Source organism: Bradyrhizobium semiaridum (genome assembly GCF_020329505.1).
GTDB classification, from domain to species: Bacteria; Pseudomonadota; Alphaproteobacteria; order Rhizobiales; family Xanthobacteraceae; genus Bradyrhizobium; species Bradyrhizobium semiaridum.
Genome location: NZ_JAGKJJ010000003.1, coordinates 228,932 through 284,202, shown reverse-complemented (window position 1 = coordinate 284,202; position 55,271 = coordinate 228,932). Strand labels below are relative to the sequence as shown.

Sequence of the window (55,271 nt, the reverse complement as noted above, 5' to 3'; positions counted from 1 at the left end):
CACGCGCTGGCCTCGGGCAGCACGCGGATGAATCCGATCCATGCATCGATCCCGAACAGCGCGGTCGCCGCCATTATCATCGCAAGCGTCGTTACGACTGCCGCGGCAAGCGCGCGCCAGCGCCGCGTCACGAGCAGCACCAGCGGTGCAAGCAGCGCGATCTGCGGCTTGTAGGTGAGGCAGCCGAGCAGTGCGCCGGCGGCAACCGGAGTGCGATCCAGCATCACGGCCGCTCCGCCGAGCAGGGCTGCCGAGAACAGCGAGTTCTGGCCGAACAGCGCGCAGACCCATGCGGCGGGGAAGGCGATCGCGGGAACGATCGATCCGCCCTTCAGCATCGCCCTGACGGCGGCCGCATAGGCTGCACCGGTCGCGGCGATCCAGAGCGTCGCTGCCGCCGCGAACGGCAGCAGCGCGAAAGGAAGACAGACCAACAGCGCGGTCGGCGGATAGAAGAACGGCGCGAAGATCTTCTGACCGAGCAGGGCGGTAACCGCGGCGCGGCCTGCGTCTCCATAGGCATCGGCGGCGCGGCCCTCGAGTGCGAGGCGCGCGGCGGTCCAGAACGCCGCAAAATCGTGACCAACCGCCATCGTCGGCACGGTCCACGGAATGCTTGCGATGCAGCCGACCAGCAGGACGAGGAAGACGCGGGTGAAGGCGGTGACCCGGTCCTGGGTGAGCCAGTCGGCCTCGCGCAATGTCGCCATCGCCGACACCGGCGCGTCTGCGGCATCATGCACGACTAGCGGCCGGCGCGCGGCATCATCAGCGAGCGCCGATGAGCACTCCCCGCAATCCGGCTCCGCCATTGTCGGCCGCTTGATGATGTCAATTGTGTGCACGGCCGAACATTGCAAGCAGATCGTTGAAGGCCGGGTAAATCCGATTGGCGCAATTGTGCGGCAAGGCGGGATCGGCGCGATACCGCCTGGACCAGTGGGGAACTCGCGGGTCGCTCATGCGCGGACTGTCAGGCAACTTATGGTAAAGGAATTCGAACCAGCGGGCGGGCGCGACAGCCGGGCGATGCCTATCTCGGCGAGGTGCCGAACCCTCTGACCTGGCCCATGCAAAAGGTGCTGATGGCCCACGGCACGCCGGTCGAGGAGGACGCGCCGGCATTCCTGCGGCGTGCCTTCGGCTGCCCGATGAAGTAACGGTGCCCGGACCTGTCGTGCGCTTCATCCAGCGGACCGGAAGTGCCGCGGTGAGTGCCGTGTGTCGCGCCGGATCAAACGGCGCAACGTCGAGGGTTCGGCGTAGCCGACCTCGCGGGCGATCTGTTCGACCGAGAGGCGGGTGGTCTCGAGCAGCGCGCGCGCCGTCTCGATCCTGATCCGCTGCACGAACTGGATCGGCGAGACGCCGCAGGTGGACTCCAATCGCCTGGCAAATGTCCGCGCTGTCAGCGCGACGGCGTCGGCGACATCTTTGATCGTGAAGTCGCGCGCGATATTGCTGCGCACCCACTTCTCGGCACTGGCGACCTTCGCATCCTGGCTGGCGAGATAGTTGATCGCCATGAACGGCACCTGGGAATGCCGCTCGTCCAGCAGCAGATAGTTGGCGCAGCCCTTTGCGAGGCCTGGGCTGCCGAAGCGGGCGATCACCGCGAGCATCAGGTCCATCTGAGCCATGGCAGCGCCCGCGGTTGCGATCGGCCAATCGGCGATCACCATCCGCTCCGTCAAGAGTTCGACCTTCGGGTAGCGTTGGCGGAACAGCGGCGCCAACCACCATGTGGTGGTCGCACGCCGGCCGTCGAGCAACCCGGTTTCCGCGAGCAGGAAGCTGCTGGCGCAGGACGCGGCGAGCATGGCGCCGTCGGCGAATGCCGTCGCGAGCATGTCGCGCGCGCGCAGACACGCAGGTGTTGCGAGCTTCCGCTCGAGCGCGTCGGCGGAGGCCGATCCGAGGCCCGGGACGATCACGAGATCGGCGCCGCGCAATTGGCCGTCGCGTCGTCTTGGCCCGTAGCGCAGCGTCGTCACCTCGAAGCGCGGGCGCTTGGCCGTGCCGATCCGATTGGCCGTTGCCAGCACGTCGTAAGTGATGGCGGCGCCCGACGCGAGGCCACCCTCGATCTCGACCACCGCGACTTTGGTCATGTCAAGAAATCCGCGAACAATGTCATTTTTGACACTAGCCGGAGCAGCGGAAAATCGCAACTTTCGCTGCCGATCCCGATAAGGAGAACCGCCGATGCCGACACGGCCGATGACCCAGGACGATCCGCTGGAGGATTTCGCGCGCCGCGAGATCACGCTCGATGGCGTCGGCAAGGCTGTTTACGTCGCAGGGCAGGGGCCCGCCGTGATCGTGATGGCGGAAATGCCAGGCATCAGTCCGCATGTCGCGCGCTTCGCCCGCTGGGTTCGCGATGCCGGCTTCACCGTCTACATGCCATCATTGTTCGGCCGCGACGGCGCCGTGGCCGGCACGGAGCAGGGTGCCGCGGTGTTCCAGCGCGCTTGCGTCAGCGCGGAATTTCGCGCGATGGCTGCGAACCAGTCCAGTCCGGTGACGCAATGGCTGCGGGCGCTCGCGCGATTCGCGCACGGCGAATGCGGCGGGCCCGGCGTCGGCGCCATCGGCATGTGTTTTACCGGCAATTTCGCGCTGACCATGATGCTGGAGCCGTCGATGCTGGCGCCGGTGCTGTCGCAGCCGTCGTTGCCGCTGAACGATCCGGCCGGCATCGAGATCGCGCCGGACGAGGTCAAGGCGGTCCGCGAACGGCTCGAGCGCGAGGACCTGACCGTGCTCGCCTATCGCTTCGAGGGCGACAAGTTCTGCATGGCGCAGCGCTTCGCAGCCTATGCCGAGGCGCTGGGCGACCGCTTTGTCGGGCGCGTTCTGCCCGACAACGCGGCGAACCGCGACGTCCCGCCGTTCTTCGACAAGTTCGTCACGACGCCGCACAGCGTGGTGACCGTGCATCTGATCGACGAGGCCGGCCAGCCGACAATTGCGGCGCGCGATGAAATCCTGGCGTTCTTCAAACGGAGATTGTCAGGCGCGAATGGTTGAGGCCGGCCGATCGAACCAGGCGAACGCGGCACTGGTCAGGCTGCCCAGCAGCGACCAGAAGATCAGGCTGGTCACCGTGACGGCGACCACGAACTGATGCGACAGTGACGAGGGCACGTTGGTCTCGATGTGCTCCAGCTCCGGCGCGCCGATCAGATGCGGCAGCATGATCAGCACCACGCCGGCGATCGCCGCCGGGATCGAGCGGCGGAACACGATCAGCCCAAGACCGGCGGCCGTCGCCGCCACCGCGATCACCCACCAGATCTGACGCGAGAGCAGCGGAGCGACCGGAACGCCTGGCAGCTCCGGCGGCAAGCCGAGCGCCGGAGCGATGGTGAACACGGCAAAGCCAGCCAGCCCCCACATCAGGCCTTCGTGCCAGGACGGCCGCACACCGGTCGCGCCGCTGCGCAATGAAAGGAAGCCGCCGAGCAGCAGCGCAAAACCGATCGCAGTCAGAATATTTGCGCCCGCGGTATAGAGATTGCGCTCCAGCCCGTCGCGCGGTTCCCACGCCTGTGCGCCGGGAGCCTGCTCGGCGTGGTCGTGGACCAGGATGATCTGCGGCGCCGCGGCCGCGTCGTGACGATGCTCGGCAGCCTTCTCGTAGACCTCGGCCTTCAGGATCAGCGGGACGGTGCCGAATTGCTGGGCCGCGGTGACGACAAGGCCGACGATGAATCCGGCGACGACCGACGAGAATACGATCGCGCGAAAGGTGCTCATGCCCTGACGATCAGTGGCAGGGGAATGCGTTGGAATGGCGCACGTCGTGCGCGGCGTTGTGGATGACGTCAATGTGCGAGAAGCCGACCACGCCGACGATCAACAGGCCGAGCGCCATCGCCATCAGCGACTGGGCAAGCCGACCGACCTGTCCGGCGACGGGCAGATGCGTGACTTGCGATTCCGTGATCTGGGCCTGGCTCATGGCAGTTCTCCACCTTCGACTTGAGCGGCTTCTAGCAGCTTTCGGGCGATGTCGCGACTGGTAAGATGCAGATTGGTGCCCGGCGCAACCCGCTTGCGCGCGATCTTGGCGCGTGCCGCAGCTTCGAATGCAATTTCAAAGCGTTGGAAATAGACGAGGCAATCCTCCGGCGTTGGGTCCACGCCGAGCAGCGTCCGGAAAGCGCCGCGATGCACGGCACAGATCGCGCCGTGCCCTGTGACCGGAAAGACCAGCGAGGCGATGTCGGCGCGCCACTGCGCGCCGGGATTAGCGTCGGATCGTGAAGTCACCCGAACCTCGCCGCGATTCCCATTTGGCTTGCTCGAGCTCCGGCCGGTCACACTCGGCCTCGGGATAACCGATGCAGAGATAGCCGATGAACTTCCAGGACTGCGAGACGTCGAGGATGTCGTGAATGCGCGCCGGATTGAGGATCGAGACCCAGCCGAGGCCGATGCCTTCGGCGCGTGCCGCCAGCCACATCGAGCAGATCGCGGCGACCACGGAATAGTCGACGGTTTCGGGCATCGTGGCGCGCCCAAGACCAGAGCCGATCGCGCCTGAAGCGTCGGCGAAGACCGCGACGTGGCCGGGCGCCTCCGCGAGGCCCGACAGTTTCAGCGTGGCATATTTCGCCGCGCGCTCGCCCGAATAGGAGCGCAGCGCATCGGCGTTGCAGGATTTGAAATCGTCGATCACGGCGCGGCGGCGCACCGCATCCTCGACGATGACGAATCGCCAGGGTTGGCTCAACCCGACCGATGGCGACAGGCAGGCGATCTCGATCAGTTGCTCGATGGTGCCCGGCGGCAGCGGGTCGGTGCGGAAGCGCCGCACGTCGCGGCGCCACACGAACAGTTCGTGCAGTTGCCGGCGAAACGCCTCGTCGAATGCGACCATCAGCCTCGACTCGTCTGCAGCACAGTGACGCTCATTTCAGCTTCATCGGCAAGCCCGCCACCACGAATTCCACGGTATCGGCGGCGGCGGCGATGGTCTGGTTCATCATACCCGCGGCGTCGCGAAACGCGCGGGCCAGCGCGTTGTCGGGCACGATGCCGAGGCCGACCTCGTTGGTGACCATGACGAGGGGGCTCTTCTGTCGCGGCAGCGCGTCGGCAAGCCGCGCGATCTCCTGCGGCCAGTCGCGCTCGGCGTGCATCAGGTTCGACAGCCACAGCGTCAGGCAATCGACCAGCCGTGCGCCGCCGCCATCGGTCGCGGTCAGCGCTTCGACGAGATCGAGCGACACCTCGCGTTCGAGCCAGTCGCGGCCGCGGCGCGCACGGTGGCCGGCGATGCGCACCTCCATCTCCGCGTCCAGCGCCTCGGCGGTGGCGATGTAAACGGGCTGGCCCGCAAAGCCGCGTGCAAGAAGCTCGGCGCGACGGCTCTTTCCCGATCGCGCTCCGCCCGTGACCAGGATAACGGTCATCATGATCTCCTGTTGCGCCCTGGCTCCCGTCTTGGCGCATTTTATTTACGCCAACGGAATCCACGTCGCTCGAAAACGCTCTAACCACCAATTGCCGTGAAAGACAAAGCCGAAATCGAACGTGGAGGGGCTTGCGCTTGGCCGGGGTCTTGCGCATCAGGGGGATCGCGGCGGGAGAAGTATGCGTGGTCTTTGCGGGAGCGATGGCGGTGGCGATGGCGGTGGACGCCCTGATCGGCTGGCCGAGCTGGCTGTTCGCGCGGATCGGCCACCCCGTGACCTGGCTCGGCGGGTTGGTCAACGCGATCGATACGAGTTGGAACCGGAGCGCTGATCCGCCGGCGTTGCGCCGTGTGGCCGGTGTTGGGGCAGCTCTTCTGGTGATCGCGGTGACGGCTGCGCTCGCCTGGGCCATCCAGGCCGCGCTTGGCTCCGGATGGATGCGAGTTTTCCTGCTGGGAATTCTGGCGTGGCCGCTGGTTGCCTCGCGCTCGCTGCACGATCACGTCGCGGCGGTCGCGGATCCGCTGGCATCCGGCGATATCGCCGGCGCGCGTGCGGCGGTATCACAGATCGTGGGGCGTGATCCCGCCACACTCGATGAAGCCGGCATTGCGCGCGCGGCGATCGAGAGTCTGGCCGAAAATGCGTCCGATGGCATCGTGGCGCCGGTGTTCTGGGGGGCGCTGTTCGGGTTGCCGGGCATCGTCGGCTACAAGGCGATCAACACGCTGGACTCCATGATCGGCCATCGCACCGAGCGGCACGAAGCCTTTGGCTGGGCCGCTGCGCGTATCGACGATCTCGCCAATCTGATCCCGGCGCGCCTGACCGGCGGGCTGTTCGTGCTGCTCGCTGCATCGCCTGCGCAGGCATCGGCGTGCATGATGCGCGACGCCAGGCGGCATCGCTCGCCGAATGCCGGCTGGCCGGAAGCGGCGATGGCCGGCGCGCTCGGCGTGCGGCTCAGCGGCCCGCGCGTTTATCACGGCAGCACGGCGGACGAGCCATGGCTGAACGCGGGCGCGCGCGATCCGGATGCCGCCGATATCGGCCGCGGGCTAAAGCTCTATCGCCGCGCGATGCTGCTGCTGGCCGCGCTCCTTGCATTGCTGGCCGTCGTGTGAAGGAGCAGGGCATGCGTGAGCACGGCGGAAATCTCGACGTCGCCCGGCAACGTTTCGGCGGCTGCGCGGAGGACTGGATCGATCTGTCGACGGGGATCAATCGGGTGCCTTACCCCGTGCGCGATGTCGAGCCGAACGGCTGGAACGCGCTGCCCTCCCGATCCGACATTGAAGCGCTCCACGATGCCGCGCGGCACGCCTACGCCACCACCGCGCCGATCATAGCGCTGGCGGGCGCGCAAGCCGCGATTCAGCTGCTGCCGCATCTGGTGGCGCGCGGCCGCGCGCGCATCCTGGCACCGACCTACAATGAATACGCCGCGGTTCTGTCGGCCGCCAGTTGGCACGTGAGCGAAGTCTCCGATCTTGCGGCGCTCGCGGGTGCCGATCTTGCAGTGGTCGTCAACCCGAACAATCCAGATGGCCGGCAGCATGATCGGGGTGAGTTGCTAGGGCTGTTGCCCCGCGTGCGCCGGCTGGTGGTCGACGAGAGTTTTGCCGATGCCGTTCCGGGCGTGTCGCTTGCACGCGAGGCGGGACGATCGGGGCTCGTGATCCTGCGCTCGTTCGGAAAATTCTATGGCTTAGCCGGGCTGCGGCTCGGCTTTGCGCTCGGTAGCGAGGGAGACATCGCAGCGCTGGCGGCAATGGCGGGGCCGTGGCCTGTATCCGGCCCGGCGATTGCGATCGGGCGGCGCGCGTTGCGCGATGACGAATGGACGAGGGCGACAGCGGCGCGCCTTGTGCGCGATGCCGCCCTGCTCGATGCGGCGGTGCGCTCGCGGGGCTGGACGCTGGTCGGCGGCACGCCGCTGTTCCGGCTCTACGACACCGGCGACGCGCCGACGGCGCAAGAGATGCTCGCGCGCGGCCGGATCTGGTCGCGGGTGTTCGGGCAGCAGCCGGGATGGTTGCGCCTCGGTCTGCCCAGCGATGAGCGCGAATGGTCGCGGCTTGCGGCGGTGCTGGCGCGCTGAAGCTCAGCGGGCGAGCGCGAAAAGCCCGTCGACGTCGAGATGCGTCTCGATGTGATCGGCAAGCGCATCGAGCGCGCGCTCGACCCTCGTACCGTAGGGCTGGTCGGCTGCGGGAATGTCGAGTTGCGCGAGGTACGCCTTGCGAAACTCGTCCGACGCGAACAGGCCGTGCAGATAGCTGCCGTGAACGCGTCCGTCTGCCGAGCTGGCGCCTTCCGGCGCACCGCCGACAAAGGCGAACGGCCGCGCCCGATCCGCTCCGTCGGTCCTGCCGATATGGATTTCATAGGCGCTGATCGGCTGATCCGTCGCGGCGTGGACGGCGGCGACGCGCGTCAGCGTCTTTTGCTCCGTCATGATCGTGGTGACGTCGAGCAGACCGAGCCCGCGCGTTTCGCCGGCGGGCCCTTCGATCCCGTCGGGGTCGGCGACGCTCTGCCCGAGCATCTGGTAACCGCCGCACAGGCCGAGCACGTGGCCGCCACGGCGGTGATGCGCCAGGAGATCGATGTCCCAACCCTGTGCGCGTAGGAAGGCGAGGTCGCCGCGCGTCGATTTCGAGCCCGGCACGATGACGAGTTTCGCATCGCCCGGGATCGCGTTGCCCGGACGGACCATCACGAGGTCGACGGTTGGCTCGAGCTTGAGAGGGTCCAGATCGTCAAAATTGGCGATCCGCGACAGTGCAAGGAACGCGACCTTGCACTGGCCGGGCTTTCGCGATTCGCCGAGCCCGAGTGCATCCTCGGCCGGCAACTCGCCGGCGTGCGCGAACCAGGGCAGCACGCCGAAGCCGCGCCAATCGGTGCGCGCCTCGATCAGCCGGTAGCCGTCATCGAACAGCGAGGGATCGCCGCGGAACTTGTTGATGACGAAACCCCCGATCATCGCGGCGTCGTCGGGATCGATCACCGTCTTGATGCCGACGAGCTGCGCGATCACGCCGCCGCGGTCGATGTCGCCGACCAGCACCACGGGGACATCGGCCCTGCGGGCAAAGCCCATATTGGCGATGTCAGCCTTGCGCAGATTGACCTCGGCGGGGCTGCCCGCGCCTTCGACCAGCACAAGATCGGCGCGCTGCTTCAGCCGCGCAAAACTCTCCAGCACCGCGCCCATCAATGTGGGTTTGATCGCGGCATAGTCGCGCGCGCGAGCGGTGGCGACGCGCTTGCCGTGCACGATGACCTGGGCGCCGACATCGCTCTCCGGCTTCAGCAGCACCGGGTTCATGTCGGTGTGCGGCTCGACGCCGGCCGCCAGCGCCTGCAGCGCCTGCGCGCGGCCGATCTCGCCACCGTCGACGGTCACCGCCGCATTGTTCGACATGTTCTGCGGCTTGAACGGCAGCACGCGCAGGCCGCGCCGCCGCGCCGCGCGCGCGAGCCCGGCGACGATGAGCGATTTGCCGACGTCCGAGCCGGCGCCCTGGATCATCAATGCGCGCGCCATGATCCGCTCAGAACTCGACGCCCGGCTGCGCCTTGATGCCGGAGCGGAACGGATGCTTCACCAGCGTCATCTCGGTGACGAGATCGGCGATCTCGATCAGCTCGTCCTTGGCGTTGCGTCCGGTCAGCACGACATGCGTCATCGGCGGTTTCGAGTTGGTCAGGAAATCGACGACGTCCGATATTGCGAGGTAATCGTAGCGCAGCGCGATGTTGATCTCGTCAAGCACGACCATGCGCAGGCTCGGGTCTGCGATCAGCTCCTTGGCTTTCTCCCAACCGGCCTGCGCCGCCGCGATGTCGCGGGCGCGGTCCTGCGTCTCCCAGGTAAAGCCTTCGCCCATGGCATGGAACTGACAGAGATCGCCGAAATGCCCGGTGAGCAGGCGGCGCTCGCCGGTGTCCCAGGCGCCCTTGATGAATTGCACCACCGCGCAGGGAAAGCCATGCGCCACGCAGCGCACGATCATGCCGAAGGCGGAGGATGATTTTCCCTTGCCGGCGCCGGTATGAACGATGATCAGTCCCTTTTCGCCGCTCTTCGTCGCCATGATCTTGTCGCGCGCAGCCTTCTTCTTCGCCATCTTGGCGGCGTGACGCGCCTCGGCGTCGGCCGCGCCGTCTGCGCCGACATTTGCTTCTGACGTCATGACGTTCCTTTGGCTTGACAAGTCCGTGCCGCGGACGAATGGTGTGGCTGCGTTGGTTCCTGTCCTATGACAGGCGAAGAGGGAATGCGATAGGGCCCGTGAGGTTGGGCCGGAAGCGCAGCCGCCCCCGCGACCGTGACCGGAGAGATGTCCAAAGCCACTGATTCCCTGAGGGGATCGGGAAGGCGGGCATCGAAGGGATGAAACCCTGCTCCGCAAGCCGGGAGACCTGCCAACGCAGATTTGAGAACCGGCGGACGGGGTGTTCCGCGACGGGGTGCGAACCTATGTCCACCGGTTCGTGTGCCTCATCGCCTCCCGCCGTCAATCTGGGAAAAGGCGATGAGCGTTACGCTTCATGTCTGCATCACCTGCCGCGCCGGCCAGACCCTGGCCGAAGGCGAGGTCGCGCCCGGTGCAGCGCTGCATGCCGCGATTCGTGACGCCGGCGTGCCAGACGGTGTCAATCTGGTTCCCATCGAATGCCTGTCGGCCTGCAGCCAGGGCTGCTCGGTCGCGCTCAGCGCGGCGGGGCGCTGGTCCTACGTCTATGGCCGGCTGTCCGCAGCCAATGCTGCGGATGTGATCGCAGGCAGCGTGGCCTATGCGGCGGCGCCCGACGGCATCGTGCCGTGGCGCAGCCGTCCCGAAATCTTCCGCAAGCAATCGCTTGCCCGCATCCCACCTCTATCCGTCGTGCCGGAGGCTGCAGAATGAACACGCTCGCAAAGGTGCCGGTCACCGTCGTCACCGGCTTCCTCGGATCGGGCAAGACGACGCTGATCCAGCATTTGATCAGGAACGCCAACGGCCGCAAGCTCGCGGTGCTGGTCAACGAGTTCGGCAGCGAAGGCGTCGACGGTGAGATCCTGAAGTCCTGCGCCGACGCCAATTGCCCGGCCGAGAACGTCGTCGAGCTCGCCAACGGCTGCATCTGCTGCACCGTCGCCGACGATTTCATCCCGGCGATGGAGCAGTTGCTGGCGCGCCCGGTGAAGCCGGATCACATCGTGATCGAGACATCGGGGCTCGCGCTGCCGAAGCCGCTGTTGAAGGCGTTCGACTGGCCGGAGATCCGCTCCCGGATCACCGTCGATGGCGTGATCGCGCTCGCCGACGCCGAGGCCGTCGCGGCCGGCCGCTTCGCGCCCGATCCAGCGGCGGTCGATGCGCAGCGCGCGGCCGACGACAATCTCGACCATGAGACGCCATTGTCGGAAGTGTTCGAGGACCAGATCGCCTGCGCCGACATCGTTTTGCTGACCAAGGCGGACCTCGCGGGCGCGCAGGGGCTGGACGCAGCAAAGCTCGCGATCGAGGCCGAGATGCCACGGCAGGTGCCGATGCTGCCGGTCGTCGACGGCGCCATCGACGCCCGCGTGATCCTGGGATTGGAGGCGGCGGCGGAGGACGACCTCGCATCGCGTCCGTCGCACCACGACGGCGAGGATGAGCACGAGCACAACGATTTCAATTCGGTGGTGATCGATCTGCCCGAGATCGCGGATGTCGAGGCGCTGGTCGCGTCGATCAAGGGCCTGGCGCGCGAGCAGAACGTGCTGCGTGCCAAGGGCTATATCGCGGTCGCGGGCAAGCCGATGCGGCTATTGATGCAGTCGGTCGGCGAACGGGTGCGCCATCAGTTCGACACGCCATGGGGCGCGCGTCCCAGGCGGTCGAAGCTGGTCGTGATCGGCGAGCACGGCGATATTGATGAGGCTGCGATCCGGGCGCGGCTTGGTGTCTGATGCACGTCGTCTTCCGCGAGAGCCGCGGTCTCGAGGAGACCGCGACGCCAAGGGACCTCGGCCAGGATCCGGCCGATCTCGTGGTGCTGTCGTTTTCCGACAGCGATCTCGCGGCGTTCGCGGCCGGCTGGCGACGCGGCCGCCACGCGTTGCCATCACTGCGGCTCGCCAATCTCGCGGAGCTGCGTCACCCGCTGTCGGTGGACACCTACGTCGAACGGACGGCCTCGCATGCGCGCGGCATTCTGGTGCGGCTGATCGGCGGCGAAACCTATTGGCCTTACGGGCTGGCAGCACTGCATCGGCTAGCGAAGGAACGCAACATCGCGCTGGTGGTGCTGCCGGCTGACGGCCGCGACGATCTGCGGCTCGATGACTACTCGACATTGCCAGTATCGACACTGCGGCGCTTGAAGGCGCTGTGCGACAAGGGCGGCCCGGTCGCCGCGCAAGCCGTGATCGCGCAGTTGGCGCTGGCGTCCGGGCTCTATGCCGGGCCCGTTACAGGCGAGTTCGATCTTCCTGAGATCGGCTGCTACGATCCGCAACGCGGCGTCGTCGCGCCGCCGGAATCAGATGGGCGCCCGCTAGCGCTAATCACCTTCTATCGCTCCTATCTCGCGGCGGGTGACACGGCGCCGGTCGACGCGCTGATCGACGCGTTGCGCAGCAAGGGCTTTGCTGCGTGCGGGGTGTTCGTCACCTCGCTGAAGGCAGCAGGCGTCGCCGATTGGTTCCGAACCCATTTCGCCCAGTTTCCGCCTGCGGTCGTCGTCAACGCGACCGCATTCTCCGCGGGCGGCGACGACGGCACGACGCCGTTTGATTTCGCATCATGCCCGGTGTTCCAGGTCGCCTTGTCGACCGCGCGGCGCGAGCATTGGGCCGGGTCGCTGCGCGGCCTGTCGCCTGGCGATCTGGCGATGCATGTGGTGCTGCCCGAGGTAGACGGCCGGCTATTCGCGGGCGTTGTGAGCTTCAAGTCGGCAGCCGAGCGCGATCCCGATCTGCAATTCGCGCACCTCGCGCACCAGCCGGACGGCGAGCGCGTCGCGGCGGTGACCGCGCGGGTCGCGGCCTGGCATCGGCTGGCCGGCAAGCCGGCGCATCAGAAGCGGCTAGCGATCGTACTCTCGAATTATCCGGGCCGTCCGCACCAGATCGCACATGCCGTCGGGCTCGATGCGCTGGCCTCGGTCGATGCGATGCTGGGCGATCTCGCCGCGGCAGGTTTCGACGTCGCGCCGGTACAGCCGTTGGGCGGCGTGCTGTTGCGAGAGAAGCTGACCTGGAGTGTCGCGGAGTATCGCACGGCACTGTCGAGCCTTCCGCAACAGCTACGGGACGATCTCGCCGCCACATGGGGTGCTCCGGAGGATGATCCTGATTGTCGTGACGGTGCGTTCCGCTTCGCGGCGATCCGGTGTGGCAAGTCGATCATCGCGGTCCAGCCGGAGCGCGGTGACGCACGGCAGCGCGATGCCGATTATCATGATCTCTTGCGCACGCCGCGCCATGCCTATGTCGCGTTCTACCTCTGGCTCAGGCAGCAGCGCGTCGATGCCGTCGTCCACATCGGCGCGCACGGCACGCTGGAATGGCTACCCGGCAAATCGGTCGCGCTGTCGCCGTGCTGCTGGCCGGAGGCGCTGATCGGCGACGTGCCTGTCATCTATCCCTTCATCGTCAACGATCCCGGCGAGGCGGCGCAGGCCAAGCGGCGAATCGGCGCCGTGACGATCGGCCATCTGCCGCCGGCGCTGGCGCAGGCGGTGTTGCCCGACGGCCTGCGCCGGCTCGAGCAGTTGCTGGACGAATACTCGACCGCGGACGGGCTCGATCCCGCGCGACGCCAGCGCCTGATCGCCGATATCCGCGACGAGGCGCGCATCGCCGGGGTGGAGGACGATCTCGGCCTCGCGGCATCGGCTTCCACAACCGAAGCTATCCCGCAGATCGATCGCTTCGTCTGCGATCTCAAGGAGAGCCAGTTCGGCGACGGCTTGCACGTGTTCGGGCAGGGCGCTTGCGGCGCTGCGGAAAGGTGCGCGCTGGCCGACGCGCTGTCGGGAAAGCGCGTGGCGCCGGGGCCATCGGGCTCGCCGTATCGCGGGCGCAGCGACGTGCTGCCGACCGGGCGCAATCTGTTCGCCGTCGATCCGCGCGCAGTGCCGACGCCGTCGGCGCATGCGCAAGGCGTCAAGCTCGCCGGGGAGCTGCTGCGCCGTCACTTGCAGGATCACGGCGACTGGCCCAAAGGCCTCGTCGTTGATCTCTGGGGCTCATCGACGATGCGCACCGCCGGCGAGGATTTTGCGATGGCGCTGCATCTCGCGGGCGTCGCGCCGCGCTGGGATCACGGCTCGGGCCGGGTGTCAGGCTACGACATCATTGCGCCGGCGGAGCTCGGCCGCCCCCGCATCGACGTCACGCTGCGCGTGTCCGGCCTGTTCCGCGATGTGTTTTCCGGTCTCGCCCAACTGTTCGAGGCGGCCACCGAAGCGCTGTCCGAACGCAGCGAGGAAGCGGACGAAAATCCCTATCTACTACAGGTCTCGCGCGTGTTCGGGCCCCGCCCCGGCGAATATGGCGCCGGCATCGCTGCGACATCCGATGTCTTCACGCAAGACTCACGCGACGCGGCCGGCGAAGCCTGGCTCTCCGCATCGTCGTGGGCCTTTGCATCCGACGGCGAGATGCGGCCCGACCGCGCCGGCATCGAGGCAAGGCTCGCTGCGGCCGACAGCTTTGTCCATACCCAGGACTTGCCGGAGACTGACCTGTTGCTGGCGGCGGATTATGCCGCGCATCAGGCCGGCATCGCGGCGGCCGCCGGGCGCCTCGGTGTGAGGCCGCCGTCGCTCTATCACCTCGATTCGACGCGGCCGGACCAGCCGCGTGCGCGCGCGTTACCCGAGGAAATCTCGCGCGTGGTGCGCGCGCGCGCCGCCAATCCGGCATGGATCGCCGGCATGATGCGCCACGGCTTTCGCGGTGCCGCCGAGGTTACCGCAACGCTCGAGCACATGGCGGCGTTCGCGCATCTTGCCGGCGCCGTGCCGCCGCATCTGTTCGATCTCTACTACGACGCGACGCTGGGGAATGACCAGGTTCGTGCATTCCTGGCACGCGAAAATCCGGCGGCGCTCGCCGCGATGGAAACATGCTTCGCCCGATTGCATGAAGCCGCGCTCTGGAGGACGCGGCGCAATTCGATCGCATCCGCGTTGCAGGAGGCCTCATGAGCGCGGTCGCGGTCAAGGGCTGGTGTCCCGGCGCGCTGCGGCCGATGCGGTCGGGCGACGGGCTCGTGGTGCGTATTCGCCCGCGTGGCGGACGGCTCGATGCATCGCAAGCGGCAGGGGTCGCCGAATTGTCGGAGAGCTACGGCAGCGGCCTGATCGATCTGACCAGCCGCGCCAATCTGCAGATTCGCGGCGTCAGCGAGCAGGGCTATCCCTCTCTGATCGATGGGCTTGCGCGGCTCGATCTGCTCGATCCGGATTCGGACAGCGAGGCGCGGCGTAACGTGCTGGTGACGCCGTTCTGGAGCACGGGCGATGAGAGCCCGTCGCTCGCAGCCGAGCTTGAGAAGGCGCTGTCCGGCGCGGCTTTCGAACTCCCGACCAAATTCGGCTTTGCCGTCGATGATGGTGACCAGCGCGTGCTTGCCGGTGCCTCCGCCGATGTCCGGATCGAGCGCGATGGCGGGGGAGGCCTGCTGGTGCGTGCCGATGGTGCGACGCACGGCCGTGCGGTCACGCGCAGCGAAGCCGTGCCGATTGCGCTCGCGCTGTCCGAATGGTTCGTCGCCTCCGGCGGAGTCGAACGACGGCGCATGAAAACGCATCTCGCAGCTGGAGCCTGTCTGCCGGAGGCGCTTCGTGGTCGCGCCGAGCCGGCGCGCCGATCGGCCGATCCGGCTCCCGGTCTTCGCCGCGAAGGTGCGATGGTCGCCGTCGCATTCGGGCAGGTGCAGCATCGAACGCTCGGCGAACTCGCCGTTCGCGCGGAAGCCCTGCGGCTCACACCATGGCGGATGCTGCTCGCCGAGGGGATGCGCGAGATGCCTGACGGCGTCGGGCTGATCATGCGGGCCGATGATCCGGCACTGCGCGTGATCGCCTGCAGCGGCGCGCCGCGCTGCAGCGAGGCGCATGCTGATACGCGTGCGCTGGCAGCTGCGCTTGCACCGCATGTTCCTTCCGATGCGCGCCTGCACGTCTCCGGCTGCGCCAAGGGCTGCGCCCATTCCGCTTCGGCTGACATCACGCTTGTTGCGACGCGCGACGGATTCGATCTCGTTCGTCACGGCTCGACGCGGGATGCGCCCGTGATGCGTGGACTGAGCGGCGCTGGCATCGTCGCCAATCCCTCCGTTCTGATGGGAGGGCATTGATGCCCCGCGTCTACGAAACCGATGGCGCAGCAATCTACCGGCAGTCCTTCGCGACCATTCGCGCCGAGGCCGATCTTGCCCGCTTCACGCCCGACGAGGAGCCGGTGGTCGTCCGCATGATCCATGCCGCGGGCATGGTGGGGCTCGAAGCGCATATCCGCTTCACGCCTGATATGGCATCGGTTGCGCGGGCCGCCCTGCAGAACGGCGCGCCGATCCTCTGCGACGCCCGCATGGTGTCGGAGGGAATCACGCGCGCGCGGCTGCCGGCCGGCAATGCGGTGATCTGCACACTCGGCGACCCGACAGTGCCGGCGCTTGCGCAGTCGATGCGCAACACCCGTTCCGCTGCGGCGCTGGAGTTGTGGCGGCCGCATCTCGACGGCGCGATCGTCGCGATCGGCAATGCGCCGACGGCGCTATTCCACCTGCTCAACATGCTGGAAGAAGGCGATTGTCCGAGACCAGCGGCGATCATCGGCTGTCCGGTCGGCTTCGTCGGCGCGGCCGAGTCGAAGGCCGCGCTGCTGGCCAATCCGCCGGCGCCGGCGCTGACGGTCGAAGGACGGCTCGGCGGCTCGGCGATCACGGTTGCCGCCGTCAACGCGCTGGCGAGCCGGAGCGAATAGGATGGGACGCATCATCTGCTGCGGCCTCGGCCCGGGCGATCCTGACCTGATGAGCGTGCGCGCCGACCGCACGATCCGCACCGCCAAGCATGTCGCCTATTTCCGCAAGAAAGGGCGTCCCGGACAGGCGCGCCGCATCGTCGATGGATTGCTCGCGGCCGATGTCAGCGAATATCCGATGGAATATCCGGTCACCACGGAGATTGCCTTCGACGATCCGGAATACACGCGGCTGCTCGCCGGCTTCTATGATGAATGGGCGGAGCGGCTGGCGCGGATGGCCGGCGCGATCGACATCGTCGTGCTGTGCGAGGGCGATCCCTATTTCTACGGCTCCTTCATGCATCTTCATGCCCGGTTGCAGGGGCCCGTCGAGATCGAGGTGATCGCCGGCATTCCCGGCATGGCAGGGTGCTGGAATGCGGTCGGCCGGCCGATCGCGCTCGGCGATGACGTCACCACGGTGCTGATGGGGACGCTGCCGGAGGCCGAGCTGGCGCGGCGGATACGCGGCTCTGACGCGCTGGTCGTCATGAAGACCGGGCGTAACCTTGCGAAGGTGCGCCGTGCGCTGGCATCCGCCGGCCGTCTCGACGATGCCTGGCTGGTCGAGCGCGGCACCATGCCGGGCGAGCGTGTCGCCCGGCTCGCTGAGATCGGCGAGGCCGAGTGTCCGTACTTTGCGATCGTGCTGGTGCACGGCCAGGGGCGGCGCGCGGAGGCCGCCGAATGACGGGTACGCTGACCATCGCGGGACTGGGACCGGGCGACGAGGCGCTGATCACGCCTGAAGTCTCCGCCGCGCTCGTGGGTGCGACCGATATCGTCGGCTATGCGCCCTATGTCGCGCGGGTGCGCCCGCGCGACGGGTTGACGCTGCACGCGTCGGACAATCGCGTCGAGCTGCAGCGCGCCGGCGAGGCGCTGCGGCTGGCGTCCGAAGGGCGCAACGTCGTCGTGGTATCCTCCGGCGATCCCGGCGTCTTCGCGATGGCCTCTGCCGTGTTCGAGGCACTCGAGCAGGCACCGCAACGGCACGATCTGCCGATCCGCGTCCTCCCTGGCGTGACGGCAATGCTGGCGGCCGCGGCGAGCGCCGGCGCGCCGCTCGGCCATGATTTCTGCGCGATCAATCTCTCGGACAATCTGAAGCCGTGGCCGGTGATTGAGCGGCGGCTACGGCTGGCGGCGGAGGCCGATTTCGCGATCGCGATGTACAATCCCCGCTCGGCGAGCCGGTCCGAGGGATTTGCCCGCGCGCTCGAGCTCTTTCGCGACGCAGGCTATGGCGAGCGCCTCATGGTGTTCGCGCGGGCGGTCAGCACGCCCGATCAGCGGATCGAAACGATCGCGGTGCGCGAGGCGCGGCCCGAGATGGCGGACATGCGGACGCTTGTGATCCTCTGCAATTCGGCGACGCGCCGGGTCGGCCGCTGGGTCTATGCGCCGAGGCAGGCGCGATGACCGAGCCACTGCATCACATCGGCGACGCTCTCAACCCGTGCCCGCTCCGGCAAATGGGGGCGGTCAATCATGATGACGGGGATGCCGAGCCCACGAGCGGCATCGATTTTGGCGCGCGCGCCGGTCCCGCCGGAATTGCGGGCGACGATCCATGCGATGCCGCGTGTGCGCAGCATCGCAACCTCGTCGTCGAGCGTGAACGGCCCGCGCGAGACGATGACGTCGGCCTCGGGCAACGGCAGCGTCGCGTCGGGTGGATCGACGAACCGCAGCGTGTAGGCATGCTGCGGCCGCGTGCCGAACGGCGCGACGTGTTGGCGGCCGATGGCCAGGAACACGTTGGCGCGATGCTCCGGCAATGCCGCGACAGCGGATATAACGTCGGCGACTTCGATCCAATTGTCGCCGGCGGTCCTGATCCACGCTGCGCGTTCGAGCGCGAGCAGCGGCGTTCCGGTTTGCGCGCACGCCGCCACCGCGTTGCGGCTCATCTCCGCCGCGAAAGGGTGGGTCGCGTCGATCACATGGGTGATGCGCTCACGGCGCAGATACTCCACGAGACCCGCGATGCCGCCGAAGCCGCCGATGCGCGTCGGCAGCGGCTGGCCGGCAGGCGCGCGGGTGCGTCCGCCATAGGAATAGACCGCGTCGATCCCAGCGCGCGCGATCGCGGCCGCCAGCTGATTGGCATCGGTGGTTCCGCCCAGGATCAGGGCGCGCATCATGGGTAGTCCGTGGTTGAGCATCATCGGTATTGGCGAAGATGGCCTTGCCGGCCTCTCCGATGCAAGCCGAAAGGTGCTGCGCGAAGCCGAGACTGTGTTCGGCGGCGAACGGCATCTCGCACTGGCCGGCATCGGCGATCGCGGCCGCGCCTGGCCGGTGCCATTCGATGCCAACATCGTGCTGAGTTGCCGCGGCCGGCCCACGGCGGTGCTGGCGTCCGGCGATCCGTTCTGGCATGGCGCCGGCGGAGCGCTTGCGGAGCAGCTGGAGGCCGGCGAATGGATTGCGTATCCCGCGCCGTCGACATTCTCGCTTGCGGCGGCGCGCTTGGGATGGCGCCTCGAACATGTCATTTGCCTCGGCCTGCATGCCGCGCCGTTCGAACGGCTGTTGCAACATCTGGCGAGCGGCGTGCGGATCATTTGCCTGCTGCGCGACGGCAAGGCGGTGCGCGACCTGGCGCAATGGCTCGGCGAACGCGGCTGGGGAGCGTCATCGATGTGGACCCTTTCCGCGCTTGGCGGTCCGCGCGAACACATCGCGCAGCAGCGCGCTGACAGCTACACGGCCGATCCGGACAACGATCTGGTCGCGGTCGCGCTGGAGGCGAGGGGTGGGGAAGGAATGGCTCGGAGCTCGGGCCTTCCGGACGCGCTGTTCGCGCATGATGGGCAGGTGACAAAACGGCCGATCCGCGCGCTCGCACTCTCGGCGCTGGCACCGCGCGCCGGCGAGAGGTTGTGGGACGTTGGCGCAGGCTCGGGTTCGATCTCGATCGAATGGGCGTTGTGTGGCGGGACCGCCACCGCCATCGAGGCGCGTGAGGATCGCGCCGCCAATATCCGCAGCAATGCTGCGAGTTTCGGCGTAACGCACCGGATCATCGTGATCAAGGGCCTGGCGCCCGATGCACTATTGGGCCTCGCAGCGCCGGATGCGGTGTTCATCGGTGGCGGCCTCGATATGGAACTATTCGATACCCTCTGGTCGCAGATCGTGCCGGGCACGCGACTGGTGGCGCACGCGGTGACGCTGGAAACCGAAGCGCTGCTTTGCGATCTGCAGCAGCGCCATGGCGGCGAATTGATGCGGGTCGAGATCGCTCACGCGGATCAACTGGGGCGCTATCGCTCATGGAAGGCGGCGCGGCCGGTGGTGCAATGGAGCGTGGTGCGATGAAGGTGGCAGGTGTGGGATTCAGGCACGATGCCAGCGCCGCATCGCTGCGTGACGCGCTCGACGCGGCCGGGGGCGCTGGCGGCCTTGCGGCCATCGCAACGCTGAACGACAAGGCCGATGCGCCGGCGCTGACCTCGCTGGCGCGCGAATTAGGGCTGCCGATCTGCGGCGTTCCGGCCGTCATGCTGGCCGGAATAGAAACGGCGACGCAGTCCGAGCTGATCGATGTCAGGTTCGGAACGGGCTCGATCGCCGAGGCTACGGCACTTGCTGCCGCAGGCCGCGGCGCGCGGCTGATTGCGGCCCGCGCCATATCGCAGGACCGGATGGCCACCGCGGCGATCGCGGAAGGAGACCGCGAATGACGGTGCATTTCATCGGTGCGGGACCCGGCGCTGCCGACCTCCTGACTTTGCGCGGCCGCGATCTGATCGCCGCGTGCCCGGTCTGCCTCTATGCCGGCTCGCTGGTGCCGGAAGGGGTCCTCGCGCATTGCCCACCGGGCGCGCGCATCGTCAACACCGCGCCACTATCGCTCGATGCGATCATCGCGGAGATCGCGGCGGCGCATGCAGAGGGCAAGGACGTCGCGCGGCTGCATTCCGGCGATCTCTCGATCTGGTCGGCGATGGGCGAGCAGTTGCGCCGGCTGCGCGCGCTGGAAATTCCCTATTCGATCACACCCGGCGTGCCGGCCTTCTCGGCGGCGGCGGCGGCGCTGGAGGTCGAGCTGACGCTGCCCGGCCTTGCGCAATCTGTGGTGCTGACGCGCACGCCGGGCAGGGCGAGCGCGATGCCCGACGGCGAGACGCTCGCTGCCTTCGCCGCGACCGGCGCGGCGCTCGCGATCCACCTGTCGATCCATCTCTTGGACAAGGTCGTTGCCGAGCTGACGCCGCATTACGGGCCGGACTGCCCGGTGGCCGTCGTCTGGCGCGCGAGCTGGCCGGACCAGCGCATCGTGCGTGCCACGCTGGCGACGCTCGATGCCGCGATCGGCCCCGAGCTCGAGCGGACCGCGCTCATTCTGGTCGGCAGGACGCTTGGTGCGGAGGAATTTTCGGAGAGCCGGCTCTATGCGGCCGACTACGATCGCCGCTACCGGCCCGTGGGTCCGGCACCGCGCTTCCCGGATGCATCGCGATGACGGCGGGACTCTTGATCTCGGCGCCGGCCTCGGGTGCCGGCAAGACCACGCTGACGCTGGCGCTGGCCCGCGCCTATCGCGATCGCGGACTCAAGGTGCAGTGCTTCAAGAGCGGGCCCGACTATATCGATCCCGCTTTCCATGCCGTCGCCACGGGGCGCGCATCGGTCAATCTCGACAGCTGGGCGATGGGGCGCGACGCAATCGCGCGGCTGGCGGGGCGCGGTGCCGATGCCGATCTCGTGCTCGCCGAGGGCTCGATGGGCCTGTTCGACGGCGTCGCCGCGCGCGGTGCGTCCGGCACCGGCGCCACCGCCGACATTGCCGAGATGATGGGCTGGCCCGTGCTGCTGGTGATCGATCCCTCCGGCCAGGCGCAAACCGCGGCGGCGGTCGCGGCGGGACTGCGCGATTTCCGCGCCGGCGTGACGCTTGCCGGCGTCATTCTGAATAGAGTGGCCAGTCCGCGGCACGAGGATCTGGTGCGCCGTGCGATGGCGGACGCTGACATTGCCGTGTTCGGCGCGCTGCCGCGCCACGCCGAGATCAGCCTGCCGAAGCGGCATCTTGGCCTGGTGCAGGCGGAGGAGCAGGCCGAGGTCGATAGTCTTATCGCGGAGGCGGCGCGCTTCGTCGCCGAGCATGTCGAGCTCGACGCGGTGCTGCAATCGGCGCGCGCCTGGTCGCCGCACGCGGCCGCGGGTGGCCCCGGCGTCACGCCGCCCGGACAGCGCATCGCGCTGGCGCGCGACGCCGCATTCTCCTTCGTCTATCCGCACATGCTGGAAGGCTGGCGCAGCGCCGGCGCCGAGATTGTGACCTTCTCGCCGCTCGCCGACGAAGGCCCCGATGCGCATGCCGACGTGTGCTGGCTGCCCGGCGGCTATCCCGAACTGCATGCCGGCCAGCTTGCCGCCAATTCGCGTTTCCTCGGCGGGCTGCGCGGCTTTGCCGGGACACGGCCGGTGCATGGCGAATGCGGCGGCTACATGGTGCTGGGCAGCGCCCTGACCGATGCCGACGGGGTGCGGCATCAGATGGCGGGATTGCTCGGCCTCGAGACCAGCTATGCCAAGCGCCGCATGCATCTCGGCTATCGGCTCGCCGAGCTTGCCGCCGCGATGCCCGGGCACAGCGCGGGCGCGCGCCTGCGCGGCCACGAATTCCATTACTCGACGATTCTGGCGCAGCCCGACACGCCGCTCGCAACCGTTCGCGACGCGACGGGTGCTGTTGTCGCGGAGACCGGCTCGCGGCGCGGTCTTGCGACGGGAACATTCTTCCATCTGATTGCGGAGGATCGGTGAGCGGTCTTGTCTCCTTCGTCTCGGCCGGTCCCGGCGATCCCGAGCTGCTGACGGTGAAAGGCGCTGCGCGGCTCGGCGCGGCCGACGTCGTGCTCTACGACGACCTTGCCTCGGGCCCGATCCTCGATCTCGCCCGCGCCGGCGCCAATCTCGTCGCGGTCGGCAAGCGCGCCGGCCGCCCGTCGGCGCGGCAGCAGCATGTCAACCGGTTGTTGGTCGACTATGCCGCGACCGGCATGCGCGTGGTGCGCCTGAAATCCGGCGATGCCGGAATTTTTGGACGGCTCGAAGAGGAGATCGAGGCGCTGCGCGCGGCAGGCATCGGCTACGAGATCATTCCGGGTGTCACCTCGGCCTGCGTTGCGGCTGCGCAGGCCGGCATTCCGCTGACGCGGCGCCTGACCTCGCGCCGGGTCCAGTTCGTGACCGGAGCTGACGTCACCGGCGGATTGCCGGTGAACCTGAATTGGGCGGCACTGGCCGACCCTGAAGCGACGACGGTCGTCTATATGGGCCGGCGTACCTTTCCGGCGCTCGCCGCACAACTGATCGCGCACGGCCTTGCCCCCGATACGCCGGCGGTGCTGGCCGAGCAGCTCGGCCATGCCGATCAGAAACTGGTGCGCACCACGATCGCGGGGCTCGTGGCGCAGCTTGCCGACGCGCCTGCCGCCACCACGGCTGCGATCATCATGTTCGGCGCGCTGGCGCCGCCTCTTGAGTGATGCGGCGATGTTGACGATCTCTTTGATCGGTATCGGTTGTGGCGACCCGCAGCAGCTCACGCAGGCTGCGATCCGCGCCATCAATGCCGCCGACCTGATCCTGATCCCGCGCAAGAGCGCCGCAAAATCCGACCTCGCCGAGCTGCGGCGAACCATTTGCGCCGATGTGCTGACCAGTGCGCACACGCGCATCGCGGAGTTCGACCTGCCGGTGCGCGCCGCCGCAGACGAGGGCTATCGCAAGGGCGTCGATGACTGGCACGATGCGGTCGCGGCCGCCTGGTCGCGCGAGATCGCACGGCATCTCGGCGGCGAGGGACGCGTCGCGCTGCTGATCTGGGGCGATCCGTCGCTCTACGATTCGAGCCTGCGGATAGCCCGAAGGCTCGATCCGCTGCCGGCCATCGAGATGATCCCGGGCATCACATCGATCCAGGCGCTGTGTGCGGCGCATGCGTTGCCGCTCAACGAGATCGGCGAGCCGTTCCTGGTCACGACCGGGCGGCGCCTGCGCGACAACGGCTGGCCGTCCGGCGTCGACACCGTCGTCGTGATGCTCGACGGCAGCGCGGCTTTCCAGACGCTGGATCCCGAGGGCTTGCAGATCTGGTGGGGCGCCTATCTCGGCATGCCTGACCAGATCATCATGGCTGGTGAGCTCAGCGAGTGCGGCACCCGCATCGCCGCCGCACGTCGCGAAGCGCGTGAGCGGCACGGCTGGATCATGGACAGCTACATCCTCAAACGAAAATCCTGATCCGAACACTTGGTATTTGGACACGTTGTCGTCGCGAACCGGTGTCCATCCGCTCGAACGCTTCCTAACTCTTGAGCCCCCGGATCGAGGGCTGGATGGTCAGGCGGTAGGCGACGAGCCTGTTGCCGTCGAACTGCTCGAGCGTGGTCTCGCAGAGCGGGCAGCTGTACTCTCCACGGGTTCCCGATTCGGAGGCAATCTCCAACCGTCGAAATCCGGCGCCGCAGCGCGGGCACGTCACATCGTCCTTCTTCATTGTCTCACCCCAGAACAACACCGGCGTTCTCTTAAACGCAGGCGGCGCGGCGGAACTATGTTCACGGCCGGAGAACTACGGACATTGCATGCACAAGCCGAATATCTTCGAACCGGCAATCTGGATCGGAACAGACCGGCGACCGCGGCGTATTCGTCAGATCCAACAATGATTTATTCGATGCGCAATCGCCGGCGAGCTGGGGACTCGCCGGCGACGCATCGCTTTCGCAGGGCCACCTATTGCCGCGTCAGGCGAACCAGATCCTGCTTGAGGAGATAGAGCGAGACGGCGAGCAGGACGACGTCCTTCATCAGGAACGGTACATTGCCCGTCATCGCGGGGAAACCTCCGGCGGCGACGTCCCAGCCCTCAGGCATGAACGGGATGATCGTGACGGTGGCGACGAATGTTCCGGTCGAGCCGAGGGCGCCGAGCACGCCGAGCCGCTTGTCGAAGAAGCCCGCGAATAGCAGCGCGCCGAACGTCCACTCGGAGACGCCGAGGAAGTAGCTGGCGCCGGCGTGGCCGAAGACCGGATAGAGCCACCAGATCAGCGGCCCGTTGCTAATGAACGGGACCAGCCGTTCGAACTCGTAGGGAAACCACTTCTGGTAGCCGAAGAAGAGAAACATGATCACCATCGCGGCGCGGACGACGTGATAGTCGATGTCTCCGGCAAGCAGTCCGGACCTGTGAAGCGCGCGCACGAGCGGGTTCTGCGTGGTGGTGGAAATCGTGGTCATGGCCGTGATCCTTTCGATGCGACTTGAGCACTGGCGGGTCACGCGACGGCAGGGAAGTCGATGTCGGTGTCGTTGATGCGGTTGAAGACGTTGGTGAAGACGGTGGTCGCGAATGCGAGGCTGATCTCGACCAGCTGCGCGTCGCTGTACCCGGCGGCCCTGATCGCGGCGAAATCCGCGTCGCTGACCGTGCCGCTCGACTGTGCAAGCTTGCGAACGAAACGGACCAGCGCATCGCGCCTGGCGTCGCCGGTCTGCTCGCCCTCGCGGATTTGCCTGAGCACGTCGGAATCCACGCCGGCGAGCTTGGCAAGATGCGAGTGTGCGGCGACGCAGTAGTCACAGCCGCCGGCATCGCTGATCACGAGCTTGATGATCTCCTGATCGCGCTTGGGCAGGCTGCCGCCGGCCAGCACCGCGTCGGCGGCGAGCACCGACTTCAGCGCGGCGGGACCGTGCGCGGCGATCGCCGCATAGGTGTTCGGTACGCTGCCGATCGCCTTCTTGATCTGGGCATAGATCTGGCCTGACGGGCCGGTGTCGGTTTCGAGATTGGGCACTGCGAGACGGGACATGGTGGCTCTCCGTGTTTGGGGGTGACGATCACGAAGAAACGGTAGGCTCGCTTGATGAGACATTGAATGTCGATAAATCTCAACTATATGCTCTATCGTCTCACATTGGCCTTGGAGGCTCGCCGTGGATTGGCTCAGCCGAATATTCGAGATGATGCCGGTGCGCGGCCGACTCGACCTGCGCTGCAGCTACGGTGCTCCCTGGCGCATCGAGCAGGGACCGGGTGCGGCTAATGAAATTCCGTACCATGCGGTGCTGGCCGGCTCGGCAATGCTCGACGATTCCGTCGGCGGCCGGCCGCTGCGGCTCAATGCCGGCGATATCCTGCTGCTTCCCGGCAATCCGCGGCATGTGATGCACGATGGCAGCGGCGCCGCGCCGCGGCCCGCGCGCAACCGGCCGGTGCAGAATTTCACGATCAGCGAAAATCCTGGTGCGGAGCAGCGGCTCGACCTGCTGTGCGGACACTTCGCCATCACGCCGCCGCACGATCGCGTGCTGCGCAGCTATCTGCCGCCGCGTCTCGTCGTGCATGCCGGGGCACAGACAGGTGAGGGCACGGCGCCGCAACTTGCCGGACTCGTCGCGATGATGCGCAGCGAGGCGGCTGACGATCACCTGGGCGGCCGCGCGATGCTGAACGCACTTTCGACGGCAATGTTTGCGCTGGTGCTGCGGCTCGCCAGCGAGTCCGAGGCCGCGCCGCGCGGCCTGCTCGCGCTGGGTCATCCGCGGCTGGCGCCGGCGGTGGCCGCGCTGTTCAACGATCCGGCGCGCGCGTGGACGCTGCCGGTGCTCGCCCGTCTCTGCAACATGTCGCGCGCCACGCTGGCGCGCCAGTTCCAGGAGAAGCTCGGCCGTTCGCCCAGCGACCTGCTGGCTGACATCCGGATGACGCTCGCAGCGAATGAATTGACGAGATCGTCGCTCTCCACGGCTGCCGTGGCGGAGATGGTGGGCTATCAGTCCGAAGCCGCATTTCAGCGTGCGTTCAAGAGCCACATCGGGGTCACTCCGGCACAATGGCGAAGGATGCAGCAGCCGTCTGTACAGAATGGCGCGCAGGTCGGTCGGGGCAAAAAGATGCTTCCCCGTCCTGATGAAGCAAGGTGACGGGCGAAGGATCAGTCGGCTTGTTATAGGCGCGGATGGCATTGATGTTGCTGTCGATCCGGCCATTCTCGGCCGCCTTTCTCACCATGCCGGCATAGCCGCGTCCCAGCTTGCGCGCGATCCGAGGCTCAAGTCGGCGCGCTCGTGGCAGAAAAAGGGCACGAACATGAGAGGCATTGACCGTCGACGACGGCCCGAAGCTCAACCGAGCCAAAATTATTCTCCCTCATTCGTCGATAACGCTGGCGCGCGAAGCCTCGGCTCGGTGCATGCGGCGCCCGCACATATCCCGAGAAACCGCAGCACGCCGCGCAGCGTGCTTTCGGCGACGTGCCCACGCATCACCATGTAGCCGGAGTATGCAGCCCACGACACGTTGGCGACACAGATGGCATGCGCGAACAGGATCGCGAGCAGCACGGAGAAGCTGCATTCAAGTCGTCAATGAGCCGAGCATCCAGCGAGAACAGGTTCCTCAGCCCGCGCCTGGCCACCTCGCGCATCTGCGTCTGATCGACAGCCATACCGTCGCTGCCTTCGGCACAAACGGCACCGCGATCGTCAGCCGAGATCGGGAGCCAAAAACAGGACTTGCGGACACGATCGCTTGTGCTATTATTAGAACGGTCGTCCGGATTATTATTTGGCCGTGCAGCCATAAAGGCGGGAGGAGGCGATGAACATCGCGATACGCGCGTGGGATGGCTTGATCCGGCGCGACCGGGTGCACGGGTCGCTGTACACCGATCCGGCGATCTTCGCGGCCGAGCTCGAGAGCATCTGGTACCGCACCTGGGTCTATGTCGGGCATGAGAGCGAGGTGCCGAACGCCAACGACTACGTCGTCAAGTCGATCGGTCCGCAATCGATCATCATGACGCGGGACGAAGCGGGCAAAATCCATCTTCTGCTCAACCGGTGTTCGCATCGGGCCAACCAGGTCTGCTCCTTCGATAAGGGCAACGCGCGCTCCTTCACCTGTCCGTTCCACGCCTGGACCTTCGCCAATGACGGCCGCCTCGTCGGCTATGCCTTTCCGGACGGCTATGAGGGGCAGGATCGCGCAGCACTTTCGCTGGCGCGGGTCGCGCGGATGGACTCCTATCGCGGCTTCATCTTCGGCTCCCTTGCCGCCGAGGGCCCGACGCTGAAGGAGCATCTCGGCGGTGCCGCGGAAACGATCGACCGGCTGGTCCGCACCTCACCGGAAGGCGAGGTCGAGATCACCGCGGGTTTTCTCAAGCACCGCGTCAAGGCGAACTGGAAGTTCATTCTCGAGAACGAATGCGACGGCTATCACCCGGCGTTCGTCCACACCTCGATCTTCGGCGTCGCCGACAGCTCGATCGGCAAGCTCTACGGAGGCGCCTCGACGGCGCTGACGCGCGACTATGGCAACGGCCACACCGAGATCGACCTGCGCCCGGAATTCCGCAAGCGCGACGAGCCGCTGAGCTGGTTCGGCACCTCGGAGGACCGCCTGCCGGACTATGCGGCAAGGATGAAGGCGGCCTACGGCGATAAGACGGCGCGCGAAATCATGGTCGACGGCACGCCGCATGTCATGATCTTCCCGAACCTCTTCATCGCCGAAATCCAGATGTTCGTGATCCAGCCGCTCGCCGTCGACGACAGCGTGCAGCACGTCACGGCGCTGCAGTTCAAGGGCGCGCCGGATCTCAATCGGCGGCTGCGGCAGCAGACCATGGGCTCGGTCGGCCCGGCCGGCTTCCTGCTCGCTGATGATTCCGAGATGTACGAACGCTGTCATCGCGGCGTGCAGGCGCGTAGCCCCGAATGGGTCTATCTCGGCCGTGGCGAGAAGCGCGAGCGGCGCGACGAGCTCGGCTTCACCGTCGGTCATGTCACGGACGAGGTTCCGTCACGCGGCATCTGGGATCATTATCGCAAGCTGATGGAGCCGGTCTGATGCTGTCGCGCGAGAGCAGCTCCACGCTGCTGGCCGCCGTCACCGCCTTCCTCTATCGCGAGGCGCGGCTGCAGGACGAGCACCAATACGAGGCGTGGGAGAAGCTCTGGACCGAGGACGGCGTTTACTGGGTGCCGGCCAACGGAGCCGACATCAATCCCGAGAAGGAAATGTCGATCATCTACGACAACCGCTCGCGCATCGCGCTGCGCGTGCGGCAGTTGATGAGTGGCAAGCACTATACGCAGACGCCGCAATCGAACCTGCGCCGGCTGATCTCGAATATCGAGCTGATGGACGAAGAGGCGGGCGAGGATATCGCCGTCGCCAGCAACAGCATGATCTTCGAGTCCAGCCTGCGCGACGACACGCTGTGGGCGGCCCGCAACGACTACCGGCTGCGCTTCGTCGAGGGCGAATTGCGGATGGCCTACAAGAAGGTCACGCTCGTCAACAACAGCAAGGCCATCTACACGCTGTCGTTCCTGGTCTAGGTGAGGACGTGACATGATCGACAAGGGACCGGTGCTGCTCGACATCACGGATGGCATTGCGCGGCTGCGGCTCAATCGGCCGGATGCCGCCAACGGCATGAGCATCGAGCTGCTGAGCGCGCTGTGCGACGCCATCATGGTTTGCCATGGGCATCCGGATTTGCACGTCGTGCTGATCTCGGGCGAGGGCGCCAATTTCTGTGCCGGCGGCGATGTCCGCGCCTTCGCGTCCAAGGGCGAGAAGCTGCCCGATTACATCCGTCAGGCTACCGCCTATCTGCAGAATGCCGTCACCGGGCTGCTGCGTCTGGAGGCGCCGGTGATCGCTTCGGTGCAGGGATTTGCCGCGGGCGGCGGCGGGTTCGGTCTGGTTTGCGCGTCCGACATCGTGATCGCCGGGGAATCGGCGAAGTTTCTTGCCGGTGCCACGCGCGTGGCGATGGCGCCGGATGCCGGCGTCTCCGTCACGCTGTCGCGGCTGGTCGGGCTGCGCCGCGCGATGTCGATCCTGCTCACCAATCCGGTGATCCCCGCAGCCGAGGCACTCGAGCTCGGCATCGTCACCAGGGTTGTTCCCGATGATGAACTGGCCGATGCCTCGCTGGCGCTGGCCAAGGAATTGGCGGCCGGTGCGCCGAAGGCGCTTGCGGCCACCAAGCGGCTGGTCTGGGCCGGCACCGCGCTATCGATCGAGCAGTGCCTCTCGGAGGAGGCGCGCACCGTCGCTGAATTGTCCGGCACAGCCGACGCCCGCGAAGGCCTCGCCGCGGTGATCGAACGCCGCAAGCCGAACTTCACCGGGCGCTGAGCCGTGCCGGTGACCGATCAGCGTCCGTTCGGCCGGCTCGATGGAAGGCGCGCCTTCGTCACCGGCGGGGCGCAGGGCATCGGTGCCGCCATCGCGCGCGGATTTGCTGATGCCGGGGCACAGGTAATGATCGCCGATCTCGATGTCGCCGCGGGCGCTCGCCTTGCGGAACGCATCGGAGCGACCGCAATCAAACTTGACGTCTGCGATGCAGCCGCGGTGCGCGCTGCGGTGGGGCAACACGGGCCGTTCGACATTCTCGTCAACAATGCCGGGATCGACCAGCACGCCTTCTTCACCGATACGTCGGAAGCTGATTGGGCCAAGCTGATCGGCGTCAACTTGGTCGGCGTGCTGGCCTGCACGCAGGCGGTGTTGCCGGCGATGCAGGCGGCGGGCTTTGGCCGCATCGTCAATATCACGTCGGAAGCGGCGCGGCTCGGCTCGAAGGGCGGGGCGGTCTATTCGGCCGCCAAGGGCGGCGTGATCGCGTTCACGAAGAGCCTGGCGCGCGAGAATGCGCGCTTCGGCATCACGGCAAATTGCATCGCGCCCGGGCCGATCCGCACCCCGATGCTGGAGCAGGCGGTCGCAACCGGCGGCGAGCGGCTGCTGCGCGCGATGACCGAAGCAACGTTGCTGCGGCGGCTGGGTGAACCCGACGAGGTCGCGTCGGCCGCGCTGTTCCTCTCGTCCGACCAGGCCGGCTACATCACCGGCGAAACGCTCGGAGTGTCCGGCGGCATGGGGCTAGGCGGCTGACATGGCGGGCGAGCGCGAACTGGCGGACTCACCGGTTGATCGCGCGATCGCGCGGATCAGCTCGGTCTATCGCGGCTGGACCCGTGACACACCGGTCGCGCAGATGCGCCGCGACTGGGACGCGGCCTTTGGCACTCATGCTGTGCCGGTCGCCTGCGAGCGCGTCACCGCAGGCGGTGTCGATGCCGAGTGGCTGACGCCGCGCAAGGCGCCGGGCGGTCGGGCGATCCTCTATTTCCACGGCGGCGGGTTTCGCATGGGGTCGGTGACGTCGCATCGCGATCTGATCGCGCGGCTCGCCGAGGCGAGCCGTTGCGCCACGCTGGCCATCAACTATCGGCTGGCGCCGGAACATCGCTTTCCGGCGGCGCTCGATGATGCGTGGCGGGCCTATGCGTTCCTGCTGGAGCAGGGTTTGAAGCCGGATGGGATCGCGCTGGCCGGAGACTCCGCCGGCGGCAATCTTGCCCTCGCGGTCATGCTGGCGCTGCGCGATCGTGGCGAGAGGTTGCCGGCGGCTGCCGTGCTGATGTCGCCGTGGACCGATCTCGCCGCGACCGGCGCGAGCTACCAGAGCCGGGCGGAGGCCGATCCGATCCATCAGCGGAAGATGATCCTGGCGTTGGCGAAGGATTATCTGGGTGAAGAGGGCGATCCGCGCAATCCGCTGGCGTCGCCGCTGTATGCCGAGCTTGCGGGGCTGCCGCCGCTGCTGATTCAGGTCGGAAATCGCGAGACGGTGCGGGACGATTCCGTGATGCTCGCGCGGAAAGCCGAAGACGCCGGCGTCGCTGTGGCGCTCGAGGTCTTTGCCGGGATGATCCACGTGTTTCAGATGTTCCCGGAGATTCCGCAGGCGGGCGAAGCGATCGCGTCCGCTGCGGATTTCCTTCGTAGGCATCTGCATATCAGGGCCGAGGAGGCCGCACCATGAACCTCATGCCAGCCGATCCGCGCGAAGCCGGCGAGACCGAGTTTCAGTTCTCCGAGCAGCCGGGCCTCTCCGAGGAGCTCAGGATGCTGCGCGAGCAGGTGCGCCGCTTCGTCGAACGGGAGGTGATCCCGCATGGCGAGGAATGGGAGCGCGCCGGCAAGATCCCGCGCGAGGTGTTCCGCAGGATGGGCGCGCTCGGCTTCCTCGGCATGCGCCACGAGGTCGAGTATGGCGGCACCGATATGGGGCCGCTCGCCTCCATGGTGTTCGCCGAGGAGCTCGGGCGCTCAAGCTTTGGCGGCTTCACGTCGTCGGTCCTGGTGCATTCGGACATGTCGGCCGTCCACATCACCCTGCGTGGCACGCCGGAGCAGAAGCAAAAATATCTGCCGGCGATCATCCGCGGCGAGACGATCTGCTCGATCGCCGTGACCGAGCCGGATGCCGGGTCCGACGTGGCCGGGCTCAAGACCCGGGCCCGGCGCGAAGGGGCCTCCTGGGTGATCAACGGCGCGAAGATGTTCATCACCAATGCCGTCTACGGCGACATCCTGATCGTCGCGGCGCGGACCGACCCGGAGGCGAAGGGCAGCCGCGGCATCTCGCTGTTCATCGTCGAGCGCAATACGCCGGGTATCTCCGCGACCAAGCTCGAGAAGCATGGCTGGCTTTGTTCCGATACCGCCGAGCTCGGCTTCCAGGACGTCCGCGTCCCCGCCGAAAACCTGCTCGGCGAAGAGAACAAGGGCTTCTACGGCATCATGGAGACGTTTCAGAACGAGCGCATCTGCATCGGCGGCATCTGCGCCGGGGAATCGGCCAAGGCGATCGAGCTGACGGCCAATTACGTGAAGACCCGGCAGGCGTTCGGCGGCCCGCTCTGGAACCAGCAGGCGGTGCGGCTCAAGCTGGCGCAGCTCGCGGCCAAGGCAGCGGCCGCCCGGCAGCTCGCCTATCACGCCGCCGAGCTGGCAGCGGCCGGGCAGCCCTGCCTGCGCGAAGTCTCGATGGTGAAGGCGCTGTCGCCCGAAGTGCTGCACGAGGTCGTGCACGGCTGCCTGCAACTGCACGGCGGCACCGGCTTCATGCGCGGCACGCCGATCGAGCGCATGGCGCGCGATGCCCGGGTGCTGACCATCGGCGGCGGCGCCACCGAGGTAATGCTGGAAGAGGTCGCCAAGCGGATGTGAGCGGGATGTCTGCACCTCGCCCTAGCTCGCAGGGGGTGCTTTGCCAAATATCGAAAAACAGCCCATGCAAAGGAGCCGTCGCGGCGGCCAGCGTTCGACACGGCCGCTTGACATGTCGGGCAACTCAGGGGTATTATTCCAATATTCCGAAATTGGGTGGCGATCAGCTCGCCATGGCCGCGCAGGTCAGCCATGACGAGGTGGAAACGCGCGAAGCCTTGGCCGGAACGCATCGTCTGATGGCTCCGGCTGAAGCCTCACTTCACCGGCTTGAAGCTGAGCGTTGCCGCATCCGCCTGCATGATCTGCAGCTTCTGGTTCGAGAAGCGCACGCCGGGGCCGAAGCTGATCGGTGCCATGACGCCGGTTTCGACATTCTTGGTCTTCTCCAGCTCGGAGATGGTGCAGGCCCAGGTCACGGTCTTGCCGCAGCGTTCGATCGCTGCGATCAGCACTTTTGCGGCCGCATAGCCCGTCATGGTGTAGCGGTTGATGCCCTTGAACTCGGCCTCGGTGACCAGCGGCTTGGCCTTTTCGAGGAATGCCTTGCCGGCCTCGCCGGCGAACGGCTCGACATAGTCGACGGCATAGATGCCGTCGCCGGCCGGGCCCATCAGTTTCAGCACCGGTTCGATGCGGCCGGGCCAGAAGATGCCGGTCACCGGCTTGACGTTGAGTTTCTCCAGCTCCTTCATCATCGCGATGTTCTCGGCGATGATGCCGCCGGCAAGGAACACGTCCGCGCGGGATTCCTTGAGCTGCAGCATGTCGGACGAGAAGTCCTGCTGGCCCTTCTTGTAAGTGCCGCTGTAGACCACTTTCAGCTTCTTGGCCTTGACCACGGAATCGAAGCCGTCACGCACGGTGATGCCGTAATCGTCGTCCTGGGTGATCAGGCCCCACGTCTTGCCGGGGTTCTTGTCGGCGAGATAGTTGACGAGATGGATGATGCCTTCCTCGTAGGACTGGCCGACCACGAAGACGTTCTTGCGCGCCGGCTCCCACAGCAGCTTCACCGGTGCGACGTCGATCACCGTCGGAATGCCGGCCTTCTCCAGCACCGGCATGACAGCGATCGATTGGCCGGAGCCGGAGATGCCGAGCATGGCGAACACCTTGTCGACCTCGATGACCTTCTTCACGCCCTGGATGGTCCGCGCCGTGACGTAGCCGTCGTCCTCCAGGACGTATTTGATCTTGCGGCCGTTGATGCCGCCGGCGTTGTTGGCTTCCGCGATCGCGATCTTGTGGCCGATCGAGGCCGCGACTCCGAGCAGCGCCGGCGGACCCGTCAGCGGTTCGACGTCGCCGATCAGGATTTCGGTATCGGTCACGCCGGGATCGGCGGCCAGCGCGCCGCCGGACAGCAGCGCGGCTGTGAGGAGTGATACAGTCGCCAGATGGTTTCGCATTGTCCTTCCTCCCTTTGATCGTGATCGTGTTGTTTGTTGTGTCAGTAACGCAGCGGCCAGTTGACCCAGGTCCGCTTGAGATCGTGCCAGACGCCGACCAGGCCGCGCGGCTGGAAGCGCAGGAACAGGATGATGACGAGGCCGTAGAGCATGCTCTTGAGCTCCTGCGCGCCGGTCGTGAACATCGCGTCCATTTGCGCGCTGAACAGGCTGAATACCAGCCGCGTCGCCTCCGGCAACAGCACGATCAGGACGGTGCCGAGCACGGCGCCCAGCGCCGAGCCCAGCCCGCCGACGATCAGGATCGCCAGCGCCTCGATCGACAGCAGGAACGGAAAGCCCTCGACGTTCACGAACGAGAGGTAGATGCCGTAGAGCGCGCCGGCGATGCCGGTGATGAAGGCGCTGGTGACGAAGGCAAGCAGCTTGTAGGCGTGCAGGTTGATGCCCATCACCCGCGCCGCGGTGTCGTTGTCGCGGATGGCGACGAAGGCGCGTCCGACCCGGCTGCGGCGGATATTGAGGGTGGCGAACAGCGTCAGTATCGCCGTCGCAAGACAGAGATGGGTAAAGGCCGCGTCGCTCTCGAAGCTGACGCCGAAGATTTCGGGCCGCTGCACCGCGATGCCGCGCGCTCCGTTGGTCAGCCAGCGCATCTCCAGGATCACCGTGTTGATGATGAAGGAGAAGGCGAGGGTGGTGATGGCGAGATAGAGCCCCTTCAGCCGCAGCGACGGCGCGCCGACGATCAGGCTGGCGGCCGCGGGGACGAGGCCGGCGCCGAGAAAGCCGACCAGCGGCGGCAGCTGATATTTCGAGACCAAAACGGCATAGCCATAGGCGCCGGTGAGGAGAAAGCCGACATGCCCGAGCGAGATCAAGCCGGTATAGCCGGTGAGGATGTTGAGGCCGAGCGCGCCCACCACCGTGATCAGGATGATGGTCAGGAACGACAGCGCATAGGCATTCAGCACGTAAGGTGCGACGACCAGCGCCAGCACCAGCACCGTCGACCACAGCCAGACCGGCGGTGAATCGATCAGCGTGACGAGCTCGCCATAGCTCTGCTTGTAGTCGCCGGTACGCATCGCCCTAGACCCTCTCGATGTCGCGTTCGCCGAACAGGCCGAACGGGCGGATCATCAGGACCACGATGATCATCGCGAAGCCCGCGACCTCCTTCATGCCGGAGCCGATATAGCCGCCGGCGAAATTCTCGGTGAGGCCGATCAGGAGGCCGCCGATGCCGGAGCCGAGCACGGCATCGAGGCCGCCGAGGATGGTGGCCGGAAACGCCTTCAGTCCGAGCTGGAACATGGCCGGCGACAGGTCGTAGGACAGCGCGAAGAACACCCCGCCAATGCCTGCAATCACCGACGAGGCCGCCCAGGCGAGGGCATGCACCCTGGTCGCGCTGATGCCCATCAGCAGCGCGGTGCGGTCGTCGGCGGCGACGGCACGCATCGCGACGCCGGTCTTGCTGTAGCGGAAGAACGCCCAGATCGCCGCGAGCAGCAGCAACAGCGTTGCGATGACGGCGATCTGGCCGGTGCGGACGCCGATGCCGCCGACCCGGACGATGCCGCGGCCGACGCCGATGTCGAGGCCGTGCGGATAGGCGTCCCAGATGAAATTGATCGAGGAGCGCAGGATCACCGCAAGGCCGATCGTCACCATCACGGTGGCAAACACCGGCTCGCCGAGCATCGGCCGCATCACGACGCGCTCGATGACTAGGCCGAGGCTAACAGCGGCGAGGATGGCGGCGAGCGAAACGACCAAGATATTGCCGCTCCCGGTCGTGGAGACGGTCCAGGCGATATAGGCCACGATCATGGTCATCTCGCCCTGGGCGAAATTGACCAGGCCGGTCGACTTGTAGATCACGGCGAAGCCCATCGCGATCAGGCCGTAGATGGCGCCGATCGCAAGCCCGGATATCAGCAGCTGCAAGAAATATTGCATCAGGCCTCCGCGGGGTAGATGAGCGCGAGCTCGCGCGCGAACTTCTTTTCGATCATGGCGCGCCGGACCTTCTGGGTGGCGGTCAGTTCGCCGTCGTCGTGATCGAGCTCCTTCTCCAGGATCGCAAAGCGCCTGATGTTCTCGACGCGGGCGAAGCGCTTATTGGTGTCGGTGACGACGCGCTCGACCAGCTCGTGGACCTCGGGCAGCTGCGACAGCGACTTGTAGTTGGTGTAGGGCAGGGCGCGGTCGCGGGCCCAGCGGCCGACGCTTTCATAGTCGACCTGGACGATCGCGCCGAGATATTTTCTGGCCTCGCCCACCACGATCGCCTCCTTGATGTATTCGGAGTCCTTCAGCGCATTCTCGATTTCTGACGGCGCGATGTTCTTGCCGCCGGCGGTGATGATGATCGCCTTCTTGCGGTCGACCACCGCGATCTCGCCGTTCTCGAGCAGCTCGACGATGTCGCCGGTGCGCAGCCAGCCGCCCGGCTCGATCGATGCGCTGGAGGCTTTCTCATCCAGGAAGTAGCCTTTGAAGACCCCGGGGTTGCGCAGCAGGATCTCGCCGTCGCTGTCGAGCTTCCACTCGGTCTGCGCCATCGGAATGCCGCAGCCGCCGAGCCGGTGGTGGCTGCCGGTCTGGACGAAGGCGACGCCGCCGGATTCGGTAAGGCCATAGCCCTGCGAGACCGGCCGCCCGACGATGTCGAAGAAGCGCAGCGTCTCGGGCGAGATCGACGCGCCGGCGCACAGCCGGTGGCGGCTGTAGGCGAAGCCGAGATGGCGCTGGATGTTGCGGAACATCACGAGGTAGAGCGCGGCATAGGCGAGGCGATCGGTCCAGCGCGTCGTGCCCTCCTGGCGGCGGTCCGACAGCGTGCGGCCCCAGGCGAGGCAGGCCCTGGTCAGGCGCTGGCGCAGTTTGCCGCTCTCGCCGAGCCGAAAGAGGAAGCCCTGTTGCAGCTTCTCATAGATGCGCGGCACACCGACGAAGAAGGTCGGCGCGATCTCGCGGATGTTGATCGCGACGGTGTCGATCGATTCCGCGAAGCTGACGGTGCCGCCGAGCACGAGATGCATAACCTCGCCATAGCAGCGCTCGGCGACATGACACAGCGGCAGGTAGCTGACGGCCTCGAACGGCTTGTCGGCGATGCCGACCGTCACGGCATAGGTGTAGGCCGCATAGACCAGATTGCGGTGCGTGAGCATCGCGCCCTTGGGCGGACCGGTGGTGCCCGAGGTGTAGACCAAGATGCTGACATCGTCGGGCGAGGCTTGCGTGATCAGGCGGTCAAGCGTGGCTTCCGCGTCTGGCACCTCGCGCGCGTGCACGGTGCCGCGCTCGCACAGTTGTTCGAACGACATCAGGTTCGGCTGCCGGTAGTGCCGCATGCCCTTCATGTCGACGCAGACGATCGCCTCGAGCGCCGGCAGGCCGCCATTATTGGCCATCGCATCGAGCACCTTGTCGGTCTGCTCCTGGTCGCCGGTGACGACGACGCGGGCGCCGCTGTGCCGGACGATGTATTGCAGCTCGACCCAGGGATTGGTCGGGTAGATGCCGACCGCGACGGCGCCGATCATCTGGACGCCGAGATCGGCGTAGAACCATTCTGGCGTATTCTCGCCGGCAATGGCGACGCGGTCGCCGGGCTTGATGCCGAGCGCGAGCAGACCGAGCGCGACGGCGCGCGCGGTCTGGTAATAGTGGCTCCAGGAATAGGGATTCCAGATGCCAAAATCCTTTTCGCGCAAGGCGAGCTTGTCGCCATGCATCGCCGCGCGGCGGCGCAGAAGTTGCGGCACGGTGATCGCGGCATCCTTCAGCGCGTCCTGCAGCGGGTCGGCGTCCGCACGCGCAAACGGTGCAGCGTCTGCCTGCACCGATGGATGGACGGTCCGCAGCGTATCGAGGGTCGACATCAGGCGCTCACCCCTGCCGCTTGATCGGCGCGCTGGCGGCCGAGATAGGCTTCCGCGACCGCAGGACTGTTGCGGATTTCGGCGGGCGTGCCCTCCGCGATCTTGCGGCCGAAATTCAGGACATGCACCCGGTCGGAAATATCCATCACGATCCGCATCTCGTGCTCGATCATCAGCACGGTGATGCCGAGCTCGTCCCTGATATCGAGCACGAAGCGGGCGATATCCTCGGTCTCCTCCTGGTTCATCCCGGATACCATCTCGTCGAGCAGCAGCAGCTTCGGCTCGCAGGCGAGCGCGCGGGCGAGTTCGACGCGTTTCTGCTGGCCGTAGGAGAGGGTGCCGACCACGGCGTCGCGGATCTGCTCGATCTCGAGGAACTCGATGATGCGCTCGACATGCCGGCGCGCGGCGATTTCCTCGGTGCGGGTGCGGCCGAAGTGGATGATGGCATCGAGCACGGTCGAGCGCAGATGGGCATGGCGGCCGGTCAGGATGTTCTCGACCACGGTGCCGTGCTTGAACAGCGCGAGATTCTGGAAGGTGCGGCCGATGCCGATGGCCGCGAAGCGCCACGGCGAGACGGTTGCAAGATCGATTCCGTCGAAGCTGATGCGCCCGCCGCTCGGGCGGAGCACGCCGGAGATCATGTTGAACAGGGTGGTCTTGCCGGCGCCGTTCGGACCGATCACGCTGCAGATCTCGCCGGCCGTCACGGACAGGCTGACGTCGGCGACCGCCTGCAGGCCGCCAAATCGCTTGCTCAGGTTCTCGACGGTGAGCAGGGCGCTCATGACAGCCACCGCTTGCGGCGCTTGTAGTGCTTGACGTCGCGCAGGCTCTTGCGGCCGGTGGCGGAGACACCGAGATAGAACTCCTGGACGTCCTCGTTGGCGGTCAGCTTCCGGGCGGTGCCGTCGAGCACGACGCGGCCGGTTTCGAGAATGTAGCCGTAATCGGCGATATCGAGCGCGCGCTGCGCATTCTGCTCGACCAGCAACACGGTCATCTTCATCTCGTCGCGCAGCCGGATGATGATCTCGTAGATGCGGTCGATGATCAGCGGCGCGAGCCCGAGCGAGGGTTCGTCGAGCGCGAGCAGCACCGGGTCCGTCATCAGCGCGCGGCCGATCGCGAGCATCTGCTGCTCGCCGCCGGACATGTAACCGGCGATCTGGTCGCGGCGCTCGAACAGGCGCGGGAATAGCGCGAAGACCTTGTCGCGCCGCTCGCGTGCCTCCGCCGCCGTCCTGGTGTAGCCGCCCATCTGCAGATTCTCGTCGATGGTCAGGGCAGGAAAGACGCGCCGTCCTTCCGGCACCTGGACGAGGCCGCGCCGCACCAGCGCATCGGGGGACAAATGGTGGACGTCCTCGTTCTGGAAGCGGATCGCGCCGCTCTCGATCTCGCCCTCCTCGGTGTAGAGGATGCCGGACATTGCCTTGAGCAGGGTCGACTTGCCGGCACCGTTGGAGCCGAGCAGGGCGACGATGCCGCCTTCGGGCACCGCGATTGATACGTCGCGGATGGCTTCGATCGCGTTGTCGTAGACGATGCGGACGTTGCGGAATTCGAGCAGCGGCGCGCGGTCGGGCGCCGCCGCTTCATCCGCTGTGGTCTTGCGGTCTGTGGTCAGCATCGCTCTCACACCCTGCCGATTTGCTGGCGCGGGCGTGCCGCCAATATTGCGTCGGTGACGAGCTTGGCGGTTTCGGCGCAGGCCTGCGTGCCGCCATTGCCATATTGCTTCACGGCATCGCCGACGCACCACAGTCCCTCGACACCGGTCTCGCGCGGCAGATCGTAGCCGGCGCAGCTCCGCTGGGCCGGCCACTCGTCGCGCATCACGCGGATCGAGAGGATTTTCGCCTGATCGAAATTGGCAAACTGCTCGCGCAGATCGGCGAGCGCCAGCGCCACCTCGGCATCCGAGTCGAAGTCGCCGAGCGCCGGCACCGGAACGGCATAGGCGACATAGAGATGCCAGCCGGGAAGGGCGAGCTCGGGGCAGGTCGCCGTCAGGTTCGCCATGTTGCACAGACGCCGCGTCTTGCCGAAGGTGACGATGCCGGGATGGCCGAGCAGCGGCTCCTGGCTCGCAATATTGATCACGATGTTGGCCGCCGGCCGCAGCGTGTGCCTGACCTTCTCGACATAATCGGCCGGGAACGCAGCCTCTCCGCCGAGCGCGACGGTGGCCTTCGGTCCGGCGTTGCTGATGACGAGATCGGTGTCGATGCGGAGCACTTGGCCGTCCCGTCGCACGGTGACGCCCGCAACGCGGCCGTCGGTGATGTGGATCTGCGTGGCTGGTGTGCCGAGCCAGATCTCGCCGTTGCGCTGAACGGCGGTCGCCAGCGCATTCCATACGCCGATCGTGCCCTGCGGACAGAAGCCGAAGCGCTTGAAGGCGCCCTTGCTGGTGAAATAGGTCAGGAACGCGCGGGCCGGCAGCTCGGCGGCGTTGCAGGCGAAGATCGCCGCGCAGAGATTGCGGAACAGGGCGTGCACCGTCGCGTTGCTGGTGTAGCCCTTCAGCCAGTCTTCGGTGGATTGCCGGCCGTCCGGCAGATTGCCCGAGCGTGCGTCGGCGAATTTCTCCAGGATGCGGGAGGCCTGCTTGGTCAATTGGCCGAGCAGCAGCGACCAGCCGCCGCGGCCGACGTCGACCAGCTTGCCGTCGATCAGGAACGAGCTCGCCGGCTCCGGCGCGCGGATGTCGAGCGGCACGCCGACTGTATGAAAGGTCTCCTCGAAGACGCCGCCGAACTCGATCGCGATGGCGCCGATGTTCACGGTGAAGCCGTCGATCTGTTCGCTCGAGGCGCGGCCGCCGAGCCGATCCCTGTCATCCACCACGAGCGTGCGCAGCCCGCCATGCGCAAGCCGCGCCGCCGCGCACAGGCCGCCTGCGCCGGCACCGATGACGACAGCATCAACCCGTTGATCAGCCACCAGAAACCCTCCCATGAGCCGCCGGTTGAGCCGGTGCGTTGTTGCGAACTCGACCGGGATGATATTATAATCCGACTGTCCGTTCAAATTATTTTTGAACGGGAGCAGGCCGGTCGATGTCGCAGCGCCGGACGCACAAACGCCTTCGCCATGCGCGCATTCGCGGTGGCGCTGGTATAGAGAATTCCTTAGGCGCGGCGGATTCGGCGGCCGCCGGGACTGAGAGACTTTGAATGGCGCGGACGCGTTCGGAGAATTACGACGACATTCAGCGCGGCATCCTGCGCGCCGCGTGCGACCTGTTCGCCAGGCAGGGATACATGCGGGCCTCGATCGGCGAACTGGCTGACGCCTGCAAGCTATCGCGCGGCGCGCTCTATCACTACTTCGATTCCAAGGAAGCCATCCTGTTCGCGATCCTCGATGCCCATGTGCGGCAGATGATCGCCGACGTGGAGACCGCGATCGCCGGAAGGCCGGCGATGCTGGACCAATTCCGCAGCGCGATCCGCGCCATCGTCGAGCTCAACGCCCGTTCGCCGCAGGAGCAGCGCCTCATCCTCAACGACCTGTCGTTCCTCGGCGAGGCCGATCAGCAGACCATCAAGTCGCTCGAGCGCCAGATCGTCGAGATCATCTCCGATCTTCTGGTGCGGCTCGACGCGCAGGGCAAGATCGTCAAGCGGACCAAGAAGGTCTACACCATGATGCTGTTCGGCATCCTGAACTTCAGCCACACCTGGTACGACCCGAAGGGCGGCATCGGGCCGGCTGACTTCGCAGACATGATCGTCGATCAGTTCCTGTACGGGCTGATCGCGCCTGGTCCTGCGAAGGAGCATGCGGGCGCGCAACGGCAGCGCGCCTGATGCGCGAATTGGTCAGGGCGTCTACCAGAGATAGGCGTCGCGCCATGCATCACGCCGGTTGATTGCGTCCGGACGACACTTCGCTTGCCTCCGTTTTCGTCACCAGCGCACAATGTTCGGTCCTTGTCTGGCGGCGGAGGCCGTGCAATTCTCCGCGGCCGGCAATCCTGTTCGAGAGCAACAAGAACAACAACCACTCTCGTCCCTCCAGCTCCGTCGAGGGCTTGATCATGTCGAACCTTACGCAAGCGACCTCCGCGCCATGGCGGATCGGGGTGCTGTTCTCGCGGACCGGCTTCATGTCTGTCATCGAGGAGACCCAGTTCCAGGGAACGCAGCTCGCGATCGAGGAGGTGAACGAGGCCGGCGGGGTCTGCGGCCGCGAACTGGTTCCGGTCGCCTATGATCCAGGTTCGGACTCATCGGCCTACGGGCATTACGCCAAGCGGCTGATGATCGAGGACCAGGTCAGCACCATCTTCGGCTGCTACACCTCGTCGAGCCGCAAGGCCGTGCTGCCGGTGGTCGAACGGCTCAACGGCCTGCTCTGGTATCCGACGCTCTATGAGGGCTTCGAGGCGTCGCCGAACGTCATCTATACCGGCGCATCGCCGAACCAGAACAGCCTCGCGCTGTGCCGCTATCTGATGGACAATTTCGGCAAGCGGTTCTACTTCGTCGGCTCGGATTACATCTACCCGCGCGAATCCAACCGCGTGATGCGCGAACTGCTCAAGGCCAATGGCGGCTCGGTGGTCGGCGAGCGCTACGTCAACGTCTATGCGCGCTGGCAGGATTTCCTGCCGATCATCCAAGACATCAAGCGGGTTAGGCCAGACGTGATCTTCTCCACCGTCGTCGGGGAGGGGACCGTGTTTCTCTATCAGGCCTATGCCAATGTCGGGCTCGATCCGAAGCAGACGCCGATCGCCAGCCTGACGACAACGGAAGCCGAAATCGCGGCGATGGGCTTCGACGTCGGCGAGGGGCACATCACCGCTGCGTCCTACTTCCAGGGCATCGAGGGCACCGCCAACCAGGCCTTTGTGCAGCGCTTCAAGAAGCGGTTCGGCGCCGACGTCTCGACCAACATGTGCGCCGAGGCGTCGTATTTCCAGCTGCGGCTGTTCGCCAAGGCGCTCGAGCAGGTCAACACGCTCGACACCGAAGTGCTGCGCTCGATGGTGTTCGGCTCGAGCTTCGAGGCACCGCAGGGCGCCGTCACCGTCAATCCGATGTCGGGCCATACCGACTTGTGGACCCGCATCGGGCGTGCCAACAATCACGGACAGTTCGACGTCGTGCGCCAGTCGAAGGAGCCGGTGCACGCCGATCCGTTCCTGATCGGGTATGGTCGCGCAACGCAAACGGGAAGCGTCCAATGAACGAAATGTCGCGCAAGGCGTCGGCCAGCCGGGAGCCGGGCGGACGAAAGACCATGGTGCAGGAGCTTGCCGATCTCTCCGCCGTGGTGGTCGCCCCGGTCGACGATCAGATCGGCATGCTGCTGCGCGAATTGCAGCGCTTTCGGATGCGCGTCCGCCAGGTGTGGCCGATGCCGGAGAGCGTGCCGGCCGATGCCGACGTGGTGTACTGCGAATATTCGCCCGATCTGGCGCGGCGCCTGCCGTGGATTCCCGGCGATGCGCGCTCCGCGCTGGTCGTGATCCTGCCGGCGAGCGAAGCCATTCATGCCGACGCGCTGTGTCATGCGACGCCGAATGCGATCCTGCCGCGGCCGTTCACGCCGAACGCGGTGCTGTCCAGCCTCGTGCTGGCGCGCAGCCAGTACGGCTATGAGCGGCGGCTGCGCAGCAAGATCGAGAAGCTCGACGACAATCTTCGCTCGATGCGCACGGTGGAACGCGCCAAGGCGATCCTGATGGCGACGCGGCAGATGCCGGAAACCGAAGCCTACGGCTTCATCCGGCGGCAGGCGATGGATCGCCGCGTGTCGGCGAGCGCGGTCGCCGCGGCAATTGTTGACTCGTTCGAACTGCTTGGCTACGATCATCAACAGTAAGCCCCAATAGCGGGGCCGGCGGCGACAGCGCCGCCCTCGACACAACCGGCAACAAAGCCCTCCCAATGCTCGCGTCAGCGCGCATCGGGAGGGCTTTTTGTTTTTTCAGTCCTGAAGGGAGCTAGGGATGAGCATTTCGAGGCGGAGGTTACTGCGAAATACGGCGGCGTTCGGCGCGTTGGCCGGCGCCGGGTTTCCGCACATCTGGATCAAGAATGCCGATCTCGCTTACGCCGCCGGCGGCGAGATTAAGGTTGGTGTGCTGTTCTCGCTGACCGGAACGACGGCGATCATCGAAGAATCGCTCAACAAGGCGACGCTGCTGGCGATCGAGGAGATCAACGCGGCCGGCGGCATCAAAGGCAGCAAGATCGTGCCCATCGTCGAGGACCCCGCGTCGGATCCGGCGACATTTTCGGAGAAGGCGCGCAAGCTCGTCGTCGGCGACAAATGCGTCAGCGTGTTCGGCTCCTACACCTCGGCGAGCCGCAAGGCGGTGCTGCCGGTGTTCGAGCGGCAGAACAATCTCTATTGGTATCCGACGCTCTACGAGGGCCGCGAGTGCTCGAAGAACGTGATCTACACCGGCGCGGTGCCGAACCAGCAGCAGGACGAATTCGTGCCCTGGCTGATCAAGAAGTTCGGCAAGAAGTTCTACTTGATCGGCTCCAACTACATCTATCCGAAGGAAGAGAACAATTACTGCAAGAAGCTGCTGGAGAAATACGGCGGCGAGGTCGTCGCGGAAGAATATGTGCCGCTCGGCCACTCGGAATTCTCTTCCGTCATCAACAAGATCCGCTCGACCCAGCCGAACGTGATCTTCTCCACCGTGGTCGGCGATTCCGTGGTCGCGCTGCATCGCCAGTATCGCGCCGCCGGTCTCGATCCCGAGAAGATGCCGATGGCGAGCCTGACCACGTCGGAGAACGAGGTCGCGGCGATGGGCGGCGAGGCGGCCGCCGGCCACTTCACCTCGGCGCCGTATTTCATGGTGCATAAATCGCCGGAGAACCAGAAGTTCGTCGAGGCCTACAAGAAGCGCTGGGGCGCCGACAAGGTGACACACTTCGTGTCGGAGGCCTGCTACTTCCAGACCTATCTGTTCAAGCAGGCGGTCGAGAAGCTCGCGACCAGCGACCTGACGCCGCCGAACATCCGCGACGCTGTGAAGGGACAGGAGACCATCGCGCCGCAAGGCAAGGTTCGCCTTGAGGCGGAAAATCTCCACACCTGGCTGTGGCCGAAGATCGCGCAAGCCAAATCGGACGGCCAGTTCGAAATCCTCGTCGAGGCCAAGGAGTGGCTGAAGCCGGTGCCGTACGCGGCCTATCCCGGGCAGTCCTGCACCGAGAAGGGCCTGGTCGAGAAGAGCTGACGACGGCCGTCGGCGTGCGCGCCGGCGGCCGGCATGTCGCAAAGCGTATCCTGAAGAACGGATTCCGGCGTGGACCAATTCATCGAACAGATCATCACCGGCCTCAGCATCGGCTCGATCCTGCTGCTGGTGGCGCTGGGCCTGTCGATCATCTACGGCTCGATGGGCATCATCAATCTCGCCCATGGCGAGTTCGTGATGCTCGGCGCCTATGCGGCCTGGGTGTTTCACACCTATCTCGGGCTCGGCCTGCTGGCGAGCCTGGTGCCGATCTTCCTCGTGGTCGCGGCGTTCGGCTGGGTGATCGAGCGCTTCGTGCTCAGCCTGCTCAACAACCGGCCGCTGGATACGATCCTTGCGACCTGGGGCGTCGGCATCATGCTGCAGCAGGCGGTGCGGCTGATGGTCGGCAGCGAGCTGCGCTACGTGCAGCTGCCGCCGGCTCTATCCGGCAGCATGGAATTGTTCGGCTTGTCGGTGTCGTCCTATCGGATGTTCCTGTTCATCGTGTCGCTGGCGCTGTTCGCGGCGACCTGGCTCTTGATGAACCGCACCACCGTCGGCATGAAGCTGCGCGCCATCATCCAGGATCGTTCGGTGGCGGCCTCGTTCGGCGTCAACGCCAAGCGGGTCTATGCGCTGACCTTTGCCTATGGTGCCGGGCTCGCGGGGCTTGCCGGCGCGCTGGTGTCGCCGCTCAAGAGCGTGTCGCCCGACATGGGCACCGGCTATGTGGTCGATGCATTCATGGTGGTCGTGCTCGGCGGCGTGCAGAGCCTCGCCGGCACGGTGGCGAGCGCCTTCATCCTCGGCGAGCTCTCCGGCGGCATCGCCTTCCTGCAGAACGACACCGTGGCCAAGGCGATCGTGCTGCTCGCCATCGTCGTGCTCATCCGCTTCCGCCCCGAGGGGCTGTTCACCGCACGCGTGCGGGCCTGAGATCGCTTGTCCATGTCCTTGAATGGTTCCACCTCGAACGGATTGCAGCGCCTGACGGCGCAACTGGCACCGCTGCTGATCGTCTGCGCACTGGTGTTCGCGCTGCCGGTGCTGCTCAACAACGACTTCCTGCTCAACAAGGTCGCGCGCTATCTGGTGCTCGGCATCCTCACCATCTCGCTCGGCCTGTCCTGGGGATTCGGCGGCATCCTCAATCTCGGCCAGGCCATGAGCTTCGGGCTCGGCTCCTACGCGATGGCGATGGCACTGAAGCTCAAGACCATCCCGGTGCATACCGGCGCGAGCGGCCTGCCGGACTTCATGGTCTGGAATAATGTGCAGGCGCTGCCCTGGTTCTGGGTGCCGTTCCGCTCGCTGCCGTTCGCGATCGCCGCGGGCATGATCGTGCCGGCGCTGGTCGCGGCGGCGCTCGGCTGGTTCATGTTCCGCGGCCGCGTCACCGGCGTCTACGTCTCGATCATCACGCTCGCCACCATGGTGGTGATCAATCTCGTGATCATCGATCAGCAGAGCTACACCGGCGGCTTCAACGGCATCACGGATCTCGCCCAGCTCGAGATCTTCGGCGTCGCCTTCGATGCCTATGGCCGCGCCACCTACTATCTCGTCGCCGGATGCATGATGCTGAGCCTATTGGTTGCTTTCGCGTTCACCAAGTCGCGGGCCGGCCTGATCGTGCAGGCGATCCGCGATCACGAAAGCCGGGTGCGCTATTTCGGCTACGACGTCGCGCTGTACCAGATCTTCGTGTTCGCGCTGTCGGCGGCGATCGCGGGGCTTGCCGGCATGCTCTACACCGTGGTGATGGAGTTCGCCTCGCCGACCTTCCTCGGCGTGCAGTTGTCGCTGTCGGTGGTGGTGTGGTGTGCGGTCGGCGGCCGGCAGAGCCTGGTCGGCTCGTTCCTCGGCGCGGTGCTGGTGGCAGGCATGCAGGGCGCGCTGTCGGAATCCGCGGCGTTCCTGGAAACCTGGACGCTGGTGATGGGCGCGCTGTTCGTGCTCGTCGTGCTGTTCCTGCCCAAGGGCCTCGCCGGCCTCGCGCAAGTGGTCTGGCGCTGGATCGTGCAGCGCCGGCAGGCCGCGGGCGGCGTTGCGCAGGGCGTCGGCCAGACGGAGGGCAGCACATGACCGCTCATCTCGACCTCAACGACGTCTCCGTCAGCTTCAACGGCTTCAAGGCGATCAACGGCCTCAACATGCGCGTGCGCAAAGGCGAACTGCGCTGCCTGATCGGGCCGAACGGCGCCGGAAAGACCACGGCGCTCGACATCATCTGCGGCAAGGTCAAGCCGAGCGGCGGCACCGTGACGTTCGCCGGAACGGCGCTGCAAGACCTCGAGGAGTACGAGATCGCCCGCGCCGGCGTCGGCCGCAAGTTCCAGGTGCCGAGTGTGTTCCGCGAGCTTACGGTCGGCGAGAACCTCGAAGTGGCGCGGGCACGCCGCACCAGCGTGGTCGGCAATCTGCGCTGGGACGTCAGGAATGCCGGCGGTGCGCATGTCGAGCGGCTCGCCGAGCTGGTCGGACTCACCGAGCAGCTCGACCGGCCCGCCGCCTATCTCTCGCACGGCCAGACCCAATGGCTCGAAATCGGCATGCTGGTCGCCCAGGATGCCGAGCTGATCCTGATGGACGAGCCCACCGCCGGCATGACGGCGCAGGAAACCCGCAAGACCGCCGAGCTGTTCGCGCGGCTGAAGGGCAGGCACACGCTGATCGTGGTCGAGCACGACATGGGTTTCGTGAAGGCGATCGGCGACGTGATCTCGGTGATGCATATGGGCCAGATGCTCGCCGAAGGTACCGCGGCCGAGGTGGAGGCGCACCCCGAGGTGCGGCGCGCCTATCTCGGATCGGGAGGCATCAGCCATGCTTGAGCTTTCCGATATCGACGCCTTCTACGGCAACAGCCGCGCCCTGCAGGGCATCAACCTGATGGTTGGCAGCGGCGAGTTCATCTCGGTGCTCGGCCGCAACGGCGTCGGCAAGACGACGCTGATGCGCAGCATCCTCGGCCTGATGGACCGGGTCACCGGACGGCTGTCGCTCGACGGCGCCGACATTTCCGCTCTGCGCACCCACCAGCGCGCCAAGGCCGGCATCGCCTATGTGCCGCAGGGACGCGGCATCCTGCCGCGCTTCACGGTGCGGGAGAACCTGACGCTCGGCACCTTCGCCGCGCGCTCGGCCAATGGCATCGAGGACTGGGTGCTCGAGCTGTTTCCGGTGCTCAAGGAATTCCTCAACCGCTATGGCGGCAATCTCTCCGGAGGCCAGCAGCAGCAGCTCGCGATTGCGCGGGCGCTGCTCGCCCAACCCAAGGTCATCCTGCTGGACGAGCCGACCGAAGGCATCCAGCCGAACATCGTCGAGCAGATCGAGGACGTGATCGTGAAACTCAATCGCGAGCACAAGATCACGGTCGTTCTCGTCGAGCAGAATGTCGCCTTTGCCCGCCGCGCGTCGCACCGTTTCGCGCTGCTGGAGAAGGGGCGCGTCGTCGCCAAGGGCGAAATCGGTGAACTCACCGATGATCTGATCCAGCTGCACATGGCGGTGTAGCCGGCACTATCGTCCACTTGAAAGGGAGTCGAGACACATGTTGCATGGAGACATATCGAGCAGCAAGGACACGGTCGGCGTTGCCGTGGTCAATTACAAGATGCCGCGCCTGCACACCAAGGCCGAAGTGCTGGATAACGCCCGCAATATCGCCAAGATGATCGAGGGCATGAAGCTCGGCCTGCCGGGCATGGACCTCGTGATCTTCCCGGAATATTCGACCCACGGCATCATGTACGACTCCAAGGAGATGTACGAGACGGCGTCGTCGGTGCCGGGCGAGGAGACGCGGATCTTCGCCGATGCCTGCCGCAAAGCGAAGGTCTGGGGTGTGTTCTCGCTGACCGGCGAGCGCCACGAGGAGCACCCCAACAAGGCGCCGTACAACACACTGATCCTGATGAACGACAAGGGCGAGATCGTGCAGAAGTATCGCAAGATCATGCCCTGGGTGCCGATCGAGGGCTGGTATCCCGGCGATTGCACATACGTCTCGGATGGGCCGAAGGGGCTGAAGATCAGCTTGATCATCTGCGACGACGGCAACTATCCGGAGATCTGGCGCGACTGCGCGATGCGCGGCGCCGAGCTGATCATCCGCTGCCAGGGCTACATGTATCCGGCCAAGGAACAGCAGATCCAGATCTCGAAGTCGATGGCCTGGGCCAACAACTGCTACGTCGCGGTTGCCAACGCCTCCGGCTTCGACGGCGTCTACTCCTACTTCGGCCACTCGGCGCTGATCGGCTTCGACGGCCGGACGCTCGGCGAATGCGGCACCGAGGAGAACGGCATCCAGTATGCCCAGATGTCGGTGTCGCTGATCCGCGATGCCCGCCGCAACATGCAGTCGCAGAATCATCTCTTCAAGCTGATGCATCGCGGCTATACCGGCCTGATCAACTCCGGCGACGGCGACCGCGGTCATGCGGTCTGCCCCTACACGTTCTACAAGAACTGGATCACGGACCCCGAAGGCACCCGGGAAATGGTCGAAGCCATGACCCGTCCGACCGTCGGCACCGATGAATGTCCGATCGAGGGCATTCCGAACCAGAAGGTCGCGCATCGCTGAGGCCATGCGCCTGCGAACTGCGCCGGCGCGGCACATCGCGCCGGCGCTCTCGCCGGTCGATGACATATGAAATGGGAAGGACGCGGCAATGAGCGTCGACTATCAGATCCACGATCTCGGCAATGTCACGCTGCAACGCGGCGCGACGCTTCGCGACTGCAAGCTCGCCTACAAGACCTTCGGCCAGCTCAATGCGGCCAAGGACAATGTGATCGTCTATCCGACCTGGTATTCCGGCCAGCACTACGACAATGAATGGCTGATCGGCGCAGGGATGGCGCTCGATCCCGCAAAATACTTCATCATCATTCCCAACATGCTTGGCAACGGCCTGTCGTCGTCGCCGAGCAATACGCCGGAGCCGTATAACGGGCCGCGCTTCCCGCAGGTGACGGCCTACGACAACGTCCGGGCCCAGCACCGGCTGGTGTCGGAGAAATTCGGTATCGAGCACATCCGACTGGTGGTCGGATGGTCGATGGGCGCGCTGCAGACCTTCCATTGGGGCGCGCTCTATCCCGACATGATGGACCTGCTGGCGCCGTTCTGCGGCTCGGCGAAATGCTCGCGCCACAACTTCGTGTTCCTCGAAGGCGTCAAGGCCGCACTCACTGCGGATGCCGCCTGGAAGGAGGGCTGGTACACCGAGAAGCCGGCCCGCGGCCTGCGCGCCGCGGCGCGGGTCTATGCCGGCTGGGGCTTTTCGCAGGCCTTCTATCGCGAGCAGCTCGACATCAAGACGATGGGCTATTCGTCGCTGGAGGATTTCCTGGTGGCGTTCTGGGAGGGCTTCTTCCTGCCGAAGGATCCCAACAACCTGCTGGCCATGCTGTGGACCTGGCAGAACGGCGACATCAGCGACAACGAGATCTACAAGCGCGACTTCAAGGCCGCACTCGGCGCCATCAAGGCCAAGACCTATGTGATGCCGGGGCAGACCGACCTTTACTTCCCGCCGGAAGATAGCGAGTTCGAAGTCGCACACATGCCGAACGCCAAACTCGTGCCGGTGCCGTCGATCTGGGGACATTTCGCGGGCGGACCGGGCACCAATCCGGTCGACGTCGCCTTCATCGATGCCAGGCTCAAGGAGCTGCTCGCATCGTGATGACGATTGGTTGCGAACGGCCGGCTGCGCGATCATGGGAGGCGTGAGCTTGTCCAATCCCGCACTCCTGCTCGATCAGTACCGCATCCGCGACGAGCCGTACTACCGGCCGCTCAGGGATGAGGTCGAGCTGTTCAGCGCGGCCTATGCGAGCCGTATGCCGGTGATGCTGAAAGGGCCCACCGGCTGCGGCAAGACCCGCTTCATCGAGTACATGGCCTGGCGGCTCGGCCGTCCGCTGATCACGGTGGCCTGCCACGAAGACATGACGGCCGCAGATCTCGTGGGGCGCTGGCTGCTCGATGCCCAGGGTACCGTGTGGAGCGACGGGCCGTTGACCACGGCGGTGCGGCTCGGTGCGATCTGCTATCTCGACGAGATCGTCGAGGCGCGGCAGGACACCACGGTGGTGATCCATCCGCTGACGGATGATCGCCGCGTGCTGCCGCTGGAAAAGCGCGGCGAATTGATCCACGCCCATTCCGATTTCCAGCTCGTGATCTCGTACAATCCCGGCTATCAAAGCGCGATCAAGGACCTCAAGGAATCTACCAAGCAGCGCTTCGCGGCGCTGGATTTCGGCTATCCCGAGCACGCGGTCGAGATCGAGGTAGTCTCGCGCGAGGCCGGTATCGAGCCTGAAATCGCCGACCTGCTGGTCAAGATCGCCGCGCACAGCCGCAACCTGAAAGGGCAGGGGCTCGACGAGGGGGCGTCGACCCGGATGCTGGTCAATGCCGGCCGGATGATCGGCTATGGCATCAGCCTCGACAAGGCCTGCGAGACCACGATCGTCGTTCCCTTGACCGACGATGCGGACACCAGGAACACGTTGCGCGACGTGATCTCAGCCTGTGCCTGAGGTGGCGGGTGGCGGGCGCGCAAATCAGCTCACTGGAGAATGTCCGTTCGGGCCGCAGGCTCGCGGCGCTGCTGCGCGGCCATGACGATATCGGCGCGGCGGTACAGGCGACGCGCGCGGCGCTGGAGCGCCGCCCCGAGCTGGCCGGCCGTCTTGCGATCTGGGACGTGGTGGTGCGCGGTCTCTTCGAGGCCAATCTCGGCGAGGCCGTGGTCCTCGGCTTTCTCCGGCTGTCCGAGCACTGGCCGGCGCAGCGGTCGGTCCACGATCTCCTCGCAATCGGACGCGGCGTTGCCGATATCGGCCGCGGCGCCGGAAGCCGGATTGCTCACGCGGCGCTGACCGAATTGTCGAAAGTCCTGCCTCGGCTCGGAAATGCCGAAGAGCTATCGGCCGTTCTTGCGGCACTTTGCCAGCTCGCCGACGCCGGGCCGGAATCCGTCGGCCTTGCCATCAACCGGCTGGAGCAGCTGTTGAGCCATGCCGGCGCCGAGGATTTCTCGGCCTGGGTCTCCGCCGGGTTGCGCGCCAGCGGCGGCCGCGCGGCGCGGCGGCGGGCTTACTTCGCGCTGGACGACGCGCTCTCGGCGCGCCTGTTCGCACTCGGCCGGACCGGCGATGATTTTGCACGGCTGGAGAAGCGTCTCGCCGCGACCATGGTCGCGCTGTGGAACAGGAAGCCGCGCTTCCGCAAGCTGGCGATTGCGCCGACGCCGGTGCCGCGACGAACCTCGCTGGCGGCCGGTCTCGTCGGACTGCCGGAGACCTTCGCCGGCTTCGACGGCCAGCGTGCCGATCAGATCTATCTCGCAGCCGTTGCGCATGCCGGCGCGCATCTCGTTCATTCCACCGAGCGCTTCCCCGTCGGCCGGCTGAAGGCATTGCAGATCGCGCTGGTGTCGCTGATCGAGGATGCCAGGGTCGAGGCATTGGCGCTGCGCGAGATGCCCGGCCTGCGGCGGCTCTGGCTGCCGTTCCACACGGCGGCGCCCTCCGGCCAGGCCACTGCGGCGGGATTGATGGTCCGGCTGGCGCGGGCGCTGATCGATCCCGACTATCAGGATCCGGATGCGTGGGTGGCCAAGGGGCGGGCGCTGTTTGCCGCCACATCCGATCGCTGGACCGAGCCTGCCATCAGCCGCGAGATCGGCGGGCTGCTCGGCAACGACATCGGTCAGATGCGGCTGCAGTTCAACGCCAGGAGCTATATCGTCGAGCCTGCGTATCGCGACGACAATCTCGCTCTGTGGGATTTCGGCGACCAGCCCGATGCCCCGGCCGAGACGATCGAGCTTGCCGTCGATTCCGTGCGGATCGAGCGGCGCGAGGACGCGAGCGGGCAGTCCACCGACGATGCCGCCAGACCCGATGAGACGCTGCGCGCGCGCGCCAGCGCGGTGGCGCTGCCGGACGGACTTCCGGTCGCAACCTATCCGGAATGGGATTATGCCGCGGGCACCGAGCGGATGGATTGGACGACCGTTCTTGAAGCGGATGCCGCGCCGTCGGGAAAGCCGTTCGATTTGCCGATCGACAGCGACGCGATGCGCCGGACTCGACCTCTCGCAATCGACCGCCGATCGCGACCGTGCCGGCCGCACCGTGCTTGATGTCGAGCGCAAGGCGGCCGCAATCATGGCGGCGGCGGTGGAGACCGCCAACGACGCGATCGCGGTGCACGGCTTCAACTCGGATGGCCGCGAACGCGTGCGTTACCTTCGCATCAAGAGCTTTGACGAGCCGATGGATGCGGTGGTGCGCGCCCGCTTCGCTGGCATCGGCAGCAGCCATTCGACGCGGCTCGGCACCGCCCTGCGCCACGCCGGCAGCTACCTCGCCGAGCGCCGCGCGTTCCGCAAGGTGCTGGTCGTTCTCACGGACGGGGAGCCGTCGGATATCGATGCGCCGGACCCGCAATATCTCACCGAGGACGCGCGGCGCGCGGTGCAGCAGTTGCGCCGGCGCGGCATCGACATCTTCGCATTCGGGATCGGCGGCGGACGATTTGCCCAGCTCGACCGCATCTTCGGCGAGCGCCGCGCGTTTCGCGTGCCGCGGATCGAGGTGCTGCCGCAGCGGGTGATGCAGCTCTACACCGAGCTGAAGAAATAACCTGAAACGGCTATCGTCAGGTGTACTTGTCGAGGCGGCGCTTGAGCAAGGTGAGATGTTGCAGCAGATCCGACTGCGCAACAGGCGACAGCTCCCCGATCAGCGCGATCACCCATTCCTCGTGACGGCGCGCCATCCGGCCGAATTCCTTGGCGCCGTCCTGCGACAACCGCAGGCGGAAGGTACGGCGGTCCTCGGAGGAAACTTCGCGATGGATCAATCCATCGGCTTCCAGCTTCTGCACCAGCGCGGTGATGGCGCCATTGGAGACCATCAGCAGGTCGGAAACCTCGGACATGCTGGCGCCTTCGGGCTTGCGCGCAAGCTGCGCCAGCAGATCGAAGCGAGCCAGCGTGGTGTTGAATTCCTTGCGCAGGCGAGCGTTCAGCGCCTTCTCGATCCTTGTCGCGCAGGAGAGCAGGCGCAACCAGATGCGCAGCTCGAGATGCGCGCCATCGGACTCCTGCACCGGCTCCACCGCGAGCAGCGGCGGCGGGCGTGCGCTCTTCGGGGATCGGGCCTTTCGCTTGACCGTGGCGTCCATGGCGGGCGTGCTCACCGAGCTAGATGGAAATCGACCCGATGCTGGCTCCGCCGCAGACATAAAGCGTTTGTCCGGTGATGAAGTCGGCATCCGGTGAACTGAAGAAACTGACGGCGCGCGCCACGTCGCTGGATTTGCCGAGACGGCCGAGCGGTATCGCGCGCGCCAGCGCCTTGGCGCGGTCGGAGTCCGGCGACATCACGCTCTCGAACATCTCGGTATCCACGATCGGACCCGGCGCCACCACATTGACGGTGATTCCGAACGGGGCGAGTTCCAGCGCCCAGGTCCGCGCCATGCCGATGATGCCAGCCTTGGTGGCCGAATAGACCGTGCGGGTGACGGCGCCAAGCGCAGCGCGGGACGAAAGCAGCACGATGCGGCCGAAGCGCGCCTGTTTCATCGACGGCAGCGCCGCCTGCGCCAGCGCAATCGCGGCGCCGAAGTGCAGCTGCGCAAGGGCGCCGACGTCCTCGTCCTTGACCTCTTCAAGCTGCGCCGCACGGATCGCGCCCGCATTGTGCACGACATGGGTGATCGCGACCTTTGCCGCGATCTCGGCGGTCACCTGTCGCGTCGCCGCAACATCCAGCAGATCGACCTCGTAGGCCGTCAGCTTCGGGTCGCTCCAGTCCGGCTTGCGCCGCGACAGCGAGATCACCTCATATCCGTCGGCGAGCAGGCCGCGCGCGATCGCCGCACCGATGCCGGTATTGCCGCCGCTGACGATTGCCGTGTAGTTGGCCACGCTGATCGTCCCCTACATGAAGAGCTGGATGTTGCCGAACGCGGCATCGCAATTGACCAGGTCGACGCGCTTCAGCTTGATCTTCAGCCTGCCGTTCTCGACACTCAGATGATGCGTCGCCCAGGCCGCATAGAGCGTCTGCTCGTCCATCCGGGTCTCGATATAGTGCAGCGGCGTCCAGGTGACGTAGCTGTTGGCGGCGGCGTCGCGCGAATCCACCTGCGGCGTTTGCAGCACGTGGTGGCAGCG

Annotated in this window: 60 protein-coding genes and 1 riboswitch (2 of these 61 running past the window's edge); of the genes, 36 read left to right on the top strand and 24 right to left on the bottom strand. The window is 66.3% G+C overall.

Features of this window, described 5'->3' with window-relative positions; translation table 11 throughout:
- Both J6500_RS06025 and J6500_RS06020 read right to left on the bottom strand, forming a co-directional pair.
- Window positions 1–743: the 5' portion of a glycosyltransferase family 87 protein gene (locus tag J6500_RS06025; RefSeq protein WP_225711754.1), read on the bottom strand. Its footprint begins 436 nt before the window's first position; only the first 743 of its 1,179 coding nucleotides appear in the window; it begins with the start codon at window positions 741–743; its stop codon lies off the left edge, out of view.
- A gap of 441 nt (window positions 744–1,184) precedes the next feature.
- The gene (locus J6500_RS06020) at window positions 1,185–2,111 is read right to left on the bottom strand and encodes a GlxA family transcriptional regulator (protein WP_225711753.1); all 927 of its coding nucleotides are present in this window, start codon (window positions 2,109–2,111) and stop codon (window positions 1,185–1,187) included.
- A gap of 94 nt (window positions 2,112–2,205) precedes the next feature.
- Here J6500_RS06020 and J6500_RS06015 point away from each other — a divergent pair, with 94 nt between their 5' ends.
- A complete protein-coding gene (locus J6500_RS06015) occupies window positions 2,206–3,033 on the top strand; it encodes a dienelactone hydrolase family protein (RefSeq protein ID WP_225711752.1) in 828 nt (275 codons plus the stop codon).
- Here J6500_RS06015 and J6500_RS06010 read toward each other — a convergent pair.
- Genes J6500_RS06010 through cobU form a run of 5 tightly spaced genes read right to left on the bottom strand, consistent with a single transcriptional unit; the run spans window position 3,016 to window position 5,423 of the window.
- Entirely contained in the window at window positions 3,016–3,762 is a 747-nt protein-coding gene (locus J6500_RS06010; RefSeq protein WP_225711751.1) for a CbtA family protein, read from the bottom strand. The two genes, J6500_RS06015 and J6500_RS06010, sit on opposite strands and share 18 nt — an antisense overlap.
- Before the next feature lie 10 nt (window positions 3,763–3,772).
- Complete coding sequence (locus J6500_RS06005; protein ID WP_225711750.1) at window positions 3,773–3,967, bottom strand: CbtB domain-containing protein; 195 nt, start codon at window positions 3,965–3,967, stop codon at window positions 3,773–3,775.
- Complete coding sequence (locus J6500_RS06000) at window positions 3,964–4,278, bottom strand: hypothetical protein (RefSeq protein ID WP_225711749.1); 315 nt, start codon at window positions 4,276–4,278, stop codon at window positions 3,964–3,966. Before J6500_RS06000 ends, J6500_RS06005 begins: the two co-directional genes overlap by 4 nt.
- Entirely contained in the window at window positions 4,256–4,888 is a 633-nt protein-coding gene (gene bluB, locus J6500_RS05995; RefSeq protein ID WP_225711748.1) for a 5,6-dimethylbenzimidazole synthase, read from the bottom strand. The genes J6500_RS06000 and bluB overlap by 23 nt, the downstream gene beginning before the upstream one ends.
- A 31-nt stretch (window positions 4,889–4,919) precedes the next feature.
- On the bottom strand, window positions 4,920–5,423 hold the full coding sequence (gene cobU / locus J6500_RS05990; protein ID WP_225711747.1) for a bifunctional adenosylcobinamide kinase/adenosylcobinamide-phosphate guanylyltransferase: 504 nt from the start codon (window positions 5,421–5,423) through the stop codon (window positions 4,920–4,922).
- A 185-nt stretch (window positions 5,424–5,608) separates the two neighbouring features.
- Here cobU and cbiB point away from each other — a divergent pair, with 185 nt between their 5' ends.
- Together cbiB and cobD are read left to right on the top strand one after the other, a co-directional pair.
- Window positions 5,609–6,550: an adenosylcobinamide-phosphate synthase CbiB gene (gene cbiB / locus J6500_RS05985; protein ID WP_225711746.1), complete on the top strand. Its 942-nt coding sequence runs from the start codon at window positions 5,609–5,611 to the stop codon at window positions 6,548–6,550.
- Between the two features lie 11 nt (window positions 6,551–6,561).
- Complete coding sequence (gene cobD, locus J6500_RS05980) at window positions 6,562–7,527, top strand: threonine-phosphate decarboxylase CobD (RefSeq protein ID WP_225711790.1); 966 nt, start codon at window positions 6,562–6,564, stop codon at window positions 7,525–7,527.
- Between the two features lie 3 nt (window positions 7,528–7,530).
- On the opposite strand, the gene J6500_RS05975 is transcribed toward cobD, so the two are convergent.
- Entirely contained in the window at window positions 7,531–8,979 is a 1,449-nt protein-coding gene (locus J6500_RS05975) for a cobyric acid synthase (RefSeq protein WP_225711745.1), read from the bottom strand.
- A gap of 7 nt (window positions 8,980–8,986) precedes the next feature.
- A complete protein-coding gene (gene cobO / locus J6500_RS05970; RefSeq protein WP_225711744.1) occupies window positions 8,987–9,628 on the bottom strand; it encodes a cob(I)yrinic acid a,c-diamide adenosyltransferase in 642 nt (213 codons plus the stop codon).
- A 36-nt stretch (window positions 9,629–9,664) separates the two neighbouring features.
- Window positions 9,665–9,879, top strand: a riboswitch (cobalamin riboswitch).
- A gap of 91 nt (window positions 9,880–9,970) precedes the next feature.
- On the opposite strand from cobO, the gene J6500_RS05965 reads away from it, so the two are divergent.
- Genes J6500_RS05965 through cobJ form a run of 7 tightly spaced genes read left to right on the top strand, consistent with a single transcriptional unit; the run spans window position 9,971 to window position 17,868 of the window.
- Window positions 9,971–10,345 (top strand): DUF1636 family protein, encoded by a 375-nt coding sequence (locus J6500_RS05965; RefSeq protein WP_225711743.1) that lies wholly within the window; start codon window positions 9,971–9,973, stop codon window positions 10,343–10,345.
- Window positions 10,342–11,376 carry a cobalamin biosynthesis protein CobW gene (cobW, locus tag J6500_RS05960; RefSeq protein WP_225711742.1) on the top strand — a complete coding sequence of 345 codons (1,035 nt, stop codon included), beginning with the start codon at window positions 10,342–10,344 and terminating at the stop codon, window positions 11,374–11,376. The genes J6500_RS05965 and cobW overlap by 4 nt, the downstream gene beginning before the upstream one ends.
- Window positions 11,376–14,621, top strand: a complete 3,246-nt coding sequence (gene cobN, locus J6500_RS05955) for a cobaltochelatase subunit CobN (RefSeq protein WP_225711741.1) — start codon at window positions 11,376–11,378, stop codon at window positions 14,619–14,621. The genes cobW and cobN overlap by 1 nt, the downstream gene beginning before the upstream one ends.
- Window positions 14,618–15,775 (top strand): precorrin-3B synthase, encoded by a 1,158-nt coding sequence (gene cobG / locus J6500_RS05950; RefSeq protein ID WP_225711740.1) that lies wholly within the window; start codon window positions 14,618–14,620, stop codon window positions 15,773–15,775. Before cobN ends, cobG begins: the two co-directional genes overlap by 4 nt.
- The gene (locus tag J6500_RS05945) at window positions 15,775–16,404 is read left to right on the top strand and encodes a precorrin-8X methylmutase (RefSeq protein WP_225711739.1); all 630 of its coding nucleotides are present in this window, start codon (window positions 15,775–15,777) and stop codon (window positions 16,402–16,404) included. Before cobG ends, J6500_RS05945 begins: the two co-directional genes overlap by 1 nt.
- 1 nt (window position 16,405) lies before the next feature.
- Window positions 16,406–17,137, top strand: a complete 732-nt coding sequence (locus J6500_RS05940; protein ID WP_225711738.1) for a precorrin-2 C(20)-methyltransferase — start codon at window positions 16,406–16,408, stop codon at window positions 17,135–17,137.
- On the top strand, window positions 17,134–17,868 hold the full coding sequence (gene cobJ / locus J6500_RS05935; protein WP_225711737.1) for a precorrin-3B C(17)-methyltransferase: 735 nt from the start codon (window positions 17,134–17,136) through the stop codon (window positions 17,866–17,868). The genes J6500_RS05940 and cobJ overlap by 4 nt, the downstream gene beginning before the upstream one ends.
- Here the strand turns inward: cobJ and J6500_RS05930 are convergent.
- Complete coding sequence (locus tag J6500_RS05930; RefSeq protein ID WP_225711736.1) at window positions 17,844–18,593, bottom strand: cobalt-precorrin-6A reductase; 750 nt, start codon at window positions 18,591–18,593, stop codon at window positions 17,844–17,846. The two genes, cobJ and J6500_RS05930, sit on opposite strands and share 25 nt — an antisense overlap.
- Here J6500_RS05930 and cbiE point away from each other — a divergent pair.
- From cbiE to cobF, 6 genes are read left to right on the top strand one after another with little or no spacing between them, the layout of a single operon-like run.
- Complete coding sequence (gene cbiE, locus J6500_RS05925; protein WP_225711735.1) at window positions 18,592–19,773, top strand: precorrin-6y C5,15-methyltransferase (decarboxylating) subunit CbiE; 1,182 nt, start codon at window positions 18,592–18,594, stop codon at window positions 19,771–19,773. The genes J6500_RS05930 and cbiE overlap by 2 nt on opposite strands.
- Complete coding sequence (locus J6500_RS05920; protein ID WP_312018199.1) at window positions 19,770–20,138, top strand: cobalamin biosynthesis protein; 369 nt, start codon at window positions 19,770–19,772, stop codon at window positions 20,136–20,138. The genes cbiE and J6500_RS05920 overlap by 4 nt, the downstream gene beginning before the upstream one ends.
- The gene (gene cobM, locus J6500_RS05915; RefSeq protein WP_225711733.1) at window positions 20,135–20,920 is read left to right on the top strand and encodes a precorrin-4 C(11)-methyltransferase; all 786 of its coding nucleotides are present in this window, start codon (window positions 20,135–20,137) and stop codon (window positions 20,918–20,920) included. The genes J6500_RS05920 and cobM overlap by 4 nt, the downstream gene beginning before the upstream one ends.
- On the top strand, window positions 20,917–22,227 hold the full coding sequence (locus J6500_RS05910; RefSeq protein ID WP_225711732.1) for a cobyrinic acid a,c-diamide synthase CobB: 1,311 nt from the start codon (window positions 20,917–20,919) through the stop codon (window positions 22,225–22,227). Before cobM ends, J6500_RS05910 begins: the two co-directional genes overlap by 4 nt.
- Complete coding sequence (cobA, locus tag J6500_RS05905) at window positions 22,224–22,952, top strand: uroporphyrinogen-III C-methyltransferase (protein ID WP_225711731.1); 729 nt, start codon at window positions 22,224–22,226, stop codon at window positions 22,950–22,952. The genes J6500_RS05910 and cobA overlap by 4 nt, the downstream gene beginning before the upstream one ends.
- Window positions 22,953–22,959: 7 nt before the next feature.
- The gene (gene cobF / locus J6500_RS05900) at window positions 22,960–23,709 is read left to right on the top strand and encodes a precorrin-6A synthase (deacetylating) (RefSeq protein WP_225711730.1); all 750 of its coding nucleotides are present in this window, start codon (window positions 22,960–22,962) and stop codon (window positions 23,707–23,709) included.
- Between the two features lie 64 nt (window positions 23,710–23,773).
- Here the strand turns inward: cobF and J6500_RS05895 are convergent, their stop codons facing one another.
- The 3 genes from J6500_RS05895 to J6500_RS05885 form a co-directional block, all read right to left on the bottom strand.
- Window positions 23,774–23,965, bottom strand: coding sequence for a hypothetical protein (locus J6500_RS05895; RefSeq protein ID WP_225711729.1), 192 nt, complete (start codon window positions 23,963–23,965; stop codon window positions 23,774–23,776).
- 239 nt (window positions 23,966–24,204) lie between these two features.
- Window positions 24,205–24,711, bottom strand: a complete 507-nt coding sequence (locus tag J6500_RS05890; protein WP_225711728.1) for a YkgB family protein — start codon at window positions 24,709–24,711, stop codon at window positions 24,205–24,207.
- Window positions 24,712–24,749: 38 nt separating this feature from the next.
- Window positions 24,750–25,286: a carboxymuconolactone decarboxylase family protein gene (locus tag J6500_RS05885; protein WP_225711727.1), complete on the bottom strand. Its 537-nt coding sequence runs from the start codon at window positions 25,284–25,286 to the stop codon at window positions 24,750–24,752.
- A 124-nt stretch (window positions 25,287–25,410) separates the two neighbouring features.
- On the opposite strand from J6500_RS05885, the gene J6500_RS05880 reads away from it, so the two are divergent.
- Complete coding sequence (locus J6500_RS05880; protein WP_225711726.1) at window positions 25,411–26,400, top strand: AraC family transcriptional regulator; 990 nt, start codon at window positions 25,411–25,413, stop codon at window positions 26,398–26,400.
- Window positions 26,401–26,616: 216 nt separating this feature from the next.
- On the opposite strand, the gene J6500_RS05875 is transcribed toward J6500_RS05880, so the two are convergent.
- Window positions 26,617–26,820 (bottom strand): FUSC family protein, encoded by a 204-nt coding sequence (locus J6500_RS05875; protein WP_225711725.1) that lies wholly within the window; start codon window positions 26,818–26,820, stop codon window positions 26,617–26,619.
- 256 nt (window positions 26,821–27,076) lie between these two features.
- Here J6500_RS05875 and J6500_RS05870 point away from each other — a divergent pair, with 256 nt between their 5' ends.
- The 6 genes from J6500_RS05870 to J6500_RS05845 are packed head-to-tail and all read left to right on the top strand — an operon-like array spanning window position 27,077 to window position 32,518.
- A complete protein-coding gene (locus J6500_RS05870; RefSeq protein ID WP_225711724.1) occupies window positions 27,077–28,330 on the top strand; it encodes an aromatic ring-hydroxylating oxygenase subunit alpha in 1,254 nt (417 codons plus the stop codon).
- Window positions 28,330–28,824, top strand: a complete 495-nt coding sequence (locus J6500_RS05865; RefSeq protein WP_225711723.1) for an aromatic-ring-hydroxylating dioxygenase subunit beta — start codon at window positions 28,330–28,332, stop codon at window positions 28,822–28,824. The genes J6500_RS05870 and J6500_RS05865 overlap by 1 nt, the downstream gene beginning before the upstream one ends.
- Before the next feature lie 13 nt (window positions 28,825–28,837).
- The gene (locus J6500_RS05860) at window positions 28,838–29,632 is read left to right on the top strand and encodes an enoyl-CoA hydratase/isomerase family protein (RefSeq protein WP_225711722.1); all 795 of its coding nucleotides are present in this window, start codon (window positions 28,838–28,840) and stop codon (window positions 29,630–29,632) included.
- A gap of 9 nt (window positions 29,633–29,641) precedes the next feature.
- Entirely contained in the window at window positions 29,642–30,394 is a 753-nt protein-coding gene (locus J6500_RS05855) for an SDR family NAD(P)-dependent oxidoreductase (RefSeq protein WP_225711721.1), read from the top strand.
- A 1-nt stretch (window position 30,395) separates the two neighbouring features.
- Window positions 30,396–31,328: an alpha/beta hydrolase gene (locus J6500_RS05850; RefSeq protein ID WP_225711720.1), complete on the top strand. Its 933-nt coding sequence runs from the start codon at window positions 30,396–30,398 to the stop codon at window positions 31,326–31,328.
- Window positions 31,325–32,518, top strand: a complete 1,194-nt coding sequence (locus tag J6500_RS05845) for an acyl-CoA dehydrogenase family protein (RefSeq protein ID WP_225711719.1) — start codon at window positions 31,325–31,327, stop codon at window positions 32,516–32,518. The genes J6500_RS05850 and J6500_RS05845 overlap by 4 nt, the downstream gene beginning before the upstream one ends.
- 257 nt (window positions 32,519–32,775) lie before the next feature.
- Here the strand turns inward: J6500_RS05845 and J6500_RS05840 are convergent, their stop codons facing one another.
- Genes J6500_RS05840 through J6500_RS05810 form a run of 7 tightly spaced genes read right to left on the bottom strand, consistent with a single transcriptional unit; the run spans window position 32,776 to window position 40,781 of the window.
- Window positions 32,776–33,930 (bottom strand): ABC transporter substrate-binding protein, encoded by a 1,155-nt coding sequence (locus tag J6500_RS05840; protein ID WP_225711718.1) that lies wholly within the window; start codon window positions 33,928–33,930, stop codon window positions 32,776–32,778.
- A gap of 41 nt (window positions 33,931–33,971) precedes the next feature.
- Window positions 33,972–35,018, bottom strand: coding sequence for a branched-chain amino acid ABC transporter permease (locus J6500_RS05835; protein ID WP_225711717.1), 1,047 nt, complete (start codon window positions 35,016–35,018; stop codon window positions 33,972–33,974).
- A 4-nt stretch (window positions 35,019–35,022) separates the two neighbouring features.
- Window positions 35,023–35,895: a branched-chain amino acid ABC transporter permease gene (locus J6500_RS05830; RefSeq protein WP_225711716.1), complete on the bottom strand. Its 873-nt coding sequence runs from the start codon at window positions 35,893–35,895 to the stop codon at window positions 35,023–35,025.
- On the bottom strand, window positions 35,895–37,826 hold the full coding sequence (locus tag J6500_RS05825) for an AMP-dependent synthetase/ligase (RefSeq protein WP_225711715.1): 1,932 nt from the start codon (window positions 37,824–37,826) through the stop codon (window positions 35,895–35,897). Before J6500_RS05825 ends, J6500_RS05830 begins: the two co-directional genes overlap by 1 nt.
- Window positions 37,826–38,620, bottom strand: coding sequence for an ABC transporter ATP-binding protein (locus J6500_RS05820; RefSeq protein WP_225711714.1), 795 nt, complete (start codon window positions 38,618–38,620; stop codon window positions 37,826–37,828). Before J6500_RS05820 ends, J6500_RS05825 begins: the two co-directional genes overlap by 1 nt.
- Entirely contained in the window at window positions 38,617–39,465 is an 849-nt protein-coding gene (locus tag J6500_RS05815) for an ABC transporter ATP-binding protein (RefSeq protein ID WP_225711713.1), read from the bottom strand. The genes J6500_RS05820 and J6500_RS05815 overlap by 4 nt, the downstream gene beginning before the upstream one ends.
- A 5-nt stretch (window positions 39,466–39,470) precedes the next feature.
- The gene (locus tag J6500_RS05810; protein WP_225711712.1) at window positions 39,471–40,781 is read right to left on the bottom strand and encodes a phytoene desaturase family protein; all 1,311 of its coding nucleotides are present in this window, start codon (window positions 40,779–40,781) and stop codon (window positions 39,471–39,473) included.
- 233 nt (window positions 40,782–41,014) lie between these two features.
- Here J6500_RS05810 and J6500_RS05805 point away from each other — a divergent pair, with 233 nt between their 5' ends.
- From J6500_RS05805 to J6500_RS05745, 13 genes are all read left to right on the top strand, one after another.
- A complete protein-coding gene (locus J6500_RS05805) occupies window positions 41,015–41,650 on the top strand; it encodes a TetR/AcrR family transcriptional regulator (RefSeq protein WP_225711711.1) in 636 nt (211 codons plus the stop codon).
- Window positions 41,651–41,880: 230 nt separating this feature from the next.
- A complete protein-coding gene (locus J6500_RS05800; protein WP_225711710.1) occupies window positions 41,881–43,035 on the top strand; it encodes a transporter substrate-binding domain-containing protein in 1,155 nt (384 codons plus the stop codon).
- Entirely contained in the window at window positions 43,032–43,673 is a 642-nt protein-coding gene (locus J6500_RS05795) for an ANTAR domain-containing response regulator (RefSeq protein ID WP_225711709.1), read from the top strand. Before J6500_RS05800 ends, J6500_RS05795 begins: the two co-directional genes overlap by 4 nt.
- 127 nt (window positions 43,674–43,800) lie before the next feature.
- Window positions 43,801–45,051, top strand: coding sequence for a transporter substrate-binding domain-containing protein (locus J6500_RS05790; protein ID WP_225711708.1), 1,251 nt, complete (start codon window positions 43,801–43,803; stop codon window positions 45,049–45,051).
- Between the two features lie 69 nt (window positions 45,052–45,120).
- Window positions 45,121–45,990 carry an urea ABC transporter permease subunit UrtB gene (gene urtB, locus J6500_RS05785; RefSeq protein ID WP_225711707.1) on the top strand — a complete coding sequence of 290 codons (870 nt, stop codon included), beginning with the start codon at window positions 45,121–45,123 and terminating at the stop codon, window positions 45,988–45,990.
- A gap of 12 nt (window positions 45,991–46,002) precedes the next feature.
- Window positions 46,003–47,139 (top strand): urea ABC transporter permease subunit UrtC, encoded by a 1,137-nt coding sequence (gene urtC / locus J6500_RS05780; RefSeq protein ID WP_225711706.1) that lies wholly within the window; start codon window positions 46,003–46,005, stop codon window positions 47,137–47,139.
- Complete coding sequence (gene urtD / locus J6500_RS05775; RefSeq protein WP_225711705.1) at window positions 47,136–47,888, top strand: urea ABC transporter ATP-binding protein UrtD; 753 nt, start codon at window positions 47,136–47,138, stop codon at window positions 47,886–47,888. The genes urtC and urtD overlap by 4 nt, the downstream gene beginning before the upstream one ends.
- The gene (urtE, locus tag J6500_RS05770) at window positions 47,881–48,573 is read left to right on the top strand and encodes an urea ABC transporter ATP-binding subunit UrtE (RefSeq protein ID WP_225711704.1); all 693 of its coding nucleotides are present in this window, start codon (window positions 47,881–47,883) and stop codon (window positions 48,571–48,573) included. Before urtD ends, urtE begins: the two co-directional genes overlap by 8 nt.
- A gap of 37 nt (window positions 48,574–48,610) precedes the next feature.
- On the top strand, window positions 48,611–49,648 hold the full coding sequence (locus J6500_RS05765; protein WP_225711703.1) for an aliphatic amidase: 1,038 nt from the start codon (window positions 48,611–48,613) through the stop codon (window positions 49,646–49,648).
- Between the two features lie 88 nt (window positions 49,649–49,736).
- Window positions 49,737–50,756 (top strand): alpha/beta fold hydrolase, encoded by a 1,020-nt coding sequence (locus J6500_RS05760; protein ID WP_225711702.1) that lies wholly within the window; start codon window positions 49,737–49,739, stop codon window positions 50,754–50,756.
- Window positions 50,757–50,790: 34 nt separating this feature from the next.
- On the top strand, window positions 50,791–51,618 hold the full coding sequence (locus J6500_RS05755) for a CbbQ/NirQ/NorQ/GpvN family protein (RefSeq protein ID WP_376707756.1): 828 nt from the start codon (window positions 50,791–50,793) through the stop codon (window positions 51,616–51,618).
- A gap of 8 nt (window positions 51,619–51,626) precedes the next feature.
- Entirely contained in the window at window positions 51,627–53,228 is a 1,602-nt protein-coding gene (locus tag J6500_RS05750; RefSeq protein WP_225711701.1) for a hypothetical protein, read from the top strand.
- Window positions 53,221–53,730 (top strand): VWA domain-containing protein, encoded by a 510-nt coding sequence (locus tag J6500_RS05745; RefSeq protein ID WP_225711700.1) that lies wholly within the window; start codon window positions 53,221–53,223, stop codon window positions 53,728–53,730. The genes J6500_RS05750 and J6500_RS05745 overlap by 8 nt, the downstream gene beginning before the upstream one ends.
- A gap of 16 nt (window positions 53,731–53,746) precedes the next feature.
- Here J6500_RS05745 and J6500_RS05740 read toward each other — a convergent pair whose 3' ends face one another.
- The 3 genes in view from J6500_RS05740 to J6500_RS05730 are tightly spaced (at most 19 nt apart) and all read right to left on the bottom strand, a layout consistent with a single transcriptional unit that may run on beyond the window.
- A complete protein-coding gene (locus tag J6500_RS05740) occupies window positions 53,747–54,274 on the bottom strand; it encodes a MarR family winged helix-turn-helix transcriptional regulator (RefSeq protein WP_225711699.1) in 528 nt (175 codons plus the stop codon).
- A gap of 19 nt (window positions 54,275–54,293) precedes the next feature.
- Window positions 54,294–55,022: an SDR family NAD(P)-dependent oxidoreductase gene (locus tag J6500_RS05735; RefSeq protein ID WP_225711698.1), complete on the bottom strand. Its 729-nt coding sequence runs from the start codon at window positions 55,020–55,022 to the stop codon at window positions 54,294–54,296.
- A gap of 12 nt (window positions 55,023–55,034) precedes the next feature.
- Window positions 55,035–55,271: the final stretch of an aromatic-ring-hydroxylating dioxygenase subunit beta gene (locus J6500_RS05730; protein WP_225711697.1), read on the bottom strand. It continues 276 nt past the right edge of the window; 237 of the gene's 513 nt are visible here — the last part of the coding sequence; its start codon lies off the right edge, out of view; it ends in the stop codon at window positions 55,035–55,037.

Coding starts and splice junctions, on each gene's coding strand:
- J6500_RS06020 (WP_225711753.1), bottom strand. CDS start 2,111: ATGACCAAAGTCGCGGTGGTCGAGATCGAGGGTGGCCTCGCGTCGGGC.
- J6500_RS06015 (WP_225711752.1), top strand. CDS start 2,206: ATGCCGACACGGCCGATGACCCAGGACGATCCGCTGGAGGATTTCGCG.
- J6500_RS06010 (WP_225711751.1), bottom strand. CDS start 3,762: ATGAGCACCTTTCGCGCGATCGTATTCTCGTCGGTCGTCGCCGGATTC.
- J6500_RS06005 (WP_225711750.1), bottom strand. CDS start 3,967: ATGAGCCAGGCCCAGATCACGGAATCGCAAGTCACGCATCTGCCCGTC.
- bluB (WP_225711748.1), bottom strand. CDS start 4,888: ATGGTCGCATTCGACGAGGCGTTTCGCCGGCAACTGCACGAACTGTTC.
- cobU (WP_225711747.1), bottom strand. CDS start 5,423: ATGACCGTTATCCTGGTCACGGGCGGAGCGCGATCGGGAAAGAGCCGT.
- cobD (WP_225711790.1), top strand. CDS start 6,562: ATGCGTGAGCACGGCGGAAATCTCGACGTCGCCCGGCAACGTTTCGGC.
- J6500_RS05975 (WP_225711745.1), bottom strand. CDS start 8,979: ATGGCGCGCGCATTGATGATCCAGGGCGCCGGCTCGGACGTCGGCAAA.
- cobO (WP_225711744.1), bottom strand. CDS start 9,628: ATGACGTCAGAAGCAAATGTCGGCGCAGACGGCGCGGCCGACGCCGAG.
- J6500_RS05965 (WP_225711743.1), top strand. CDS start 9,971: ATGAGCGTTACGCTTCATGTCTGCATCACCTGCCGCGCCGGCCAGACC.
- cobW (WP_225711742.1), top strand. CDS start 10,342: ATGAACACGCTCGCAAAGGTGCCGGTCACCGTCGTCACCGGCTTCCTC.
- cobN (WP_225711741.1), top strand. CDS start 11,376: ATGCACGTCGTCTTCCGCGAGAGCCGCGGTCTCGAGGAGACCGCGACG.
- cobG (WP_225711740.1), top strand. CDS start 14,618: ATGAGCGCGGTCGCGGTCAAGGGCTGGTGTCCCGGCGCGCTGCGGCCG.
- J6500_RS05945 (WP_225711739.1), top strand. CDS start 15,775: ATGCCCCGCGTCTACGAAACCGATGGCGCAGCAATCTACCGGCAGTCC.
- J6500_RS05940 (WP_225711738.1), top strand. CDS start 16,406: ATGGGACGCATCATCTGCTGCGGCCTCGGCCCGGGCGATCCTGACCTG.
- cobJ (WP_225711737.1), top strand. CDS start 17,134: ATGACGGGTACGCTGACCATCGCGGGACTGGGACCGGGCGACGAGGCG.
- cbiE (WP_225711735.1), top strand. CDS start 18,592: ATGGGTAGTCCGTGGTTGAGCATCATCGGTATTGGCGAAGATGGCCTT.
- J6500_RS05930 (WP_225711736.1), bottom strand. CDS start 18,593: ATGATGCGCGCCCTGATCCTGGGCGGAACCACCGATGCCAATCAGCTG.
- J6500_RS05920 (WP_312018199.1), top strand. CDS start 19,770: ATGAAGGTGGCAGGTGTGGGATTCAGGCACGATGCCAGCGCCGCATCG.
- cobM (WP_225711733.1), top strand. CDS start 20,135: ATGACGGTGCATTTCATCGGTGCGGGACCCGGCGCTGCCGACCTCCTG.
- J6500_RS05910 (WP_225711732.1), top strand. CDS start 20,917: ATGACGGCGGGACTCTTGATCTCGGCGCCGGCCTCGGGTGCCGGCAAG.
- cobF (WP_225711730.1), top strand. CDS start 22,960: ATGTTGACGATCTCTTTGATCGGTATCGGTTGTGGCGACCCGCAGCAG.
- J6500_RS05895 (WP_225711729.1), bottom strand. CDS start 23,965: ATGAAGAAGGACGATGTGACGTGCCCGCGCTGCGGCGCCGGATTTCGA.
- J6500_RS05890 (WP_225711728.1), bottom strand. CDS start 24,711: ATGACCACGATTTCCACCACCACGCAGAACCCGCTCGTGCGCGCGCTT.
- J6500_RS05885 (WP_225711727.1), bottom strand. CDS start 25,286: ATGTCCCGTCTCGCAGTGCCCAATCTCGAAACCGACACCGGCCCGTCA.
- J6500_RS05870 (WP_225711724.1), top strand. CDS start 27,077: ATGAACATCGCGATACGCGCGTGGGATGGCTTGATCCGGCGCGACCGG.
- J6500_RS05865 (WP_225711723.1), top strand. CDS start 28,330: ATGCTGTCGCGCGAGAGCAGCTCCACGCTGCTGGCCGCCGTCACCGCC.
- J6500_RS05860 (WP_225711722.1), top strand. CDS start 28,838: ATGATCGACAAGGGACCGGTGCTGCTCGACATCACGGATGGCATTGCG.
- J6500_RS05850 (WP_225711720.1), top strand. CDS start 30,396: ATGGCGGGCGAGCGCGAACTGGCGGACTCACCGGTTGATCGCGCGATC.
- J6500_RS05845 (WP_225711719.1), top strand. CDS start 31,325: ATGAACCTCATGCCAGCCGATCCGCGCGAAGCCGGCGAGACCGAGTTT.
- J6500_RS05840 (WP_225711718.1), bottom strand. CDS start 33,930: ATGCGAAACCATCTGGCGACTGTATCACTCCTCACAGCCGCGCTGCTG.
- J6500_RS05835 (WP_225711717.1), bottom strand. CDS start 35,018: ATGCGTACCGGCGACTACAAGCAGAGCTATGGCGAGCTCGTCACGCTG.
- J6500_RS05830 (WP_225711716.1), bottom strand. CDS start 35,895: ATGCAATATTTCTTGCAGCTGCTGATATCCGGGCTTGCGATCGGCGCC.
- J6500_RS05825 (WP_225711715.1), bottom strand. CDS start 37,826: ATGTCGACCCTCGATACGCTGCGGACCGTCCATCCATCGGTGCAGGCA.
- J6500_RS05820 (WP_225711714.1), bottom strand. CDS start 38,620: ATGAGCGCCCTGCTCACCGTCGAGAACCTGAGCAAGCGATTTGGCGGC.
- J6500_RS05815 (WP_225711713.1), bottom strand. CDS start 39,465: ATGCTGACCACAGACCGCAAGACCACAGCGGATGAAGCGGCGGCGCCC.
- J6500_RS05805 (WP_225711711.1), top strand. CDS start 41,015: ATGGCGCGGACGCGTTCGGAGAATTACGACGACATTCAGCGCGGCATC.
- J6500_RS05800 (WP_225711710.1), top strand. CDS start 41,881: ATGTCGAACCTTACGCAAGCGACCTCCGCGCCATGGCGGATCGGGGTG.
- J6500_RS05795 (WP_225711709.1), top strand. CDS start 43,032: ATGAACGAAATGTCGCGCAAGGCGTCGGCCAGCCGGGAGCCGGGCGGA.
- J6500_RS05790 (WP_225711708.1), top strand. CDS start 43,801: ATGAGCATTTCGAGGCGGAGGTTACTGCGAAATACGGCGGCGTTCGGC.
- urtC (WP_225711706.1), top strand. CDS start 46,003: ATGTCCTTGAATGGTTCCACCTCGAACGGATTGCAGCGCCTGACGGCG.
- urtD (WP_225711705.1), top strand. CDS start 47,136: ATGACCGCTCATCTCGACCTCAACGACGTCTCCGTCAGCTTCAACGGC.
- urtE (WP_225711704.1), top strand. CDS start 47,881: ATGCTTGAGCTTTCCGATATCGACGCCTTCTACGGCAACAGCCGCGCC.
- J6500_RS05765 (WP_225711703.1), top strand. CDS start 48,611: ATGTTGCATGGAGACATATCGAGCAGCAAGGACACGGTCGGCGTTGCC.
- J6500_RS05760 (WP_225711702.1), top strand. CDS start 49,737: ATGAGCGTCGACTATCAGATCCACGATCTCGGCAATGTCACGCTGCAA.
- J6500_RS05755 (WP_376707756.1), top strand. CDS start 50,791: ATGGGAGGCGTGAGCTTGTCCAATCCCGCACTCCTGCTCGATCAGTAC.
- J6500_RS05740 (WP_225711699.1), bottom strand. CDS start 54,274: ATGGACGCCACGGTCAAGCGAAAGGCCCGATCCCCGAAGAGCGCACGC.